Annotated in this window: 52 protein-coding genes and 1 pseudogene (2 of these 53 cut by a window edge); 16 read left to right on the top strand and 37 right to left on the bottom strand. The window is 61.3% G+C overall.

Translation table 11 applies throughout. The features are described from left to right. A protein-coding gene (gene fba, locus DNK50_RS01220; RefSeq protein ID WP_099585785.1) for a class II fructose-bisphosphate aldolase crosses the window boundary here: on the top strand, positions 1-348 show its 3' end. Its footprint begins 717 nt before the window's first position; only the last 348 of its 1065 coding nucleotides appear in the window; its start codon lies beyond the left edge, outside the window; it ends in the stop codon at positions 346-348. Between the two features lie 60 nt (positions 349-408). Here fba and DNK50_RS29040 read toward each other — a convergent pair. Continuing rightward, positions 409-522 (bottom strand): annotated as a pseudogene (locus DNK50_RS29040) (fructose-bisphosphate aldolase); the annotation flags it as partial. Positions 523-752: 230 nt separating this feature from the next. After that, entirely contained in the window at positions 753-1418 is a 666-nt protein-coding gene (locus tag DNK50_RS01210) for a polysaccharide lyase family 7 protein (protein ID WP_099585784.1), read from the bottom strand. A gap of 308 nt (positions 1419-1726) precedes the next feature. Between DNK50_RS01210 and DNK50_RS01205 the strand changes: the two genes are divergently transcribed. The 3 genes from DNK50_RS01205 to DNK50_RS01195 are packed head-to-tail and all read left to right on the top strand — an operon-like array spanning position 1727 to position 4692. Continuing rightward, a complete protein-coding gene (locus DNK50_RS01205; protein WP_099585783.1) occupies positions 1727-3832 on the top strand; it encodes a bifunctional diguanylate cyclase/phosphodiesterase in 2106 nt (701 codons plus the stop codon). Between the two features lie 43 nt (positions 3833-3875). Beyond that, positions 3876-4376 (top strand): M48 family metallopeptidase, encoded by a 501-nt coding sequence (locus DNK50_RS01200; RefSeq protein ID WP_017735682.1) that lies wholly within the window; start codon positions 3876-3878, stop codon positions 4374-4376. A gap of 19 nt (positions 4377-4395) precedes the next feature. Continuing rightward, positions 4396-4692 carry a helix-turn-helix domain-containing protein gene (locus tag DNK50_RS01195; RefSeq protein ID WP_099585782.1) on the top strand — a complete coding sequence of 99 codons (297 nt, stop codon included), beginning with the start codon at positions 4396-4398 and terminating at the stop codon, positions 4690-4692. An 82-nt stretch (positions 4693-4774) separates the two neighbouring features. Here DNK50_RS01195 and DNK50_RS01190 read toward each other — a convergent pair whose 3' ends face one another. Beyond that, the gene (locus tag DNK50_RS01190; RefSeq protein WP_112192640.1) at positions 4775-5227 is read right to left on the bottom strand and encodes a GNAT family N-acetyltransferase; all 453 of its coding nucleotides are present in this window, start codon (positions 5225-5227) and stop codon (positions 4775-4777) included. A 201-nt stretch (positions 5228-5428) separates the two neighbouring features. On the opposite strand from DNK50_RS01190, the gene DNK50_RS01185 reads away from it, so the two are divergent. Continuing rightward, positions 5429-6166 (top strand): ABC transporter substrate-binding protein, encoded by a 738-nt coding sequence (locus DNK50_RS01185; protein ID WP_112192639.1) that lies wholly within the window; start codon positions 5429-5431, stop codon positions 6164-6166. A gap of 4 nt (positions 6167-6170) precedes the next feature. Here the strand turns inward: DNK50_RS01185 and yccS are convergent, their stop codons facing one another. The 10 genes from yccS to betI form a co-directional block, all read right to left on the bottom strand. Further along, on the bottom strand, positions 6171-8354 hold the full coding sequence (yccS, locus tag DNK50_RS01180; RefSeq protein ID WP_099585779.1) for a YccS family putative transporter: 2184 nt from the start codon (positions 8352-8354) through the stop codon (positions 6171-6173). Positions 8355-8575: 221 nt separating this feature from the next. Beyond that, a complete protein-coding gene (locus tag DNK50_RS01175; protein ID WP_099585778.1) occupies positions 8576-9754 on the bottom strand; it encodes an NAD(P)/FAD-dependent oxidoreductase in 1179 nt (392 codons plus the stop codon). A 53-nt stretch (positions 9755-9807) separates the two neighbouring features. Continuing rightward, positions 9808-11145, bottom strand: a complete 1338-nt coding sequence (dbpA, locus tag DNK50_RS01170) for an ATP-dependent RNA helicase DbpA (RefSeq protein WP_244643590.1) — start codon at positions 11143-11145, stop codon at positions 9808-9810. Between the two features lie 130 nt (positions 11146-11275). Next, a complete protein-coding gene (mdtD, locus tag DNK50_RS01165) occupies positions 11276-12703 on the bottom strand; it encodes a multidrug transporter subunit MdtD (RefSeq protein ID WP_099585776.1) in 1428 nt (475 codons plus the stop codon). A 35-nt stretch (positions 12704-12738) separates the two neighbouring features. Then, positions 12739-13629, bottom strand: coding sequence for an alpha/beta fold hydrolase (locus DNK50_RS01160; protein WP_099585775.1), 891 nt, complete (start codon positions 13627-13629; stop codon positions 12739-12741). 190 nt (positions 13630-13819) lie between these two features. Continuing rightward, positions 13820-15136, bottom strand: coding sequence for a TldD/PmbA family protein (locus tag DNK50_RS01155; protein WP_112192638.1), 1317 nt, complete (start codon positions 15134-15136; stop codon positions 13820-13822). Continuing rightward, positions 15136-16578: a TldD/PmbA family protein gene (locus tag DNK50_RS01150; protein ID WP_112192637.1), complete on the bottom strand. Its 1443-nt coding sequence runs from the start codon at positions 16576-16578 to the stop codon at positions 15136-15138. The genes DNK50_RS01155 and DNK50_RS01150 overlap by 1 nt, the downstream gene beginning before the upstream one ends. Before the next feature lie 196 nt (positions 16579-16774). Further along, positions 16775-18469, bottom strand: coding sequence for a choline dehydrogenase (betA, locus tag DNK50_RS01145; protein ID WP_112192636.1), 1695 nt, complete (start codon positions 18467-18469; stop codon positions 16775-16777). A gap of 116 nt (positions 18470-18585) precedes the next feature. Beyond that, positions 18586-20058, bottom strand: coding sequence for a betaine-aldehyde dehydrogenase (gene betB / locus DNK50_RS01140; protein WP_099586236.1), 1473 nt, complete (start codon positions 20056-20058; stop codon positions 18586-18588). 110 nt (positions 20059-20168) lie between these two features. Continuing rightward, positions 20169-20762, bottom strand: coding sequence for a transcriptional regulator BetI (gene betI / locus DNK50_RS01135; protein WP_032884029.1), 594 nt, complete (start codon positions 20760-20762; stop codon positions 20169-20171). Between the two features lie 389 nt (positions 20763-21151). Here betI and DNK50_RS01130 point away from each other — a divergent pair, with 389 nt between their 5' ends. Then, complete coding sequence (locus tag DNK50_RS01130) at positions 21152-23086, top strand: BCCT family transporter (RefSeq protein WP_250926185.1); 1935 nt, start codon at positions 21152-21154, stop codon at positions 23084-23086. 153 nt (positions 23087-23239) lie between these two features. Here DNK50_RS01130 and choV read toward each other — a convergent pair whose 3' ends face one another. The 4 genes from choV to DNK50_RS28735 form a co-directional block, all read right to left on the bottom strand. Continuing rightward, positions 23240-24418 (bottom strand): choline ABC transporter ATP-binding protein, encoded by a 1179-nt coding sequence (gene choV, locus DNK50_RS01125; RefSeq protein WP_099585770.1) that lies wholly within the window; start codon positions 24416-24418, stop codon positions 23240-23242. Beyond that, positions 24415-25260, bottom strand: coding sequence for a choline ABC transporter permease subunit (gene choW / locus DNK50_RS01120; RefSeq protein ID WP_010207125.1), 846 nt, complete (start codon positions 25258-25260; stop codon positions 24415-24417). Before choW ends, choV begins: the two co-directional genes overlap by 4 nt. Positions 25261-25333: 73 nt before the next feature. Next, entirely contained in the window at positions 25334-26281 is a 948-nt protein-coding gene (locus DNK50_RS01115) for a choline ABC transporter substrate-binding protein (protein WP_099585769.1), read from the bottom strand. 196 nt (positions 26282-26477) lie between these two features. Further along, complete coding sequence (locus DNK50_RS28735) at positions 26478-26693, bottom strand: hypothetical protein (RefSeq protein ID WP_143522468.1); 216 nt, start codon at positions 26691-26693, stop codon at positions 26478-26480. Between the two features lie 4 nt (positions 26694-26697). Here DNK50_RS28735 and DNK50_RS01110 point away from each other — a divergent pair, with 4 nt between their 5' ends. Both DNK50_RS01110 and DNK50_RS01105 read left to right on the top strand, forming a co-directional pair. Beyond that, positions 26698-28074 carry an L-serine ammonia-lyase gene (locus DNK50_RS01110; protein WP_112192635.1) on the top strand — a complete coding sequence of 459 codons (1377 nt, stop codon included), beginning with the start codon at positions 26698-26700 and terminating at the stop codon, positions 28072-28074. A 457-nt stretch (positions 28075-28531) separates the two neighbouring features. Next, entirely contained in the window at positions 28532-29635 is a 1104-nt protein-coding gene (locus DNK50_RS01105; RefSeq protein ID WP_099585767.1) for a GlxA family transcriptional regulator, read from the top strand. A 106-nt stretch (positions 29636-29741) separates the two neighbouring features. Here the strand turns inward: DNK50_RS01105 and DNK50_RS01100 are convergent, their stop codons facing one another. The 5 genes from DNK50_RS01100 to DNK50_RS01075 all read right to left on the bottom strand — a co-directional run bounded on the left by DNK50_RS01100 (position 29742) and on the right by DNK50_RS01075 (position 33685). Further along, positions 29742-30005 (bottom strand): hypothetical protein, encoded by a 264-nt coding sequence (locus tag DNK50_RS01100; RefSeq protein ID WP_017735989.1) that lies wholly within the window; start codon positions 30003-30005, stop codon positions 29742-29744. Between the two features lie 255 nt (positions 30006-30260). Next, positions 30261-30737 (bottom strand): thioesterase family protein, encoded by a 477-nt coding sequence (locus tag DNK50_RS01090; protein ID WP_112192633.1) that lies wholly within the window; start codon positions 30735-30737, stop codon positions 30261-30263. A 13-nt stretch (positions 30738-30750) separates the two neighbouring features. Next, positions 30751-31716 (bottom strand): L-carnitine dehydrogenase, encoded by a 966-nt coding sequence (locus DNK50_RS01085; RefSeq protein WP_099585765.1) that lies wholly within the window; start codon positions 31714-31716, stop codon positions 30751-30753. Between the two features lie 63 nt (positions 31717-31779). Beyond that, positions 31780-32667: a 3-keto-5-aminohexanoate cleavage protein gene (locus DNK50_RS01080; RefSeq protein ID WP_099585764.1), complete on the bottom strand. Its 888-nt coding sequence runs from the start codon at positions 32665-32667 to the stop codon at positions 31780-31782. Between the two features lie 73 nt (positions 32668-32740). Then, the gene (locus DNK50_RS01075) at positions 32741-33685 is read right to left on the bottom strand and encodes a choline ABC transporter substrate-binding protein (RefSeq protein WP_099585763.1); all 945 of its coding nucleotides are present in this window, start codon (positions 33683-33685) and stop codon (positions 32741-32743) included. Between the two features lie 193 nt (positions 33686-33878). Between DNK50_RS01075 and DNK50_RS01070 the strand changes: the two genes are divergently transcribed. After that, the gene (locus tag DNK50_RS01070; RefSeq protein WP_162633357.1) at positions 33879-34823 is read left to right on the top strand and encodes a GlxA family transcriptional regulator; all 945 of its coding nucleotides are present in this window, start codon (positions 33879-33881) and stop codon (positions 34821-34823) included. Positions 34824-34891: 68 nt separating this feature from the next. After that, positions 34892-36085 (top strand): AAA family ATPase, encoded by a 1194-nt coding sequence (locus DNK50_RS01065; protein ID WP_112192631.1) that lies wholly within the window; start codon positions 34892-34894, stop codon positions 36083-36085. Between the two features lie 25 nt (positions 36086-36110). Here DNK50_RS01065 and DNK50_RS01060 read toward each other — a convergent pair whose 3' ends face one another. Beyond that, on the bottom strand, positions 36111-36527 hold the full coding sequence (locus DNK50_RS01060; protein ID WP_112192630.1) for a DUF3010 family protein: 417 nt from the start codon (positions 36525-36527) through the stop codon (positions 36111-36113). Positions 36528-36568: 41 nt separating this feature from the next. Continuing rightward, entirely contained in the window at positions 36569-36970 is a 402-nt protein-coding gene (locus DNK50_RS01055) for a lysozyme inhibitor LprI family protein (RefSeq protein WP_112192629.1), read from the bottom strand. Positions 36971-37190: 220 nt separating this feature from the next. Here DNK50_RS01055 and DNK50_RS01050 point away from each other — a divergent pair, with 220 nt between their 5' ends. The 6 genes from DNK50_RS01050 (at position 37191) to DNK50_RS01025 (ending at position 44969) form a co-directional block, all read left to right on the top strand. Further along, positions 37191-38168 carry a dipeptidase gene (locus DNK50_RS01050; RefSeq protein WP_099585757.1) on the top strand — a complete coding sequence of 326 codons (978 nt, stop codon included), beginning with the start codon at positions 37191-37193 and terminating at the stop codon, positions 38166-38168. A 69-nt stretch (positions 38169-38237) separates the two neighbouring features. Then, the gene (locus DNK50_RS01045; RefSeq protein ID WP_099585756.1) at positions 38238-38768 is read left to right on the top strand and encodes a DUF5943 domain-containing protein; all 531 of its coding nucleotides are present in this window, start codon (positions 38238-38240) and stop codon (positions 38766-38768) included. Positions 38769-38783: 15 nt separating this feature from the next. Beyond that, the gene (dgcA, locus tag DNK50_RS01040) at positions 38784-40844 is read left to right on the top strand and encodes a dimethylglycine demethylation protein DgcA (protein WP_099585755.1); all 2061 of its coding nucleotides are present in this window, start codon (positions 38784-38786) and stop codon (positions 40842-40844) included. A gap of 171 nt (positions 40845-41015) precedes the next feature. Further along, positions 41016-42968 carry a dimethylglycine demethylation protein DgcB gene (dgcB, locus tag DNK50_RS01035; RefSeq protein ID WP_112192628.1) on the top strand — a complete coding sequence of 651 codons (1953 nt, stop codon included), beginning with the start codon at positions 41016-41018 and terminating at the stop codon, positions 42966-42968. Then, positions 42968-44188, top strand: coding sequence for an electron transfer flavoprotein subunit alpha/FixB family protein (locus DNK50_RS01030; RefSeq protein WP_112192627.1), 1221 nt, complete (start codon positions 42968-42970; stop codon positions 44186-44188). Before dgcB ends, DNK50_RS01030 begins: the two co-directional genes overlap by 1 nt. A gap of 10 nt (positions 44189-44198) precedes the next feature. Then, complete coding sequence (locus tag DNK50_RS01025; protein ID WP_112192626.1) at positions 44199-44969, top strand: electron transfer flavoprotein subunit beta; 771 nt, start codon at positions 44199-44201, stop codon at positions 44967-44969. A 46-nt stretch (positions 44970-45015) separates the two neighbouring features. Here DNK50_RS01025 and DNK50_RS01020 read toward each other — a convergent pair whose 3' ends face one another. From DNK50_RS01020 to DNK50_RS00960, 13 genes are all read right to left on the bottom strand, one after another. Beyond that, positions 45016-46935: a secretin N-terminal domain-containing protein gene (locus tag DNK50_RS01020; protein ID WP_112192625.1), complete on the bottom strand. Its 1920-nt coding sequence runs from the start codon at positions 46933-46935 to the stop codon at positions 45016-45018. An 18-nt stretch (positions 46936-46953) separates the two neighbouring features. After that, positions 46954-47445 carry a hypothetical protein gene (locus DNK50_RS01015; RefSeq protein WP_112192624.1) on the bottom strand — a complete coding sequence of 164 codons (492 nt, stop codon included), beginning with the start codon at positions 47443-47445 and terminating at the stop codon, positions 46954-46956. Further along, positions 47442-47978, bottom strand: a complete 537-nt coding sequence (locus tag DNK50_RS01010; protein ID WP_112192623.1) for a hypothetical protein — start codon at positions 47976-47978, stop codon at positions 47442-47444. The genes DNK50_RS01015 and DNK50_RS01010 overlap by 4 nt, the downstream gene beginning before the upstream one ends. A 6-nt stretch (positions 47979-47984) precedes the next feature. Next, positions 47985-48539 carry a hypothetical protein gene (locus tag DNK50_RS01005; RefSeq protein WP_112192622.1) on the bottom strand — a complete coding sequence of 185 codons (555 nt, stop codon included), beginning with the start codon at positions 48537-48539 and terminating at the stop codon, positions 47985-47987. After that, on the bottom strand, positions 48536-49261 hold the full coding sequence (locus tag DNK50_RS01000; RefSeq protein WP_112192621.1) for a hypothetical protein: 726 nt from the start codon (positions 49259-49261) through the stop codon (positions 48536-48538). The genes DNK50_RS01005 and DNK50_RS01000 overlap by 4 nt, the downstream gene beginning before the upstream one ends. Beyond that, a complete protein-coding gene (locus tag DNK50_RS00995) occupies positions 49242-50879 on the bottom strand; it encodes a GspE/PulE family protein (protein WP_112192620.1) in 1638 nt (545 codons plus the stop codon). Before DNK50_RS00995 ends, DNK50_RS01000 begins: the two co-directional genes overlap by 20 nt. A 4-nt stretch (positions 50880-50883) precedes the next feature. Beyond that, positions 50884-52068, bottom strand: coding sequence for a type II secretion system F family protein (locus tag DNK50_RS00990; RefSeq protein ID WP_112192619.1), 1185 nt, complete (start codon positions 52066-52068; stop codon positions 50884-50886). Continuing rightward, positions 52065-52529: a transglycosylase SLT domain-containing protein gene (locus DNK50_RS00985; RefSeq protein WP_099585744.1), complete on the bottom strand. Its 465-nt coding sequence runs from the start codon at positions 52527-52529 to the stop codon at positions 52065-52067. Before DNK50_RS00985 ends, DNK50_RS00990 begins: the two co-directional genes overlap by 4 nt. 6 nt (positions 52530-52535) lie before the next feature. Then, complete coding sequence (gene gspG, locus DNK50_RS00980) at positions 52536-52967, bottom strand: type II secretion system major pseudopilin GspG (RefSeq protein WP_112192618.1); 432 nt, start codon at positions 52965-52967, stop codon at positions 52536-52538. Positions 52968-53236: 269 nt separating this feature from the next. Then, complete coding sequence (locus tag DNK50_RS00975; RefSeq protein ID WP_112192617.1) at positions 53237-54769, bottom strand: lytic polysaccharide monooxygenase; 1533 nt, start codon at positions 54767-54769, stop codon at positions 53237-53239. A gap of 74 nt (positions 54770-54843) precedes the next feature. Then, positions 54844-55350 (bottom strand): type II secretion system protein, encoded by a 507-nt coding sequence (locus tag DNK50_RS00970; protein ID WP_177411501.1) that lies wholly within the window; start codon positions 55348-55350, stop codon positions 54844-54846. Beyond that, positions 55337-55717, bottom strand: coding sequence for a type II secretion system protein (locus tag DNK50_RS00965; protein WP_112192616.1), 381 nt, complete (start codon positions 55715-55717; stop codon positions 55337-55339). Before DNK50_RS00965 ends, DNK50_RS00970 begins: the two co-directional genes overlap by 14 nt. Continuing rightward, positions 55692-56141, bottom strand: the 3' portion of a protein-coding gene (locus DNK50_RS00960) for a type II secretion system protein (RefSeq protein ID WP_112192615.1). 45 nt of this gene lie beyond the right edge of the window; only the last 450 of its 495 coding nucleotides appear in the window; its start codon lies beyond the right edge, outside the window; the stop codon is at positions 55692-55694. Before DNK50_RS00960 ends, DNK50_RS00965 begins: the two co-directional genes overlap by 26 nt.

Raw genomic sequence — 56141 nt, 5'->3', positions numbered from 1 at the left:
GAGTGGCTGGCGATCATCAACCAGTACGGCGGCGACATCAAAGAAACCTACGGCGTACCAGTTGAAGAAATCGTCGAAGGCATCAAGCACGGCGTGCGCAAGGTCAACATCGACACCGACCTGCGCCTGGCGTCCACCGGCGCAATGCGTCGCCTGATGGCCACCAACCCGAGCGAATTCGACCCACGTAAATTCTTCGGCGCCACCGTGACCGCGATGCGTGATGTGTGTATCGCACGCTACGAAGCGTTTGGTACTGCGGGTAATGCGTCGAAGATCAAGCCGGTATCGTTGGAAGCGATGTATCAGCGGTATTTGAAAGGTGAGTTGAACGCTAAGGTGAACTAAGCCTCAAGCGTCTAACAAAGAAGCCCGCAGCGATGCGGGCTTTTTTTGTCTGGGATTTGATCAGCTTGCAGGTGTTGAATAGAAACCCCGATGTTCAATCACCCGAAACACATCGCTCACGTCCTGCACCGGAATGCGTGCGGTATTGGCCACGTTATTCAAGTCGCGCTGGGCTGCGCAGCAGCCCCAACTTGGTCACCGCAGAATGCCAGAATCACTTGAGGTGAAGGTTTTGGGGCTGCTTCGCAGCCCAGCGCGGGACAAGCCCGCTCACCACAGAGTTAGGTGTCAGCCTTTAAGCATAACTATGCCGTTATCTCGGGCAAGCCCGGCTCCCACAGGAATCGCGGTGTGTTTAACAAGGTAGCTTCACCGAGGAATCGTCCTTGGCACCACCGGACACTTCACTCGTGATCTATATCCAACTTCGCAAACGTCACCTTCGCCCCTTCCTTGCTGTCCCCACTGTTGTCCTGCACATACGCGCCCGCCTTGAAATACAGCGGCTTGGCCGCCCAGGCCGCGCCGATGCGCTCGTTCCATTCACTGTCGGCGGCGTACACGCTGAGTAGCCCAGCCTTGTTGAGGTTGATCACGTAAGTGAAGCTTTTCTCCAGCGGCACATTGGACGCGACGATGATCACGCGGCTTTCATCTTCATCCGGGCGCATGCGCACTTTGGCGACGATGTTGCCGGTCTGGGTCTTTTCCTTGAACTGGTATTCGAGCTTGATCAGTGGTTTTTGGCTGTCATAGGCGTGGATCTGGCCAATGACGATCTTGCCGCTGGAGGGCACCTGGTTCACGGCCAGGGTGGCGCGCAGGAAGTTGTCGGCGTCGGGGTAGGTCCAGTTGCGCAGGCGGCCGTCGGCGTAGGTTTCGCGCAATTCACTGCGCGGGTAGATGGCGTTTTCGGTGCGGGTGCCGGTGACGGGGGTCCAGAATTGCACGTTGCTGCCTTCGGCCTGGAAATACTGGTCGTTGAAGCCGCTGAGCAGCTTTGGCGTGTCGATAGTCGCGGGGGGCGAGCCGACCGGAATGCTCAGGTTCCACGTGGAGAGGTCGATCATGGCGTTGGCCTTTTACAGGGGGTGACGGCTTTGGCCCAGGGGCCTGACAGGTTCTTTATAGGCGGTGGCCGTCCAGTTGTTAAACATTTGCTGGCAATTTATTGACGCCATAGGAATGCCAAAAAGCCATGTTTCCCATGAACCGTGGGCTGTAGAGGTTGACCGTTAGTCGGCTGACTGAACTTTGGCGCAATGATGGCATCCACGTCACTTCTGATTTTCAGGATCCGGGGCTAGAGTGAGGCCTTGATGTTTGTCCGGGTTTTCTGTCAGAAATGACCGGATTAGACCTAAGGAAGAGTCCCAGCATGGAATGCGCTCCACATCACGGCGATGGCAGTTCGGTTCTTCTGGTGGTCGATGACTACCCGGAAAACCTGATCAGCATGCGTGCGCTTTTGCAACGCGATGACTGGCAGGTGATCACCGCCGCATCCGGGATGGAAGCCCTGGAGTTGTTGCTGCTACATGAAGTCGATTTGGTGTTGCTGGATGTGATGATGCCCGGCATGGACGGCTTCGAAGTCGCGCGGTTGATGCGCGGCAGCCAGCGCACGCGCATGACCCCGATCATCTTTCTGAGTGCCAACGCCCAGTCGCCCGCCGCCGTGCTGGAAGGCTATGCCAGTGGTGCCATCGACTATCTGTTCAAACCCTTCGACCCGCATATCCTCAAGCCCAAGGTCCAGGCGTTGCTGGAGCACCAGCGCAACCGCCGGGCGTTGCAGCGCCTGAGCCATGACCTGGAGTCCGCGCGGGCCTTTAATGCGTCGGTGCTGGATAACGCCGCCGAGGGCATCCTGGTGGTGAGTGAGGAGGGCGTGATCGAATACGCCAACCCGGCGATTTCGCGGCTGCTCAACGCCACGATCCAGGAGTTGCAAGATCAGGACTTCCTGAGTTTCCTGCAAAAACCCCATGTGCCCGCCTGGCTGGACTCGCAGATGTACGCCGGCTATCGCAAGGGCGAAACCTGGCGTCTGCACGATGCGCTGCTGCGCACCCGCCGTGGCCAGCAGGTGCCGGTGGCACTGTCCTGCGCGCCGTTGCCCGCCGAGCAGAAGGCCATGGTGGTGACGGTGCTGGACATGTCCGAGGTCCGCCACTTGCATCAGCAGTTGGAATTCCAGGCCGTCACCGACCCACTGACCGGGCTGCTGAACCGGCGCGGCTTCCATCAGGCAGTGGAAAACACACTGTTGCGCAGCGAGCGCACGGAGCAGTCCCTGGTGTTGCTGTACCTGGACCTCGACGGTTTCAAGCGGGTCAACGATTCCCTGGGCCATGACGCCGGTGATCGGGTGCTGCGCTGGGTCTCGGAGCAATTGCAGGGCTGCCTGCGCTCCTACGACATTATCGGCCGCATGGGCGGGGATGAATTTACCGCGCTGCTGGAATTGGAATTCCCGGAGCAGGCGGCAAAGATTTCGGAGAAGCTGATCGAGCGCGTCTCGGTGTGCCAGCAGGTCGACGGTCTGGATGTGATGCTCGGCGTGAGCATCGGCATTGCGACCTACCCGGATTGCGGCTCGGATCTGAATGGTTTGCTGCGTGCGGCCGACATCGCCATGTACGAAGCCAAGCGCGCAGGCCGTCAGCAATATCGTTATTACGACCAGGAAATGAACGGCCGTGCGCGCTCGCGGCTGATGCTCGAAGACAGTGTGCGCACGGCGATCCAAAACAGGGAGTTCACCCTGGTCTATCAGCCCCAGGTTTCCCTGGCGGATGGACGCTTGCGCGGCGTCGAGGCGTTGTTGCGCTGGCAGCACCCCAGCGTCGGCGACGTGCCGCCAGGGCTGTTTTTACCGTTGCTGGAAGAGGCGCGGCTGATCAGCCAACTGAGCGCGTGGATTTATCAGCAGGTCGCTGCCCAGCGTCAGATGTGGCAAAGCGCCTTCGATGACGAGTTGGTATTGAGCGTGAGTCTGAGCAGCAGCCAGTTCAACATGCCCAACCTGGCGAACCAGTTGCAGCAGATGATGGAGCGGTATGGGCTGCAGACGCACCAGTTGGAGGTGGAAATCGGCGAAGACTGCCTGATGAGTAACCTGGAAGAGGCCGCCAAACAGCTTAAATTGCTGCGCCGCATCGGCGTACGCATTGCGCTGGATGACTTCGGCGCGGGGCAGTGCTCCTTGTCGCATCTGCGTGACTTGGCGTTCGACACCCTCAAACTTGACCCGCAATTGGTTGCGCGCCTGCCGGGTTCGGTGAGGGACACGGCGATGGCGCGCAGCATTATCGAGCTGTGTGGGCATTTTGATGTGGTCGTGGTGGCCGAAGGCGTGGAAACCCAGGAACAAGCTCAGTGGCTCAAGGCCCATGGCTGCCCGTTTATCCAAGGGCCGTGGGCGGCACAACCGCTGATGGCCGATGAAGTGCTCGACTGGTCTCGCGCCCGCATGCGCTGAATTCGCTACACTGGCGCCCATTCGAACCCTGTTGCAGACCTCCATGACCGCGCTGAAATACCTCCAGGCCTATCCCGCCGCCCTCCAGGAGCAAGTACGCCAACTGATCGCCAAGGACCAGTTGGGTGCCTACCTGGAGCAGCGCTACCCCGAGCGCCACGCGGTGCAGAGCGACAAAGCCCTGTACGCCTACGCGCTGGCCTTGAAGCAGGAACACCTGCGCAACGCGCCGGCCATCGACAAGGTGCTGTTTGATAATCGCCTGGACCTGACCCACCGCGCCCTCGGCCTGCACACCACGATTTCGCGGGTGCAGGGCGGCAACCTCAAGTCCAAGAAAGAGATCCGCATTGCTGCGTTGTTCAAGGACGCCGCGCCGGAATTTCTGCGCATGATCGTGGTGCACGAACTGGCACACTTCAAGGAATCGGACCACAACAAGGCGTTCTACAAACTCTGCGACTACATGATGCCGGGTTACCACCAGGTGGAATTCGACCTGCGGGTGTACCTCACGTATCGCGACCTGCAGGGCAAACCCTGACCGCACAAGGCGACTGACCATGGATGTGAGCAAGACCAAAAGCAGCTTCTACCGCCGCCTGTACGTGGCGTACCTGATCGACAGTGGGCTGGCCAGCAGTGTGCCGGCGCTGACCGACGCCACCGGCATGCCTCGGCGCACGGCGCAGGACACGATTGCGGCATTGGCTGACCTGGATATCGTGTGTGAATTCGAGCAAGAGGACGGTGCCCGTAACCATGCCGGGCACTATCGGATTCGTGATTGGGGCGCAATTGATCGGCGCTGGATCGAAGGCAATCTGGCTTCGGTGAAGCAGGTGTTGGGGTATCCCTGAAGGTTTTGCACTGTTTCAGCTGACGCCATCGGGGGCAAGCCCCCTCCCACATGTGGGAGGGGGCTTGCCCCCGATGAGGCCCTCAAGCCCGGCGCATACCTATATGTGGAATATCATCCTCAAGGTATTCCTCACCCGCCACCACAAACCCATACCGCCCGTAATACCCCTGCAGATGCGCCTGGGCTGACAGAAAGATCGGTGTCTCTGGCCAGATCTCGTCAATCTGCTTGAGCGTTTCTTTCATCATCGTGTGCCCCAGCCCGGTCCCCCGCGCCCCCGACGCGACGATCACCCGGCCAACTACCACATCGCCGCCTTGGGACTCTGGATCCAGCAGGCGCAGGTAGGCCACCAGTTTATCGTCTTCCCAGGCCATCAGGTGGTGGGTGTCGCCCGCCAGGTCTTGCCCGTCGATGTCTTGATAAACGCACTTCTGCTCGACAACGAAGACCTCGCCGCGCAGGCGCAGGATGGCGTACAGCTGCTCCTTGCCCAGGTCAGTGTGATGTTTGCAGACCCAATCGACTGTCATGGTGTGTTCTCACGTGAATGTCTGTTCTGGATAGTAAGCGCGGCGCGCGGTGGTGTCTAAATCAACTATTTTTGTGAGTGAAATCAATTTGCCATCATTGAGTGCATGCGCCAGCCGTTTCTTTGTGTAATCTGAGCTAATGTTAGAACCTCAGGCGCAGCCTGAGCTAAGGCCACCGCCTGTCCGCCAAGGATTTTGAGCATGCCGCGATTGTCTCGTGCCGTTGCTTTGATGGGAGTGTTGTTGCTGGCGACGCCGGCATGTGCACAGCGCCTGCGTCTGGTCGCGGATGCCTGGCCGCCCTTTACCGATGCCACGCTGATCAACGGTGGCTTGGCCACCGACATTGTCAGCACGGCCCTGGCCCGCGCCGGCTATGCCAGTGATTTCGAGCAGGTGCCTTGGGCTCGCGCGCTGATGGGCGTGGGTGACGGGCGCTATGACGTGCTGATCAACGCCTGGTACGACGACGCCCGTACGCAATTGGGGCAGTTCTCCGGCGAATACCTGCTCAACCGCGTGCGCTTTATCAAGCGCCGTGATGATCCCATCGAGTATCAGAACCTGCAGCAACTGCACGACTACCCCATCGCCGTGGTGCGCGGTTATGCGTATTCGGCGGCGTTCGATGGTGACGCGCAGTTGCAGAAAGTCCCTGTGCATAACTTTGCCATGGCTGTGCGGATGCTGGCGGCGCAGCGCGTGCGGCTGACGGTGGAGGATGAATATGTGGCGCGCTTTTACCTGTCACGGGAATCGGCGCGGGTGCGCAATTCGGTGGAGTTCCTGCCCCAGCCGCTGAGTGAAAACAGCCTGCATATCCTGGTGAGCCTGAAGAACCCAGAGCATGAGCAGATTGTCGCGAGCTTTGATCGCGAGATTGCCAAGATGAAGGCTGATGGCAGTTATGCGCGGTTGATGAAGGCTCATGGGATGTAGCGGCCTAAGCCGCGCTGGTGTCCTTGATCAAATGCGCCGCCAATGTTCGCAGCGGCCCTAGCTGCCGACAAATCAACGCCAACTGCGTCTGCACCAACCGCTGCCCTTCATCTATCTCGTCCGGCATCTGCTCCAGGTCCGCCGCCAGGGCTTCCTCGGCGTCGCTCTGGATCGCAATGGGCTGCTTGTTGGCCAGTCCTGTCGCGATTTCATCAATGCTCGTCGCGAGTGTTTTGCCCGCGCCGTCGATGAGATGCTCGCGCACTTCGGCCGGCAATTGCGTGTCGCGGTGTGCACCGAGCCCTGACAGGTAACTGAGCAAGGTGTGGGACAACACCAGGAAACGGAACCCCACATCCGCTTCCTTACGGAAATGTCCCGGTTCCATCAGCATATTGGCGAGGGTGGTCGACAGGGCCGCGTCGGCGTTGTGCGCGTTGCGGCGGGCCAGGCGGTAGGCCAGGTCGTCGCTCTTGCCGGCAGCGTATTGCTGCATGATCTGGCGCAGGTAGATGCTGTTGCAGGTCAGGGTGTTGGCCAGCACTTTGTTCAGTCGGCGGCCTTGCCAGTCCGGCAGGAACAGGAACACCGCCAGGCCCGCGATCAAGCTGCCGAGCAAGGTATCGAACAGCCTTGGCAGGAACAGCCCGTAGCCATCCCCCACCTGGTTGAAGCAGAACAGCACCATCAAGGTGATCGCTGCCGTGGCCAGGGTGTAGCGGGTGGTGCGGTTGATAAAGAACACCAGGCCAGCGGCGATGGCGAACATCGACTGCACCAAGGGGTTGGGGAACAGGTCGAACAGCGCCCAGGCCACGGTAAGGCCGATGGCGGTGCCGATAATCCGCTGGCCGAGCTTGCGCCGCGTGGCGCCGTAGTTGGGCTGGCACACAAACAGGGTGGTGAGGATGATCCAGTAACCCTGGGAAGCATGGATGGCGTGCAAGGTGCCGTAGCCGATGGTCAATGCCAGGGACAGGCGCAAGGCGTGGCGGAACAGCAGCGACGTCGGCGTCAGTTGCGTGCGCAGGCGCGTCCACATTTCCCTGAGGTTGCGCGGCGCACGGTCCAGCAGGTTGCTGTCGGTGGCGTCGGCCAGGGCGTCCGGGTTGCTCGCATCGCCCAGCAAACGGTCGAGGGTGGACAAGTTGGCCGCCAGCGCGCGCAAGGAGCGCAGCAGGCCGCGCCAGGCCGGGTTGCTCTGGATGCGCAGGTGTTCCAGGGAGGCATTCAGGTCGCTGAGGGCTTCGGCGAAGCTGTCGTCATAGATGAACGGTTGGCGCAGTTGGATCGACTCGGCCAGGGCCTGGCAGGCCTTGCCTTGCTGACGCAGCAGGCGCTGGCAGCGGAACAGCACGTCGCTGTGGAAGAACGCATCGGCGAGGGCGTTGTAAGGATAGTGGGAGGAACTGGCGCGCTCGTGGATGTCCTGGGCGAGGAAGTACAGCTTGAGGTAGCGGCTGACCTTCGACCCCGGTCGGCCGTTGCCCACGCGGTGCAGGATGATTTCCTTCGCCGCATTCAGCGCGGCCACCACCCGACCATTTTGCTGGGCCAGTTCCAGGCGGCGCGCTTCCACATCCAACTGGCGGATCGGTTCAAACAGCGACGATTTGAGCTTGAGATAGCGCCCCAACTCGCGGAACAACCGCGCCAGGCTCTGCTGCACCGGCTGGTTGGAAAACAGCGCCTGCCACAGCACCGACAACGCGCCGTACCAGGCCGCACCGGCCACCAGCAGCAATGGCTCATGCCAGAAGTCACTGACGGCGCCGCCACGCTGGTCCACGCCAATCATGGTATAGACCGACAAAATCAAGGTGGCCGAGGCAATCGCCCCATAACGTTCGCCCAAGGCGCCGAGCATGGTCAGGCCGAACGTCGCCAGGGCCAGGGAGATGGCGAAAACCCAGGGATAAGGGAACAGCAACTCCACCGACAGCGCGGCGATGCTGAAACACACCAGCGTCACGGCCAGGGCGTTGAGGCGGCCTTGCCAACTGTCGTCGGTCTCGGCCAGGGCGCTGGCGATAATCCCCAGGAACAGCGGGATCAGCAGCGTCATTTCATCCTGATACCAGCACAGCGCCATGCTGCCGGTGAGGGCGATGAATACCCGAATGCTGTAGCTGAATTTATCCAGGGCCCACAGGCGCCGCATGGACTGCTTGAACGAGGTCGATGACATGAAGTCGTGAGTCTTCCGGGACGATGCCGTTAAATTGAGCTATCAAGGACGCCACGGCAAGGGTGGTGATCACATCTCACTGCAATTTATTCCCTGGCACACCTCAAATCAAAATGTGGGAGGGGGCTTGCCCCCGATAGCAGTGTGTCAGCCAGAACATCTTTGACTGATACACCGCCATCGGGGGCAAGCCCCCTCCCACATTTGACCGAGTACATCCTCTAGGCGTACTGCGCAGCAGCGTAACCCGACGCCCACGCCCACTGGAAGTTGAACCCACCCAAGTGCCCGGTCACATCCAGCACTTCACCAATGAAGTACAACCCAGGGCTTTTCAGCGACTCCATGGTCTTGGACGACACTTCCCGCGTATCCACCCCGCCCAACGTCACCTCGGCGGTGCGATAACCCTCGGTACCCGCCGGCACCAGCTGCCAACTGCCCAGCTTCTGCGCAATGTCGGCGATCTCCGCGTGGGTGTACTGCTTCATCGGCTTGGAGACAAACCACGTCTCTGCCAGCAGGTTGGCCATCTTCTTGGTGAAGATCTCACCCAGCAAGGTTTTCAGCTCGCTGTTGGGGCGCTCGGCCTGTTGCTGTTGCAGCCAGGTGTGGGCGTCGTGGTCGGGCAGCAAGTTGATTTCCACGGTGTCGCCGGATTCCCAATACGACGAAATCTGCAGGATCGCCGGCCCGCTCAGGCCACGGTGGGTAAACAGGATGTTCTCGCGAAAGCTCTGGTCGTTGCAGCTGACCAGGCAATCCACGGAGGTGCCCGACAACTCGCCGCACAAGTCCTTGAGCTGATCGGTGATGGTGAACGGCACCAGGCCTGCGCGGGTCGGCAGTAGTTCGTGGCCGAATTGCCTGGCCACTTGATAACCAAAACCGGTGGCGCCCAGGGTCGGTATCGACAAGCCGCCGGTGGCGATCACCAGGGATTCGCAGCGCAGTTCGCCCAAGGTGGTCTGCAACTGATAGCCGCTGTCGACCTTGGCGATTTCCTGCACCGAAGTGTCCAGGTGCATGTTCACGCCCGCCTGGATGCACTCGTCGAGCAGCATGCCGAGGATGTCGCTGGACTTGTTGTCGCAGAACAGCTGGCCGAGCTTCTTCTCGTGATACGGCACGCCGTGCTTGGCCACCAGCCCAATGAAATCCCACTGGGTGTAGCGGGCCAGGGCGGATTTGCAGAAGTGCGCGTTGTGCGAGAGGAAGTTGGCAGGCTCGGTGTACATATTGGTGAAATTGCAGCGGCCACCGCCGGACATCAGGATCTTTTTGCCGGCCTTGTTCGCGTGGTCGATCAACATCACCTTGCGCCCACGCCCGGCGGCGGTCAGCGCACACATCAAGCCTGCGGCGCCGGCGCCAATGATCACAACTTCGGTCGAGCGCAAAACGGTGTCCTCATGCAAATTCTGATTTGGATCTCCATTGGTTTGGAGATTTTTTACAGGATGCGCACGCGCAACGAACGGCCTTTGATCTTGCCGTCATTCAAGCGCTGCAACGCCTGCTTGGCGATGCCACGTTCCACGGCCACGAACGCCTGGAAGTCAAAGATCGCGATCTTGCCGACCTGGGCGCCGGGGATGCCGGCGTCGCCGGTCAGTGCACCGAGGATGTCGCCCGGACGCACCTTGTCTTTACGGCCAGCGGCGATGCACAGCGTGCTCATCACCGGCAGCAACGGACCGCCGCTTTGCGGCTTGAGGTTGTCCAGTTGGTCCCAGTTCAGTGGCGACTTCTGCAGTTGCTCGATGGCCTGGGCGCGGTGCGCTTCAGACGGCGCCACCAGGCTGATGGCGATGCCGGTCTCGCCCGCACGGCCAGTCCGGCCAACGCGGTGGATGTGGATTTCCGAGTCGCGGGCCAGTTCGACGTTGATCACCATGTCCAGCGCATCAATGTCCAAACCACGGGCGGCGACGTCAGTGGCCACCAGCACTGAGGTGCTGCGGTTGGCGAACATCGCCAGCACCTGGTCACGGTCGCGCTGTTCCAGGTCGCCATGCAGGCCAACGGCGGAAATGCCCTTGGCCGTCAGGTGGTCCACGGTTTCCTGCACTTGCTGCTTGGTAAAGCAGAACGCCACGCAGGAGGCTGGGCGGAAGTGCGCCAGCACCTTGGTCACGGCGTCCATACGCTCTTCCGGCGAGATCTCGAAGAAACGCTGCTCGATCTGGTCATCGGAGTGGAAGGCTTCGGCCTTCACTTGCTGCGGTGCGCGCATGAATTTGGACGCCAACTGCTTGATGCTCACCGGGTAGGTGGCCGAAAACAGCAGGGTCTGGCGGCGTGGCGGGGTCTTGCTGATGATGTCTTCGATGGCGTCGTAGAAGCCCATGTCGAGCATGCGGTCAGCTTCGTCGAGGATCAGGGTGTTCAGGCCGTCCAGCACCAGCGAACCTTTGCGCAGGTGTTGCTGGATGCGGCCCGGAGTGCCGACGATCACGTGGGCGCCGTGTTCAAGGGACGCGATCTGCGGGCCGAGGGACACGCCGCCGCACAGGGTCAGCACCTTGATGTTGTCTTCGGCACGGGCCAGGCGACGGATTTCCTTGGCCACCTGGTCGGCCAGTTCACGGGTCGGGCACATCACCAGCGCCTGGCAGCCGAAGTAGCGCGGGTTGATCGGGTTCAACAGGCCGATACCGAATGCAGCGGTCTTGCCGCTGCCGGTCTTGGCCTGGGCAATCAGGTCCAGCCCCTTGAGGATCACCGGCAAGCTTTGCGCCTGGATCTGCGTCATCTCGACATAACCCAGCGAGTCGAGGTTAGCCAGCATGGCGGCGGAGAGCGGCAAAGTATTAAAAGCGGTGGCGATGGTGGTCACGGGACTGGCTCTGCAAAACAAAATGTCGCGCAGTGTACCAGTACCGTGGGAATTTCCCTGCAAGTTCTAGACGAGCCGCCGGTTAATGCTCGATATGTTGGTCCGGGTTGGCCACCCGTTTGCCGTCTTTTGGCGACAGTTGCAGGAAGATCGCCGCCGCCAGCATCGCCATGATGCCCACGGTGAGGAAGGTCAATTGGAAGGCGCCGAGGATACTGTCCACTCCATCATTGCCCGCTTCGGCAGTAAACCCGCCGAGCAGCGCACCGGCACAGGCCACGCCCAGGCTAAGGGACAATTGCGCCACCACCGACAGCAAACTGTTGCCGCTGCTGGCCTGGGCGTCGTCGAGGTCGATCAGGGTCACGGTGTTCATCGCGGTAAATTGCAGGGAGTTGATCGCCCCCAGCACCGCGAGCATGCCCAGCAGCAACGGGTAGGGCGTTTGTTCCGTGACCAGGCCCATGCTGGCGAGCATCAGGCCCAGCGCCAGCGTGTTGCCGGTGAGCACGATGCGATAACCCAGGCGCTCGATCAGCGGCCGCGCCACCGACTTGGCAAACATCGCCGCCGCCGCCAGGGGCAGCATGCTCATGCCGGCTTGCGACGGCGAATAGCCCAGCGCCACTTGCAACAGCAGCGGCACCAGGAACGGCAGCGCGCCGCTGCCCAGCCGGGCGAACAGGTTGCCCAGAATGCCCACGGCAAAGGTGCGCGTCTTGAACAGCACCGGCGAGAACAGCGCATTGTCGATATGCCCGGCCCGCAACCAATACGCCGCCAGGCACGCCAGCCCGCCAAACAGCAGCAACATCACCCGCAGGTGCGGCAGGTGCAGTTCGCCCAGGCCTTCCATGGCGATAGTGATCAGCACCATCGCCGCGCCGAACAGCAGGAAGCCGATGCCATCGAAGCGCGTGCGCTCGCTGCCGCGCAGGTCGGGGATGAATTTCCACACGGCGTAGCAACCGATCATGCCCACCGGCAGGTTGATCAGGAAGATCCAGTGCCAGGTCAGGTATTGCACCATCCAGCCGCCCATGGTCGGGCCGAGCAAGGGGCCGAGCAGGCCGGGAATGGTGATGAAGCCCATGATCCGCACCAGCTCGGAGCGTGGGTAAGCACGTAAGACTACAAGCCGGCCCACGGGCAGCATCAACGCACCGCCCAAACCTTGGACCACCCGCGCGCCCACCAGCATGGTCAGGCTGCTGGACAACGCGCACAGCAAGGAGCCGATGCTGAACAGCATGATCGCGCCAAAGAAGATTTTCTTGGTGCCGAAGCGGTCGGCGATCCAGCCCGACGCCGGGATCAGCAGGGCGACGGTGAGCATGTAGGCGATCACCACGCCTTGCATGCGCAGCGGGTTCTCGGCGAGGTCCCGCGCCATGGCCGGCAGTGCGGTGTTCAGAATCGTCCCATCCAGCGACTGCATGAAGAAGGCAATCGCCACCACCCAGGGGAGCCAGCGGGCGGTCTTGGCATCGAGCGGGACGCGATTCGGCATGGGAACCCTTTTGTTAGCAGGCTATGTGTTGGCGATTATGCGCCATCCGTCGCGCTTTTTCCCACTGGCGGTTCGTCTAAGTCCGACAACGTCGCGTGCTCACCCACCAGGTAATTCAGCAGGGCGCGGTGCACCGACAACGCGGCCTCGCGGGACTCCAGATCGAGCAAATGGCCGGTGTGCTCGGCCACGGCAAAGCTGCTGCGCGCCACGTACTGCTTGAACAACTGGGCTTCGGCAGCCGGGGTGTATTCGTCCAGGGCGCCGTTGAGGAAATGCACCGGCGTTTCAATCTGCCGCAGTGCGGGCAGGTAGTTGCCGTCGCCCAGGCCCAGCACCTGATGGATATGAAAGCGCGCCTGGCGGTACTCGGTGGTGGCCATGGTCGACAGGTGCCGATGGTTGTTGCGTTTGAGCCGGGGCGAAAGGTATTTGCCGACCGTCTCGTTGAGCAAGTGGCCGACGGCGGACTTGTCATCGGCCTCGATCAGCACGCGCACGCGCTCCACATAGTCGAGCATCGCTTGATTGAGGTTGGGCGCCAGGGCCATCACCACCGAGCTTTCGATGGACGGCGGGTTGTGCGCCAGGGTCAGCAGCGTGGAGATGCCGCCCCAGGAGGCCGACACCAGGTGGTTGACCTCGAAACGCTCGACCAGGGCGCGCAGCATCTGTACTTCGTCGTCCTTGGTCACCAGGTCCAGGTCGGTGTTGTGCTCGCGGGAGTAGCCGGAGAATGGCAAGTCGAACATGAGTACATTGAAATGCTCAGCCAGGCATTTGCTGGTGCGGGCGAAGGAGCGCGTGGTGGACAGCGCGCCATTGACCATCAGCACCGTCTTCTTTTGCGGGTCGTGACCCAGTTGCTCCACGTGAACGTTGTAGTGTTTGAACAGCTTTTGTATGACGAAACTTCCATGGTTCATCGCATCACTTCCGGTGTGTGGCGGTATGCCACTAACCGTTATAACGAGGTTTTTTGCAGGCGACAACAGGCTGCACGGGGAGACGTGTGAGATGGGATTTGGCGGTAGGAATAGGTGAAACGAAGTCTCTGAAATCACGCTAAGCAATGTGGGAGGGGGCAATCCGGCTCCCACATTGGGTTTGCAGTGCTTAGAGGGTTAGCGTCAGGCGTTTTACCAAGGCGCCGGGGAGCAGGTTGGACGCAGTATTGCGCTGCCCATAGGTACTGGCCGACAACAGCAACTCGCGCTCGGCGGTAAGCGCTTCCAACTGCGAACCCAGCAAGCTGTAGACACTGTCATCAAAACGCATGGTGCTGACCGGCGCCTTGATTTCGCCGTCTTCCACCCAGAACGTAGCGAAGCGCGTCATGCCGGTCAGGCGTGCGGCCGGCAGGTCGGAGTAGTTCAGGTACCACAGGTTGCTGATGTACAGGCCGGTGCCCAACTGCTTGAGGATCTCGGCCTGGGCCAGGCTGCCTGCGGCCATCTGCAAGGCGCTGGGGGATTCGTCGCTGCCGGCGCCGTTGGCGCTCAGGCCATATTCGGCGGCGCTGCGCGAGTTCACCAGTTGGCCGTCGGCCTTGCCGGCGTTGATCAGCGTGACATCGCTGCGCGGGTAGCCCTCACTGGAAAACGCCTGGCTCAGGGAGCCGTTGATCTGTTCGCTCACCGTTACCAGCGGGCTGAGGTGTTGCTCACCGGCGTACAGTTTTTGCAGCGAGCTGCCTTTGCTGGCGATGGCCTGGGCGGAGAAACCACCCCAGGTGATGATACTGATGATTTCTTCCAGTGCCGCCGGGGCCAGGTAGGCGCGGTACTCTCCGGGTGGCAGGGTATGCAACGGTCGGCCGAGGAACTCAAGCTGGTCGCGGGCCTGTTGCAAGCGGCGGGCGAATTCCGCGCTGTCCCAGGTATGCCCGGCGTAGCTGGCCTTTACCGCTTCGCCGTTGGCATGGAACAGGCTGAAATCGAAGTTGAAGCTATTGGCCTGGTGCCAGCCGAAGGCTCCGTCGGAACTGGCAAAGCCACGGCTGATCGGCCCGGCGGCATAGATCCCGACCAGGTCCACGCCGTCGGCAGCCTGGCTGATGTCCTCCAGTACGAGGCCCAGGTCGGGCAACGGCTGGGCCTGTTCGTTGTGGCTGTGCCAGGCGTTCTGGTTGAGCAATAGATACGGGTCGAGAGGCAGCAGCGGCAAGGTTTCGCGCAGCTGTTGCAGGCCGGCGGCGAGGCGCTGGCGATCCAGCTCAGGCTCGCCGGCCAGGGTGATGCCAAGGTCGGCATGGCGGCCATCGTTGATCAATTTGAGGTTGAGGCTGGCCTGCTGCACTTGCCCGGCCTGCCGCACCTTGGCGTGGTTGAAGCGCACGAACTCGGACGATTCCGCCGCGTAGCCCAGGTGAAATTGTTCCTTGTCGGTAATGGCTTGCTTGAGCCACTGCACCAATGCCGTGAAGTTGTTCATCAGGCATCTCCCCCAAATACATCAACGTTGCTGAATACGCAGGCTGGCGAGGCGTGGCCGACGCGGATCACCTGGTTGGGTTCACCCTTGCCGCAGTTCGGCGTGCCCAGCACCTTGGAGGTGCTGGCGTCACCCACTGCGCTGAGCTTGCGCCAGAACTGCGCGGAAATCGCCCGGTAGTTGGGGTTCTTCACCACGCCCTTGAGTTCGCCGTTTTCGATCAACTGGCCCCATTCGCAGCCGAACTGGAATTTATTGCGCGCATCGTCGATGGACCAGGAACGGTTGGTCGACATCAGGATGCCGCTTTCGATGCCGCCCACCAACTGCGCGAGGCTCTTGTCACCGGGCTCGATATTCAGGTTGGCCATGCGGTCGATCGGTGCGCGGTTCCAACTGCTGGCGCGGCTGTTGGCCACGCCGCTCATGCCCGATCGGAATTGCGACAGCGCTCCACCCAATGGCTTGATCAACAGCCCTTCGCGGATCAGGAATTGTTTGCTGGCGGCGGTGCCGTCGTCGTCATGGCTGTAGCTGGCGAGTTGCTCGGGAATGTCCGGGTCGAACGTCACGTTGAGCAGCCTGGAGCCGTATTGCAGGTGGCCAAAGTCGCTGGCCTTCACAAAGCTGGTGCCGGCGTAGTTGCGCTCGTCGCCGAGGATACGGTCCAGTTCCAGTGGGTGGCCGATGGACTCGTGAATCTGCAGGATCATCTGGTCCGGCATCAGCAGCAGGTCGCGCGGGCCTTGTGGCGTGTTCGGCGCGAGCAGCAGTTGCAGGGCTTCGTCGGCAATGCGCGGCGCGGCGCCGACCAGGCCGAAGCGGTTGATCACCTCAAACCCGCCTTGCTGGCCGAAGTTACTGCCGCCGAGCGTGCGGGTCTGGCTGTCGTTGCCGTCGAAGGCCGTGACGTTGACGCCGGGGAACACAAAACGCTGGGCCTGGCGCAGTTCGGCGCCGGCCGTGTTGAGGTAGATCTGCTCGACATGGGTCAGGCCGAGGCTTACATCCCAACTGACCAGACGCTCATCCCTGGGTACGGCGGCCGATTCGTCGCCGAGCAGTTGGTAGCAGTCGCTCAGGGACGGAAAGGGCTGGCTGAGATCGGGCGACAGGTAGTCGGCCACGTCGCTGGACACGTGTTGGTCGCGCAGGTCGAGCAGGGCGTGAGGCTTGATCTGCCGGGCTTGCTGTTCGGCACGCTCAAGGGCGCCTTGCAGGCCGGCAAGGGAGATATCGTTGGTCGCGGCGTAGGCTTCGACACCGTTGAGACGCACGGTGAGCATGGCGCCTTCGTCGTGGCTCAAGTGGGGCGGTTCGGCGACGTTCTTGCGCACCGACAGGTACTGGCCGGATTCGCGCACGTAGCGCAGGGAGAAGAACTCGGCGCAGGTGCGCAGGGCACTGAAGTGCCGTTTGAGTGTGGCGTGGTGGTCGAACATGGGGCCTTCCTTGTGGGCGGCTCAGCGCAGGCAGGCAGACAGAGTAGGCCTGGGCTGGGGGCTGATCAAGGGAGGTGGTTGTGCGTTGTTTGTTCGGGCCCTATCGGGGGCAAGCCCCCTCCCACATTTGGAATGTATTCACAAATCAAAGTGTGGGAGGGGGCTTGCCCCCGATGGAAGCGCCGCGGTCTATCAGTTACTGCGCAATCTCACGCATCGGCTTGCCGCGCACCGGCGCACCGCCTGCTACATAGTAGTTAGCCGTGCTGCGCGGCAATGGCTGGCGGCCACGGATCTTGTCGGCGATTTTCTCGGCGATCATGATCGTCGGCGCGTTCAGGTTGCCGGTGGTGATGATCGGCATGATCGAGGCATCGACCACACGCAGGCCTTGCATGCCATGCACGCGACCTTCGCCATCTACCACGGCCATCTCGTCGGTGCCCATCTTGCACGAGCAGGACGGGTGGAACGCGGTCTCGGCGTGCTCGCGGATGAACGTGTCCAACTGCTCATCGGTTTGCACTTCAATGCCTGGGCTGATTTCGCGGCCACGGTATTGATCCAACGCCGGCTGTTGCATGATTTCACGGGTCAGGCGGATGCCATCGCGGAATTCCTGCCAGTCCTGCTCAGTGGCCATGTAGTTGAAGAGGATGCTCGGGTAGTCCCGTGGGTTCTTCGTCTTCAGCTGGATGCGGCCACGGCTCGGCGAACGCATGGAGCCCATGTGCGCCTGGAAACCGTGCTCTTTCACGCCGTTGCTGCCGTTGTAGTTAATCGCGACCGGCAGGAAGTGGTACTGGATGTTCGGCCACTCGAACTCTTCACGGGTACGGATAAAACCGCCCGCTTCGAACTGGTTGCTGGCGCCGATACCGGTGCCGTTGAACAGCCATTCGGCGCCGATCGCCGGCTGGTTGTACCAGAGCAGCGACGGGTACAGCGACACCGGTTGGGTGCACGCATATTGCAGGTACAGCTCAAGGTGGTCCTGCAGGTTTTCACCGACGCCGGGCAGGTCGTGGACCACCGGGATGTCGAGGCTTTCCAGCAATTTGGCCGGGCCGACGCCGGAGCGTTGCAGCAGTTGCGGCGAAGCAATTGCGCCGCTGCACACCAGCACTTCCTTGCGCGCACGGGCTTCAACGCGCTCTTCAGCCGCGCCGATCAGGTAACGCACGCCAACGGCACGCTTGCCTTCGAACAGCACTTTGTCGGTGAGGGCGTGGGTGACGATGGTCAGGGTCGAACGCTTCTTGGCGGTGTCCAGGTAACCGCGTGCGGTACTGGCGCGACGGCCGTTCGGCGTGACGGTGCGGTCCATCGGGCCGAAACCTTCCTGCTGATAGCCGTTCAAGTCTTCGGTACGCGGGTAACCGGCCTGCACGCCCGCTTCAACCATGGCGTGGAACAGTGGATTGTTGCCGGCTTTAGGCGTGGTCACGCTGACCGGGCCATCGCCGCCGTGCCAGTCGTTGGGGCCGATATCGCGGGTTTCGGCCTTGCGGAAATACGGCAGGCAGTCGAGGTAGGTCCAGTTTTCCAGGCCTGGCAGCTTCGACCAGTTGTCGTAGTCCATGGCGTTGCCACGGATGTAGCACATGCCGTTGATCAGCGAGGAGCCGCCGAGGCCTTTGCCGCGACCGCACTCCATCCGGCGGCCGTCCATGTGTGGCTCTGGATCGGTCTCGTAGGCCCAGTTGTAGCGGCGGCCTTGCAGCGGGAAGGCCAGTGCGGCGGGCATCTGGGTACGGAAGTCCATGCGGTAGTCGGGGCCGCCGGCTTCCAGCAGCAGGACGGTGACGCCTTCGTCTTCGGTCAGACGGGTCGCCAGGGTGTTACCGGCAGAGCCGGCACCCACAATGATGTAATCGTATTCTTGGGACATAAATGCACCCTCTTTGGAGATGGTCAGGTCAGTCAAACAGTGGTGTCCAGGATGGGGCTGCTGCGCAGCCCGGCGCGGGGCAAGCCCGCTCACCACAAAGGCGAATCCCGTATCTGTTAGAACACCGACGCGTAATCGCCCAGCTCAACCTGTACCGATTTGATGCGGGTGAAGTTGTTCAGCGAACTGATGCCGTTCTCACGACCCACACCGGATTGTTTGTAGCCACCGACCGGCATTTTCGCGTCGGACTCGCCCCAGGCGTTGATCCAGCAGATACCGGCTTCCAACTGATGAATCACGCGGTGGGCGCGGTTCAGGTCCTTGGTGACCAGGCCGGCAGCCAGGCCGAAGTCGGTGTCGTTGGCGCGACGGATCACTTCTTCTTCAGTCTCGTAGGTGAGGATGCTCATCACCGGGCCGAAGATTTCTTCACGCACGATCACCATGTCGTCGGTGCAGTCGGTGAACACAGTCGGTGCCACGAACGCGCCTTTGGCGAAGTCGCCGTCGGTCAGGCGGTCGCCGCCGCACAGCAGGCGGGCGCCTTGCTCTTTGCCTTTGGCGATGTAGCCGAGCACGCTTTCCATGTGGGCGAAGCTGACCAGCGGGCCGAAGTTGGTGTTTTCGTCTTCCGGGTTGCCGACGCGGATGCGCGCAACACGCTCGACGATCTTGGCTTCAAAGGCTGCTTGCAGGTGCTTTGGAACAAACACGCGTGTGCCGTTGGTGCAGACCTGGCCGGAGCTGTAGAAGTTGGCCATCATCGCAGTATCGGCGGCGCGGTCGAGGTCGGCGTCGTCGAAGATGATCAGTGGGGACTTGCCGCCCAGTTCCATGGTCACGTCTTTGAGCGAAGAGCTCGACGCGCTGGCCATGACTTTCTTGCCGGTGTCGGTGCCGCCGGTGAACGAGATTTTCTCGATGCGCGGGTGCTCGGTCAGCCAGGTGCCGACTTCACGGCCGCTGCCGGTCAGGACGTTGAACACACCGTCTGGAACACCGGCTTCGGTGTAGATCTCGGCCAGTTTCAGGGTGGTCAGCGACGTCACTTCGCTTGGCTTGAAGATCATCGCGTTACCGGCAGCCAGGGCCGGTGCGGATTTCCACAGGGCGATCTGGATCGGGTAGTTCCACGCGCCGATACCGGCAACCACACCCAGCGGCTCGCGGCGGGTGTAGACGAAGGCAGTGTCGCGCAACGGGATCTGCTCGCCTTCGATGGCCGGCACCAGGCCTGCGTAGTATTCCAGCACGTCGGCGCCAGTGACGATGTCGACGTACTTGGTTTCGGAGAAGGCTTTACCGGTGTCCAGGGTTTCCAGGGCGGCCAGCTCATCGTTGCGCTCGCGCAGGATGTCCACGGCACGACGCAGGATGCGCGAACGCTCCATGGCGGTCATGGCGGCCCAGATTTTCTGGCCTTTCTCGGCGCTGACCACGGCACGTTCAACGTCTTCTTTCGTTGCGCGTTGCACTTGGGCGAGAACTTCACCGTTAGCCGGGTTGATGGCTTCGAAGGTGGCATCGCTGCCAGCGTCGCTGTAGCCGCCGTCAATGTAGAGTTTTTGCAGTTCGAAACGGGCCATAAAGTCCTCGCAAGTGCATAAGTGGTTGGCGTTGACCGCCGCCAAGTGGGCCATGAGGGTGTGGCAACACTGAGCGACGGCAGTTCAGGGGTTGAGCGGTTATGTGTGCTCTAACTCACCTGCTTGGCCAATTGGAAATCCATGTATTCGTAAGCGATCCGTTGCGCCTGCGCTGTGTCGAAAGCGTCTCCCGACAGGGCGCCGCGCAACCACAAACCGTCGATCAGGGCCGCCAGGCCTCGGGCTGCTTTGCGTGCGTGCGGCAGCGGCAGCGTTCGGCGGAACTGGCAGCACAGGTTGGAATACAGACGTTGATCGTTGATCCGCTGCAACCTGTGCAATGACGGGTGGTGCATGCTGGTGGCCCAGAAGGCCAACCAGGTTTTCATTGCCGGGCCGTTGACCTGGCTGGCATCGAAGTTGCCCTCGATGATCACCTGAAGATGTGCCCGTGGGCTGTCGTCCGTGAGCGCAAGCCTGCGTTCGTGGACGTTCTCAATCAGCGCGTTCATCAAGTAGCGCATCGTCGCTGCAATAAGGCCGTTCTTGTCCTTGAAGTAGTGACTGATGATGCCGTTCGAAACGCCGGCCAGACGGGCGATCAGCGCAATGCTGGCATCGCCCATCCCGACCTGATCGATGGCCGTCAGCGTGGCTTCGATCAACTGCTGGCGGCGTATGGGTTGCATACCGACCTTGGGCATGTAGCACCTCTCCTTAGGCCTGCCGATGGGCGATGAACGTCCGTCGGCTTGATGGCCAGTCTATTTTGTTTTGATTGAACGTTCAATCAACAAAGAATAAGCTCTGCGACAAATGGTCGCTGCCTACAGGTATTTCCTACCCGGGAGCTGCGACATCTGACACCTGGAAAACCCTTGAAACAGGCCACCTGAGCGCCTGGCACCGCATCGACGGGGCGCAAGAATTTTCGGGGTGTCTTTATAACACCCGTCCGTCGACTGCCGAAAAATCGATGGCCTGGGATAACCGTTGCCTTGTGTTTCTCTCTCGCACTGCCCGGAGCATCTGCGCCATGAGTTCTGCCTCTCTTATAAAGACCCCGCCGGAAAAGGTGCGGGTCAACGGTTGGGTGTTCTACACCTCCACCGCGCTGATCCTGTTGTTGACCGCCATCCTGATCATCGCCCCGCAGGAGGCCGGGCGCATGCTCGGCATTGCCCAGGCGTGGCTGTCGAAAAGCTTCGGCTGGTACTACATGGTGGTCATCGCCGCTTACCTGGTATTCGTGGTGGGCCTGGCGTTTTCGTCCTACGGCAAGTTGAAACTGGGCAGCAAGGACGACACGCCGGATTTCAGCTACGGCGCCTGGGCCGGCATGCTGTTCTCGTCGGGCATCGGCATCTCGTTGCTGTACTTCGGCGCCTCGGAGCCGTTGGATCACTACTTCAACCCGCCCGAAGGCGCGGCCGCCAGCAATGGTGCGGCGCGTCAGGCGTTGCAACTGACCTTCCTGCATTGGGGCCTGCATGGCTGGGCGATCTATGCCTTGGTCGGCCTGGCCGTGGCCTACTTTGCCTACCGCCACAACCAGCCGCTGGCCTTGCGCTCGGCGTTGTACCCGCTGATGGGCGAGCGCTGGGTCAAAGGTGCGGCTGGCCACGCGGTGGACGGTTTCGGCATGTTCGTGACCCTGCTGGGTCTGGTGACCAACCTGGGGATTGGCTCGCTGCAAGTGTCGTCCGGGCTGGAAAACCTGTTCGGCATGGAACACAGCAACACCAACCTGCTGATCGTGATCATCGTGATGAGCACCGTGGCGACCATCGCCGCCGTGTCGGGTGTGGAGAACGGCATTCGTCGCTTGTCCAACCTCAACATCGTGCTGTTCAGCGGTTTGCTGATCTTTGTGCTGCTGTTCGGCCCGACCCTGCACCTGCTCAATGGCCTGGTGCAGAACACCGGTGACTACCTCAACGGCATCGTGCTGAAAACCTTCGACCTGTATGTGTACGAAGGCGACGGTGAGAAGACCGAGCGCTGGATGGGCCTGTGGACCCTGTTCTACTGGGCCTGGTGGATTTCCTGGGCGCCATTCGTAGGCATGTTCATCGCGCGTATTTCCCGTGGTCGTACGGTGCGTGAACTGGTGGCCGGCGTGCTGCTGATCCCGCTGGGCTTTACCCTGGCGTGGCTGTCGATCTTCGGTAACTCGGCGCTGGACCTGGTGCTGAACCAGGGGGCGGTGGAGTTGGGCAAGACGGCCCTGGAACAACCGTCCATGGCGATCTACCAACTGCTGGAGCACTACCCGGCGTCGAAAATCGTCATCGGTGTGTCGATCTTTGTGGGCTTCGTGCTGTTCCTGACCCCGGCGGATTCCGGCGCGGTGATGATGGCCAACCTTTCGTGCAAAGGCGGCAACGTGGATGAAGATGCGCCGCACTGGCTGCGGATCTTCTGGTCGGCGGTGATCACCCTGGTGACCATCGGACTGCTGTTTGCCGGCAACTTCGAAGCCATGCAAACCATGGTGGTGTTGGCGGGGCTGCCGTTTTCGGTGGTGCTGATTTTCTTCATGTTCGGTTTGCACAAGGCCATGCGCCAGGACGCGGCGATCGAACAGGAGCAGGCGCAATTGGCTGAACGTGGGCGTCGTGGTTTCAGCGAGCGTTTGACCGCCCTGGATCTGCAACCGAGCCAGGCCACCGTGCAGCGCTTTATGGACAAGCACGTAACGCCGGCGCTGGAAGAAGCCGCGATTGCGCTGCGTGATCAGGGGCTGGAAGTGCAGACGCTGCTGGGTAAATCCAAGCGCTGCATCGGTGTGCGGATCGAGATGGAAGAGGGCAACCCGTTTGTCTACGAAGTGAGCCTGGACGCTTACTCGGCGGCGCCGAGCGACTTGCCTGAAGAAGAACGCACCCGCTATTACCGTGCCGAGGTGTACCTGCACAACGGGCCTCAAGAGTACGACCTGATGGGCTTCGCCCAGGAGCAGATTACCCGGGACGTGCTCGATCAGTTTGAAAGCCATCGGCAGCTCCTTGGCCGTGTCTATAGCTGATAGTTGAAAGCCTTGTGGTGTCCTCACTGACACCATTGATTTCAAATGTGGGAGGGGGCTTGCCCCCGATAGCAGTGTGTCAGTCAGTACATTTGTTACTGATGCACCGCCATCGGGGGCAAGCCCCCTCCCACATTGGTTTTGCAGTGTTTGTTAGCCCAGGTTCTTGCCGAGGAGGGCGTGATACAGCTCGCTGTCCCCCAGAATCCCCACCACCTTGTTGTTGTCATGCAACACCAGCTTATTCCCCGTCTGGTAGCGAATCTGCAACGCATCGCGCATGCCGATATTCGAGTCCACCAGCGTCGGCACCCGGCCTAAACCTTCAACCGCTTGCCCCGGCGCCCAGTTCTGCAGGTTCATCACCACGCCATTCTGGCGAGCGCCCTGGATGGTGTTGCCTTCGGCCAGGTCCAGCCACGAGTCGCCGCCCGGATCGAGGCACACCGAACCATTCACACGTTTGCAGTTGTCCAGCGTGCGCATCAGGCTGCGGCCGCAGAGCACGTTCAGCGGGTTGGTATGCGCGACGAAGGTGCGCACATAGTCGTCCGCCGGGTTGAGTACGATCTCTTCCGGCACGCTGTACTGGATGATCTTGCCGTCTTTCATGATCGCGATGCGGCTGCCCAGCTTGAGCGCCTCGTCGAGGTCGTGACTCACGAACACGATGGTCTTGCTCAGCTTGCGTTGCAGTTCCAGCAACTCGTCCTGCAAACCCTGGCGGATCAGCGGGTCGAGGGCGGAGAAGGGTTCGTCCATCAGCAGGATGTCGGCGTCCATCGCCAAGGCGCGGGCCAGGCCGACACGCTGTTGCATGCCACCCGAGAGCTCGTCCGGCTTCTTGTTGCGCCACTGGGTCAGGCCCACCAGCTCAAGTTTCTCGTCCACCAGCTTGCGCCGTTCTTTCTCGGGACGGCCCTGCATTTCCAGGCCGAAGCTGATGTTTTCGCGCACCGTCAGCCACGGCATCAGGGCGAACTTCTGGAACACCATGGCGATGCGCTTGGTGCGCATCATTTTCAGCTCGGCCGGGGTGCAGGAGGCGATGTCGATCTGGCGACCTTCATGCTCTACAAACAACTGGCCACGGCTGACGGTGTTGAGGCCGTTGATGCAGCGCAGCAGGCTCGACTTGCCGGAGCCCGACAGGCCCATCAGCACGCAGATTTCGCCTTTCTGTACATCCAGGCTGGCTTTTTCCACGCCGACGATCTGCCCGGTCTTTTTCAGGATCTCGTTACGGCTCATGCCCTGATCCAGCAGCTTGAGGGCTTCGCGTGGGTCTTTGGAGAAGATCACATCGACATTGTCGAATCGGATAATGCTCATGCATCACCCCCTACTTTGGCGTCGGGTTGTTTGCAGATGCGGTCGAGCATGATGGCCAGCAGCACGATCGCCAGGCCCGCTTCAAAGCCCAGGGCGATGTCGGCGGTGTTCAGCGCGTTGACCACCGGCTTGCCGAGGCCATCGGCGCCGACCAGCGCGGCGATCACCACCATCGACAGCGACAGCATGATGCATTGGGTAATGCCGGCGGCAATGCTCGGCATGGCGTGGGGCAGTTCAATGCGCGAGAGCAACTGACGGCGCGAGCAGCCAAAGGCCTTGCCGGCGTCCATCAACTCTTGCGGTACATCACGGATACCCAGGTAGGTCAGGCGGATCGGCGCGGCAATCGCGAACACCACCGTGGAGATCAACCCAGGCACCACACCCAGCCCGAAGAGGGTCAGGGTAGGGATGAGGTAGACGAAGGTCGGTACGGTCTGCATCAGATCGAGCACCGGCCGCATCATGGTGTAGAACATCGGTTTGTGCGCGGCAACAATGCCCAGCGGCACGCCGATGACCACGCAGACCAGGGTGGCGAACAGCACCTGCGCCAGGGTCTCCATGGTTTCCTGCCAGTACCCCAGGTTGAGGATCAGCAGGAAGGAGGCAATGACAAAAACAGTCAGTCCCCATTTACGTTGAATAAAGTGAGCCAGCAGCGCAATCAGACCGATCAATGCCAGCGGATTGAACCAGGTCAGCGCAAACGTCACGCCGTGGATCATCGTTTCCAGTGTCGATGCGATTGCGTCGAAGTAGTTGGCGCCGTGTTGGGTCAACCATTCGACGAAGGCAGCGATGTACTGGCCTAGTGGGATTTTCTGTTCAGTCAGCATGGTAGTGAATGTCCACATGCGAAGAGGGAAAACATCCCGGGGCAGCGCACCGCCCCGGGGACAACGGCGTTACTTACTTGTCGAGGTACGCTTTTACGGCAGCAAGGCCAGGTTGGCCGTCAACGGTGGTGACACCGGCGAGCCAGGTGTCGAGGACTTGCGGGTTTTTCTTCAGCCAGGCCTTGGCCGCTGCATCGGGCTTCATCTTGTCGTCCAGGACGTTACCCATGAGGGTGCTTTCCATGTTCAGGGTGAACGACAGGTTTTTCAGCAGTTGGCCAACGTTGCTGCATTCCTGGGTGTAGCCCTTGCGGACGTTGGTGTAGATGGTGGCCTGGCCGTAGTTGGGGCCGAACGAATCGTCACCCCCGGTCAGGTACTTCATCTTGAAGCGGGTGTTCATCGGGTGCGGTTCCCAGCCGAGGAACACGATGGCCTGGTCGCGCTTGGAGGCGCGCTCAACCTGGGAGAGCATGCCGGCTTCGCTGGATTCGACCACTTTGAAACCGGCAGTTTTCAAGCCGAAGGCGTCTTTGTCGATCAACGTCTGGATGGTGCGGTTGCCGTCGTTACCCGGCTCGATGCCGTAGATCTTGCCGCCCAGCTCATCCTTGAATTTGGCGATGTCGGCGAAGTCTTTCAGGCCCTTGTTGTACAGCGCTTCGGGGACCGCCAGGGTGTACTTGGCGTTCTCTAGATTGGCGCGCACGGTTTCCACGGTGCCGGCATCGCGGTACTGCTTGATGTCGTTTTCCATGGTCGGCATCCAGTTGCCGAGGAAGATGTCCATGTTCTTGCCGTCGGCCAGGGACTTGTAGGTCACTGGTACCGAAATCATCGTGGTGCGCGGCTTGTAGCCCAGGCCCTTGAGGACTTCGCTGGTGGTCGCGGTGGTGACGGTGATGTCGGTCCAGCCGACATCGGAGAAGTTGACGGTCTTGCACTGTTCCGGTTCTGCAGCGTGTGCCATGACTGGCAGACTCAGCATGGCGGCCAACAACAACGAGGGTGAACCTTTCATCTGGGTAGACTCCTGTGTTTTTTCTGGCGGCTTGCGCCGCGCTTTATAAGGGTTGCGGTTGGAGCGTGCGACAACAGCTCTGCCACGGTGCCTTGCCAACGAGTCGAGACTGATCATGTACCAGTGAAAATCTGACGCCTACAGGGGGCGTCGTATCCAGTACAGGGAGGGTCGTATCCAGTGTCGGTGACGTCGCTTACAGGTTTTTCCCAAGGTAAAACCGCAGTTTTTGCCCATCTGCACCGCTGAAAACGGCCAAAACAGGTGTTCGCACGCGTGCGACGCTGGTGAGCATGGGTGCGTCGGTGTGAGACGCCGTGACGGCAGATAAAACCTTGATGATGCCGCCATCTGGGCGATCTGAGCGTAGCAGCTCGTTCAAGCCCGGCCCGTGCTTATCGAGGAGTTTCACGTTAATGGCTATCAGCGTTTTCGACCTGTTCAAGATCGGCATCGGGCCTTCGAGTTCTCACACCGTCGGCCCCATGCGCGCCGCGGCGTTGTTCGTCCAGGCACTGCGTGAACGTGCATTGTTGGAACAAGTACGGCGCGTCGAAGTTCAGCTGTATGGCTCGTTGTCGGCCACCGGCATCGGCCACGGCAGCGACACCGCCACGATCATGGGCCTGATGGGCGAATGGCCGGACGCAATCGATCCCGGGCAAATCGGCGTGCGCATCCACACCCTGCGCGAAACCGACACCCTGCTGCTGGACGGGCGTTTGCCGGTGCCATTCGTGTGGGCACGGGACATGCGTCTGCTCGACGAAAACCTGCCCTTTCACCCCAATGCCATGACCTTGGTGGTGTCCGGTGATGACGGCGAGTTGTACCGCGACACCTATTACTCGGTCGGCGGCGGTTTTGTGGTGGATGAAGCCCAGGCGCAAAGCGGCGTGGCGGACATGGACCGCACCGTGCTGCCCTATGACTTTTCCAGCGCGGTGGAGCTGTTGCAGCTGTGCAAGACCCACAACCTGCGCGTCGCCCAGTTGATGATGGCCAATGAAAAGGTCTGGCGCTCCGAAGAAGAAATCCGCAGCGGCCTGATGAAACTCTGGCGCGCCATGCAGGACTGTGTGGAGCAGGGCCTCAAGCACGAAGGCATCCTGCCTGGGGGCCTGAATGTGCGTCGCCGTGCCGCCAAGTTGCACCGCAGCTTGCAGGAGCTGGGCAAACCCAATGTGATCGGCTCGACCTTGAGCGCCATGGAGTGGGTCAACCTGTTTGCCCTGGCGGTCAACGAAGAAAACGCTGCCGGTGGTCGCATGGTCACCGCCCCTACCAACGGTGCGGCGGGGATTATTCCGGCCGTGCTGCACTACTTCATGAAATTCAGCGACGAAGTCACCGAAGCCAACGTGGTCGACTACCTGCTCAGCGCGGCGGCGGTGGGGATTCTGTGCAAGAAGAACGCTTCGATATCCGGCGCCGAAGTCGGCTGCCAGGGTGAAGTGGGTTCCGCGTGCGCCATGGCCGCGGCCGGGCTGGCCGAGATCCTCGGCGCCACGCCGGAACAACTGTGCAACGCCGCCGAAATCGGCCTGGAGCACAACCTCGGCCTGACCTGCGACCCGGTGGGCGGGCTGGTGCAAGTGCCGTGCATCGAGCGCAACGCGATTGCGGCGGTGAAAGCGATCAACGCGGCGCAAATGGCCTTGCGTGGCGATGGGCAGCACTTTATCTCCCTGGACCGGGTGATCCGCACCATGCGCGATACCGGCGCGGACATGCATGACAAGTACAAAGAGACGTCGCGGGGTGGCTTGGCGGTCAGCGCGGTGGAGTGCTGAGACCGAGTTGCTGCTAATCGGGGGCTTGCCCCCGATAGCGGTAGTCCGCCCAACACTGCTCATAAAGTGAACACCCAAGCCAAAAGCGCCACCTTTTAGCGCGTCGCAAACAGATAAGTAGCTTCCAAACGATTTTCCCTCGACCTGCTGTCGCCCGTGCTTGGGGTGACAGGCTTATCCCACACGCCTCAAAGCGCCTTCCCACAAGTGCTACCGTTCTGCTCACGCCCCTTGAGCGGACCTACTCCTACATCATTTCAAGCCATATCCCGTACTTCCCGCGCGGGCTTATATAGAGGCATCAACAGGTCGTTTTCAGGATTTATTGAATAGCCATTCAATTTTAGGCACGGCATTTGCTCTATCCATTCAAAGCCTCTCTTCTTTACCGACGAAGAGCGCAATAACAAGAGCCTCGCCTGAGGCCATCACCCGCTTTGTGTGAGGAGATACCGCGATGACGTCGTTCAACTCAGGGGCCCAACCCCAGAACCGTGCGCCTCAATCCATCGGCTTTTTGCTGCTGGACAATTTCACGCTGATTTCCCTGGCATCGGCCGTGGAACCGCTGCGCATGGCCAACCAACTGTCCGGCCGCGAGCTGTATCGCTGGACAACCCTGAGTGTCGACGGCAACCAGGTCTGGGCCAGCGACGGGCTGCAAATCACCCCCGATGCCTCCATGCACAAAGCCCCGGCCCTGGACACGGTGATCGTGTGCGGCGGCGTGGGTATCCAGCGCACCGTTACCCGTGAACACGTGTCGTGGCTGCAAAGCCAGGCGCGCCAGTCCCGTCGCCTTGGCGCCGTGTGTACCGGCAGTTGGGCCCTGGCCTGCGCCGGTTTGCTCGACGGCTTTGATTGCAGCGTGCACTGGGAATGCCTGGCGTCGATGCAGGAAGCTTTCCCGCGTGTGGCCATGAGCACTCGCCTGTTCACCCTCGATCGCAACCGCTTCACTAGCTCCGGCGGCACCGCGCCGCTGGACATGATGCTGCACCTGATCAGCCGCGACCACGGCCGTGAACTGTCGGCCGCCATTTCCGAGATGTTTGTGTACGAGCGCATCCGCAACGAACAGGATCACCAGCGTGTGCCGCTCAAGCACATGCTTGGCACCAACCAGCCGAAGCTGCAGGAAATCGTCGCGCTGATGGAAGCCAACCTGGAAGAGCCGATCGACCTGGACGAGCTGGCGGTGTACGTCGCCGTGTCGCGGCGCCAGCTGGAGCGCTTGTTCCAGAAATACCTGCACTGCTCGCCGTCGCGCTACTACCTCAAGCTGCGTTTGATTCGCGCACGGCAACTGCTCAAGCAAACGCCGATGTCGATCATCGAAGTGGCGTCGGTGTGCGGGTTTGTCTCCACGCCGCACTTCTCCAAGTGCTACCGCGAATACTTCGGCATTCCGCCACGGGATGAGCGCGTCGGTTCCAACACCACCCAGCAGGTGGCGATGATGCCGATTCCGCAGGCGCTGGTATTGGCACCGTTGGCGGGGCCGATGTCGGCGTTGAGCCAGGCGCGCAATGAGTCGACTTTTGCCAGTGTGAGGCTCTAGACCGAGTCGCCTGCATCGGGGGCAAGTCCCATCCCACCGTTGACCGAGTTTCAACATGCGAATGCGGTCAAAATGTGGGAGGGGGCTTGCCCCCGATAGCGGTTTATCAGGCGCCAGAGTTCTGCTTGAACTGCACCAAAGCCGGCAACAGCTGCTTATCAATCGCCTGACGCACCGCCGGCAAAATCGTCGCGCTGCCGGTGTACATCTGCTCAACCATACCCTTGAGCGCCTTGGCCCGCGCTTCGCTCAAACCGCGTACGGCACATTCACAGGCCTGCTCGGCAGTAGAGCCGCTGGAGACTTCGAAACCCAGTGAGCGCAGTTGGCCCAGCAGGTCATCCTGATCAATCAAATCCGCATGCATCATGACGTTTATCCTGGTGAGGGGAGCGGGGTTCGACCTCGATTCTGGTAGCCACCCCGGCGGTCGGCAAGGGCAGAATGCGCGAATGCCTCAGATGGCTATGAGCGTGTCGTTTTCGGGCCATTTGCCGACGGCACTTACCGGCACACTGCACCCAGGCACACAGCTTGATGGTTTGGTCACCCTCGGGATGTAACGCTCTCACAAGGCACCTCTGCCCCGATCCAGTCACGGCTGGATCGGGGCTTTTTTTGCCGGTTATTTTTTAGCGGGCAAACCAATGACCCGGCCGAGGAGGGAGGGCTTGGGCAGGTCCGCCTGTTCGGCGCGCAGGGCGATGATTTTTCCCAGCGTCGCCTCGGCAAACGGCGCCGACTGCGGGCCGGCCAGGTCGACGTGCAAGAGCATTTGCTCGTTGCCCGCCAGTTCCCGTTCTTCGCCCACTGGATGCAGGCTGTGATAGAGGTGCAGGCGCTTGGCGTCGTGGGCGATCAGTTGGGTGTGCACCTCAACCTTGGCGCCGAGTTTTACCTCGTGCAGGTAGTTCAGGTGCAGTTCCAGGGTGAACAGCGAGTGGCCGCTGGCTTCGCGGTTGTCGCTGTCCAGGCCCAGGGTGTCCATCAGCGCGTCGGTGGCGTAGCTGAAAATCAGCAGGTAGAACGCGTCGCGCAGGTGGCCGTTGTAGTCGACCCAGTCGGGGAGGACTGGGGTGGTGTAGGTGATCAATGCAGGCATGGTGAGTTGTCCGTTATTCGGCGAAGGTCATACCGTGTTTTTCCTTGGTGGTTTTCACTGCTTCCAGCACCGCCAGCAAGCAATCATCACGATAGCGCTCCAGCGCCGAAATGCTGTGATCACCCAACTGATCGCGAGTGCCATCGACCACATCGTCGATCAGCTTGTCGGTCAGTTCCGGCGCGGGCAGGTAGGTCCACGGCAACTGCAATGCCGGCCCGAACTGCGCCATGAAGTGGCGCATGCCGGCATCGCCGCCCGCCAGGGTGTAGGTGAGGAAGGTGCCCATGAACGACCAGCGCAGGCCGGCGCCAAAACGAATCGCATCGTCGATTTCGCCGGTAGTGGCCACACCGTCATTCACCAAGTGCAGCGCCTCGCGCCACAACGCTTCCAACAGCCGGTCGGCGATAAAACCGGGGACTTCCTTACGCACATGCAGCGGGCGCATGCCAAGGGATTCGTACACCTTGATCGCCGCCTGGATTGCCTGCGGCGCGGTATTTTTGCCGCCCACCACTTCCACCAGCGGCAGCAGGTACACCGGGTTGAATGGGTGCCCGACCACGCAACGTTGCGGGTGGGTCGAACCCTCGTAGAACTCACTCGGCAACAGGCCGGAGGTGCTCGAACCGATCAATGCATCGGGCTTGGCGGCTGCGCTGATCTTGCTGTGCAGTTCCAGTTTCAGCTCCAGGCGTTCCGGGGCGCTTTCCTGGATGAAATCCGCGTCTTTTACGCACTCTTCGATAGTGGCGACAAAGCGCAGGCGGTCCTGTGATGCGCCCGGTGCCAGGCCCTGTTTCTCCAGCGCGCCCCAGGCATTGGCGACACGTTTGCGCAGTGCCGCTTCTGCGCCGGGCGCCGGATCCCAGGCCACCACATCCAGCCCGTGGGCCAGGGCGCGGGACACCCAGCCGCTGCCGATAACACCGCTGCCGAGGGCGGCGAAGGTTTTGATCTCAGTGATAAAGCGCATGGAGACATTCCTGAATAATGTGAAGAACCCATGTGGGAGGTGGCTTGCCCCCTCCCACATTTTTTAACCGCGTTTAGTGAGGCCCATCTTCACGCGGCCCTCGGCCGGGCTCATGACCCGTGCGCCCAGACGGCTGAGGATTTCACTCGCCCGTTCCACAAGCTGGCCGTTGGTGGCGAGCACGCCCTTGTCCAGCCACAGGTTGTCTTCCAGGCCGACTCGCACATTGCCGCCCAGCAGCACCGCCTGCGCCGCCATTGGCATTTGCATGCGGCCGATGCCGAAGCCGGCCCACACTGCGTCGGCGGGCAAGTTGTCGACCATGGCTTTCATGGTGGTGGTATCGGCCGGTGCGCCCCATGGGATGCCCAGGCACAGTTGGAACAGCGGGTTGTCGAGCAGGCCTTCCTTGATCATCTGCTTGGCGAACCACAGGTGGCCGGTGTCGAAGATTTCCAGTTCAGGCTTAACACCCAGTTCCTGGATGCGTTTGGCCCCGGCGCGCAGTTGCGCCGGGGTGGACACGTAAATCGTGTCGCCGTCGCCGAAGTTCAGGGTGCCGCAGTCCAGGGTGCAGATTTCCGGGAGCAACGCTTCGACGTGGGCCAGGCGCGTCAGTGGGCCGACCAGATCGGTGTTGGGACCGAACTCCATCGGGTTCTCGCCGCCGCCGATCTCCAGGTCGCCGCCCATGCCGGCGGTGAGGTTGACGATGATGTCGATGTCGGCCTCGCGAATGCGCTCCATCAGTTCGCGGTACAGCGCTACGTCGCGGCTGAACTTACCGGTTTCGGGGTCGCGCACATGGCAATGCACCACGGTGGCGCCGGCCTTGGCGGCTTCCACCGCAGCGGCGGCGATCTGTTTGGGGGTGACCGGCACGTGTGGGCTTCTGGCGGTCGTGTCGCCAGCACCGGTGAGTGCGCAGGTGATGATGACGTCGTGGTTCATGGGGCGGTTCCTTGCAGGCGTGGTGAAACCGTTCGCAGCCTGTGCGGGCTGCGAAACGGTGATGGAAAGCGGGTTATTTGCTGGTCAGTTGCAGGTTGGCTGCAGCCGGTTTGCCGTCGAAGGTGGTCACGCCTTCCAGCCAGCGCGCCTGGTCCTGCGGGTGATCCTTGAGCCACTGCTTGGCGGACTCGATAGCGTCCTTGTGATCCAGCAACGGCTGCATCATCCGGCTCTCGTCGGCGGCGGTGAAGGTCAGGTTGGTCAGCAACTTGTGCACGTTGGGGCACTGTTCGGCGTAGGTCGGCGAGGTTACGGTCCACACCGTCGCCATGCCTTCGTTCGGGCCGAGGGCGTCATCGCTGCCGGTGAGGTAAGTCATCGCCACGTTGACGTTCATCGGGTGCGGCGCCCAGCCGAAGAACACCACGGCTTCCTTGCGGCGCACGGCGCGGTCCACAGCGGCGAGCATGCCGGCCTCACTGGACTCCACCAGTTGGAATTTGCCCAGGCCGAACTGGTTCTTGGCAATCATCGCCTTGATCTGGGTGTTAGCCCCCGAGCCCGGCTCGATCCCGTAGATCTTGCCGCCCAGTTCCTTTTCGAATCTGGCGATATCGGCGAACGTTTTCAGGCCCTTGTCGGCCAGGTACGTCGGCACGGCAAGCGTGGCGCGGGCATCTTCCAGGCTGGCTTTGTCGAGGACTTTGACTTGCTTGGCGTCGACAAACGGCGTGATGGTCTGGGTCATCAGCGGGTTCCAGTAGCCCAGGAACATATCCAGGCGCTGGTCGCGGATGCCGGCGAAGATGATTTGCTGGGAGGCGCTGGTCTGTTTGGTCTTGTAGCCGAGGCCGTCGAGCAGTACTTGGGTCATGGCACTGGTGGCGATGACGTCGGTCCAGTTCACCACGCCCATGCGCACGTTCTGGCATGAAGCGGCATCCGCTGCCATTACGTTGGTGCTCAAAATGGCGCTGGCGCTGAGTGCAAGCACGCAGCGGCTGATCAGTCGATTCATGGTGGATCCCTCGGCAGGTCGTTATTGTGGGGTCCGGCGTCTTTGTGCGCCGTGCAGCCAAGTTACGCAAGCCAGGGGCCGGCAAAACGCACGGCGGCGACCACCTCTTGCACTGCAGCGACCTGCCCCCTTGAATCCGCCCCGGAACGGGAGTATCACAGTGCCACGCTGCCCGTCCGACGAGAGCGCCACCATGTCCCAGGATTTCTACTTTTTGCTGATGCCGGGGTTTTCGGCCATTGGCTTTATCTCTGCGCTGGAGCCGCTGCGGGTGGCCAACCGCTTTCGTGGCGAGCTGTACCGTTGGCATGTGCTGAGTGCCGATGGCGGCGCGGCATTGGCGAGCAATGGCATGTCGGTCAACGCCGACGCCGCGCTGGAACCGCTGAAAAAAGGCGCGACCTTACTGGTGGTGGCCGGCTTCGAACCGTTGCAGTTCGCCACTCCCGCACTGGAACACTGGCTGCGCCGCCTCGACCACGACGGCGTGACCCTCGGCGCCATCGACACCGGCGCCTGCGTCCTCGCCGAAGCCGGCCTGCTCGAAGGCCATCGCCTGACCCTGCACTGGGAAGCCATCGATGCGTTCAAGGAGTCCTATCCTCACCTGACCGTGACCCAGGAACTGTTCGAGATCGACCGCCGCCGCATCACCTGCGCCGGCGGCACCGCGTCCATCGACCTGATGCTCGACCTGATCGCCCAGGCCCACGGCCCGGAGCTTGCCATCCAGGTTTCCGAACAATTCGTGCTCGGCCGCATCCGCCCACGCAAAGATCACCAGCGCATGCAGATCGCCACGCGCTACGGCATCAACAACAAAAAGTTGGTCCACGTGATCGGCGAGATGGAGCAGCACACCGAGCCGCCCCTGAGCACCTTGGCCCTGGCCGACGCGATCAAAGTCACCCGACGCCAGTTGGAGCGGCTATTCCGCCTGCACCTGAACGACACGCCAAGCAACTTCTACCTCGGCCTGCGCCTGGAAAAAGCCCGGCAGCTCTTGCGTCAAAGCGACATGAGCGTGCTGGAGGTGAGCATTGCCTGCGGGTTTGAGTCACCGTCGTACTTCACTCGCAGCTATCGGGCAAGGTTTGCGAAGTGCCCAAGGGAGGATCGGCGACGGGAGGTGGTTTGACCGGCAATTATAGTCAATTATACTCACAGCTATAATTTATAGTCCTTTCCATAATTGAGTATAAAACCATGTCCAAGCACAGCGGCTTTGTGTTCCGCCGCCCCGCCCTGGCGCGCAGCATTGCCGATGGTCTTGTGGGGGCCGGTATTCAGGATTTCACCTCTGGCCTGTTTCTCGCCGCGCCGCGTCGCACCGGCAAAAGTACATTTTTGCGTGAAGATTTGATCCCGGAATGTCAGCTTCGGGGTTGGCTTGCCGTGTATGTCGACCTGTGGGCTGACAAAGACAAAGATCCGGCGGACTTGATCGCCAGTGCTATTGCCACTGCTCTGGTTCCCTATGAAAAAGGCATTCGCAAGCTGGCCAAGAACATTGGAATCGAGAAACTGAGCTTTCTGCGTACCTTGTCCTGGGACTTCAGCAAGCCCCAATTGCCCGTTGGCGCGACGTTGACCCAGGCCTTGGAGTTGCTCCACAGCGCTGCCGAAAAACCCGTGGTGCTGGTGATTGACGAAGCGCAGCACGCATTAAGCAGCGATTCCGGTATCAACGCGATGTTCGCGCTGAAGGCCGCCCGGGATCAGCTCAACCAAGGCCGTGACGAGGACGGCAGTGGCTTGCACCTGGTGTTCACCGGTTCCAACCGCGACAAGCTGGCCCATCTGGTCCTGGGCAAGAGCCAGCCGTTCTTCGGCTCCAGCATCACGCCGTTTCCACTGCTGGGCAGAGAGTTCACCCAAGCCTATACGGCGCACCTGAATGCCCACCTGGCCAAGACCAACCAGTTCAAGGCGGCGGATATCGACGCCGCCTTCGAGCTGGTCGGCCGTCGCCCCGAGATGCTGCGTACCATCATCGGTGAAGTCGCATTGGAGCTGGGCGAGGCGAGCAATCTGGGCCAATTGCTGCACAGCCGCGCCGAATTGCTGCGCGCGGGAGTGTGGACCGAATTCGAAAGCGCCTGGAACGCCCTGACCATCCCTCAGCGTGCGGTGCTGCAGGTGATGGTGGAACGCTTGCACAGCAATGAACCCTTTGCGCCGTTTACCGACAGCACAATCACCGCGGTCAGCAAGGCGCTGGAGGATATGGGCAGCGATGTGGTGCCGGGTACCCAGACCATTCAGGCCTGTATCGATGCCTTGCGTGACAAGGAGTTGGTATGGAAGTCGAGCCGGGGCGGGTATGCGCTGGAAGACAAGGCGTTTGGAGATTGGCTGCTGCACAAGCACCGCACTAAAAACAACCAGAATCCACTGTGAGCTGGGCCTGAATGTGGGAGGGGGCTTATTTTTTTAGCAGAGCCGAACACGCCGCCTTGTAGGCTTCATGCTGATACTTGTTCAGCGTGGCCGGCAGTTCAAAGCTGTGCTTCTTGTTCTGCGCGTTGATGGTCTGCGGCGACAGCAAGGTCACCTCAACCCCGTCCAGCAGCTGAAATACCCCTTCAATCTTGAACGTGGTCGGGCCGCCGGCGAACTCGCCTTTCTTGCCGCGCTTCTTGATCGCGATGCGGGTGATGGCGTTGGCCTGCACAAACGCCTTCACCTGAGCGGCGAAGGCTTTGACGTTGGCTGCCTCATCGTCGTCTTCCAGGGCGATTTTCTTGGTGGCCAGAGCGACATGGGTCAGCGTCTGGTTGTCCAGCGAGGCGACCGCGATGATGACTTCGCTGCCTTTGATTTCGATGCCACAGATGCTCATGAATGGCCTTGGTTCAGATTAAAAGTGGCGGGGATTGTCGCTTATTCCTGCCCAATCGACTCCAAAAACTCCGACCGCTCATCGCTCATCCGCGCCAGGCAATCATTTTGTGCAATCGCATACGCCTTGCTGCCGCTCACCGCCGGGAAGGTGTCCACCGCGCAATCGGCGTCACGCAGCTTTTCCCATTTCTGTTGGGCGTCCTTCAGACGAGCGGTAATGTCCGCCAGCTTGGTCTTGTCGTGGCCGTAGGTCGATCCCATGCGTTCCAGCAGGGCCTGGTAGTTGTCTTTCAACAATTGCTCAGCGGTGGTTTTGTTATAGGAGGCGCATTCCAGGGTTTGCGTGTCGCTTTCGATGCCATCGCACGGCGTGCTGTCGGTGTCTTCGGCCGCGTGGACGCCGGTTGCGATGAGTGCCAAAGCCAGGAAAATCGATTTCATTGCGCCGTCTCATATCAGGTGATGCGGGAATTCTGGCTCAAGCGTAAGACAAATAACAGCCGCCAGTCAGACCTCTCTTAACAGCCTTTGTCGCGGATTGACGCTTTCGGCAATTCCCCTGTCGTTTTTGCACCCGGCTCAGGTTGCCCCTGGGCATATGCTGGCCCCAAAGCGCCGGCAGACGATTCGGCGCATGAATCGCCAATAAGGGGACAGCCTGATGAGCCCAGCCGAACTTCACGCCGACAGCATCGTTATCGACGGGCTGATTATTGCCAAGTGGAACCGCGAGCTGTTCGAGGACATGCGCAAGGGTGGCCTCACCGCCGCCAACTGCACCGTGTCGGTGTGGGAAGGCTTCCAGGCCACGATCAATAACATCGTCGCCAGCCAGACCCTGATCCGCGAGAACAGCGACCTGGTAATCCCGGTGAAAACCACCGCCGACATCCGCAAGGCCAAGGAACTGGGCAAGACCGGCATCATCTTCGGCTTCCAGAACGCCCATGCATTTGAAGACCAACTCGGCTACGTCGAGATCTTCAAGCAGCTCGGCGTCGGTGTGGTGCAGATGTGCTACAACACCCAGAACCTGGTGGGCACCGGTTGCTACGAGCGCGACGGCGGCCTGTCGGGTTTTGGTCGCGAGATCGTTGGCGAGATGAACCGCGTCGGCATCATGTGCGACCTGTCCCACGTCGGCTCCAAAACCTCCGAAGAAGTCATCCTCGAATCGAAAAAACCGGTGTGCTACTCCCACTGCCTGCCGTCCGGGCTCAAAGAGCACCCGCGCAACAAGTCCGATGAAGAGCTGAAGTTCATCGCCGACCACGGCGGTTTTGTCGGCGTGACCATGTTCGCGCCGTTCCTCGCCAAGGGCATCGATTCGACCATCGACGACTACGCCGAAGCCATCGAATACACCATGAACATCGTCGGCGAAGACGCCATTGGCATCGGCACCGACTTTACCCAGGGCCATGGCCAGGATTTCTTCGAAATGCTGACCCATGACAAGGGCTACGCCCGCCGCCTGACCAGCTTCGGCAAGATCATCAACCCGCTGGGCATCCGCACCGTGGGCGAGTTTCCCAACCTCACCGAAACCCTGCTCAAGCGCGGCCACAGCGAGCGCGTGGTGCGCAAGATCATGGGCGAGAACTGGGTCAACGTGCTCAAGGACGTCTGGGGCGAATAAGCCACCGCATTTTTCCCTCGACCGTTCGCGTCGAGGGCACACCTAAGAATTTTCTGGAGTTAAGTTTCCATGGCCAAAATCGCCCCGCAATTGCCAATCGAAGTCGACAGCGAAACCGGTGTCTGGACTTCCGACGCCCTGCCGATGCTGTACGTGCCGCGCCATTTCTTCGTCAACAACCACATGGGCATCGAAGAAGTGCTGGGCGCCGACGCCTACGCCGAAATCCTCTACAAGGCCGGCTACAAATCCGCCTGGCACTGGTGTGAAAAAGAAGCCGAGTGCCACGGCCTGGAAGGCGTCGCGGTGTTCGAGCACTACATGAAGCGCCTGTCGCAACGCGGCTGGGGCCTGTTCAAGATTCAGGACATCGACCTCGACAAAGGCACCGCCAGCGTCAAGCTGGAACACTCGGCATTCGTCTACGTGTACGGCAAGGTCGGGCGCAAAGTGGACTACATGTTCACCGGTTGGTTTGCCGGCGCCATGGACCAGATTCTGCAAGCGCGAGGCAGCACCATCCGTACCGTGGCCGAACAAGTCTACGGAGGCTCCGAAGAGGGCTTTGAGTCTGGCTTGTTCACCGTCAAGCCGTTGTAAGCCGAGGACCGTGCCATGGCTTTCGAAGCAATGTTCCAGCCGATCCAGATCGGCAAACTGACCATCCGCAACCGCGTGCTCAGTACCGCCCACGCCGAGGTGTATGCCACCGACGGCGGCATGACCACCGACCGCTATGTGAAGTATTACGAAGAGAAAGCCAAGGGCGGTATCGGCCTGGCAATCTGTGGCGGTTCCTCGGTGGTTGCCATCGACAGCCCCCAGGAATGGTGGAGCTCGGTGAACCTGTCCACCGACCGCATCATCCCGCACTTCCAGAACCTGGCCGATGCCATGCACAAGCATGGCGCCAAGATCATGATCCAGATTACCCACATGGGCCGACGCTCGCGTTGGGACGGCTTCAACTGGCCGACCCTGATGTCGCCGTCCGGTGTGCGTGAGCCGGTGCACCGCGCAACCTGCAAGACCATCGAGCCGGAAGAGATCTGGCGCGTGATCGGCAACTACGCCAGCGCCGCCAAACGCGCCAAGGCCGGTGGCCTGGACGGTGTGGAACTGTCCGCCGTGCACCAGCACATGATCGACCAGTTCTGGAGCCCGCGGGTCAACAAGCGGACCGACGAATGGGGCGGCACCTTTGAAGGCCGCATGAAGTTCGGCCTGGAGGTGCTCAAGGCCGTGCGCGCCGAAGTCGGTGATGACTTCTGCGTGGGCATGCGCCTGTGCGGTGACGAGTTCCATCCGGACGGCCTGTCCCACGAAGACATGAAGCAGATCGCCAAGTATTACGACGACACCGGCATGCTCGATTTCATCGGCGTGGTGGGCTCGGGTTGCGACACCCACAACACCCTGGCCAACGTGATCCCGAACATGAGCTACCCGCCGGAGCCGTTCCTGCACCTGGCGGCCGGCATCAAGGAAGTGGTCAAGGTTCCGGTACTGCACGCGCAGAACATCAAGGACCCGAACCAGGCCACGCGCATTCTGGAAGGCGGCTATGTGGACATGGTCGGCATGACCCGTGCGCACATCGCCGACCCGCACCTGATCGCCAAGATCAAGATGGGCCAGATCGACCAGATCAAACAGTGCGTCGGCGCCAACTATTGCATCGATCGCCAGTACCAGGGCCTGGATGTGCTGTGCATCCAGAACGCCGCGACCTCCCGTGAATACATGGGCGTACCGCACATCATCGAGAAATCCACCGGGCCGAAACGCAAAGTGGTCGTGGTGGGTGCCGGCCCTGCGGGGATGGAAGCCGCGCGCGTGGCGGCCGAACGTGGCCACGACGTGACCCTTTTGGAGAAAAAAGAGTTTATCGGCGGGCAGATCACCACCGCTTCCAAGGCGCCGCAACGCGACCAGATCGCCGGCATCACCCGTTGGTTCCAGCTGGAGCTGGCGCGCTTGAAAGTCGACCTGCGCCTGGGCGTGGCGGCCGATGCCGCGACCATCCTGGACCTGCGTCCGGACGTGGTGGTGCTGGCGGTCGGCGGGCATCCGTTTATCGAGCAGAACGAACACTGGGGCGCCGCCGAAGGCCTGGTGGTGAGCAGTTGGGACGTGCTCGACGGCAAAGTCGCGCCGGGCAAGAACGTGCTGGTCTACGACACCATCTGTGAATTCACCGGCATGTCGGTGGCGGACTTTTTGGCCGACAAAGGCTGCCAGGTGGAAATCGTCACCGACGACATCAAGCCAGGCGTGGCGATTGGCGGTACGTCGTTCCCGACCTACTACCGCAGCATGTACCCCAAAGAAGTGATCATGACCGGCGACATGATGCTGGAAAAGGTCTACCGCGAAGGCGACAAGCTGGTGGCGGTATTGGAGAACGAATACACCGGCGCCAAAGAGGAGCGGGTGGTGGACCAGGTGGTGGTGGAGAACGGCGTGCGTCCGGACGAAGCCATCTACTACGGGCTCAAGGAAGGCTCGCGCAACAAGGGCCAGATCGACGTTGAAGCGCTGTTCGCGATCAAACCGCAGCCGTGCCTGAGCGAAGCGGGCGAGGGGTACTTGCTGTTCCGCATCGGTGACTGTGTGGCGCAGCGCAATACCCACGCTGCGATCTACGACGCCCTGCGCTTGTGCAAGGATTTCTGACCCGACACCGAACCAATGTGGGATTGGTTTCAAATGTGGGAGGGGGCTTGCCCCCGATGGCGGAGTGTCAGTTGATACAGCTGTAGCTGACCCACCGCTATCGGGGGCAAGCCCCCTCCCACATTTAGGCCGGTTTCACAGTAGACCTGTGTGGTCTGTGGGAGCTTCACCATGTTGAACACCTTGCTGCCTATTCTCTTGTTTGCCGCCCTGGGCCTCGCCGTCCTCGGCGCGCTGCGCCGCGTGAACATGTGGCGCCGTGGCCGTGCCTCCAAGGTCGACCTGCTCGGCGGTCTGTTGGCCATGCCCAAGCGCTATATGGTCGACCTGCACCACGTGGTCGCCCGCGATAAATACATCGCCAACACCCACGTCGCCACGGCGCTGGGCTTTGTCCTGTCGGCGCTGCTGGCGATTCTGGTGCATGGCTTCGGCCTGCAAAACCGCATCCTCGGCTATGCCTTGCTGCTGGCTTCGGTGTTGATGTTTGTCGGCGCCATCTTTATGTACCTGCGTCGGCGCAATCCGCCCGCACGCCTGTCCAAAGGCCCATGGATGCGCCTGCCGAAAAGCCTGATGGCGTTCTCGGTGAGTTTCTTCCTGGTGACGCTGCCGGTGGCCGGGATTCTGCCCGCCGACTTCGGTGGCTGGCTGCTCGCGGCGTTGCTCAGCGTGGGTGTGCTGTGGGGCGTGTCCGAAATGTTCTTCGGCATGACCTGGGGCGGGCCGATGAAGCACGCCTTCGCCGGTGCCCTGCACCTGGCCTGGCACCGCCGCGCCGAACGCTTTGGTGGCGGGCGCTCCACCGGTTTGAAGCCGCTGGACCTCAGTGATAAATCCGCGCCCCTGGGTGTGGAAAAGCCCAAGGATTTCACCTGGAACCAACTGCTCGGCTTCGACGCCTGCGTGCAGTGCGGCAAGTGCGAAGCGGCGTGCCCGGCGTTCGCTGCCGGCCAGCCGCTGAACCCGAAAAAACTCATCCAGGACATGGTGGTCGGCCTGGCTGGTGGCACCGATGCCAAGTTCGCCGGCAGCCCGTATCCGGGCAAGGCGATTGGCGAACACGGCGGCAACCCGCATCAACCGATCGTCAACGGCCTGGTGGACGCCGAGACCCTGTGGTCGTGCACCACCTGCCGCGCTTGCGTGGAAGAGTGCCCGATGATGATCGAGCACGTGGACGCCATCGTCGACATGCGTCGCCACCTCACTCTGGAAAAAGGCGCCACCCCGAACAAAGGCGCCGAAGTCCTGGAAAACCTGATCGCCACCGACAACCCTGGCGGTTTTGCACCGGGCGGTCGCCTCAACTGGGCGGCGGATCTGAACCTGCCGTTGCTCAGTGACAAGGGCACCACCGACGTGCTGTTCTGGGTCGGCGACGGAGCCTTCGACATGCGCAACCAACGCACCCTGCGTGCGTTCGTCAAAGTGCTCAAAGCCGCCAACGTCGACTTCGCCGTGCTCGGCCTGGAAGAGCGCGACAGCGGCGACGTCGCCCGTCGCCTGGGCGATGAAGCGACGTTCCAACTGCTGGCCACGCGCAATATCCAGACCTTGGCCAAGTACAGCTTCAAACGCATCGTCACCTGCGACCCCCACAGTTTCCATGTGCTGAAAAACGAATACGGCGCCTTCAACGGCAACTACCTCGTGCAGCACCACAGCACCTTCATGGCCGAGCTGATCGGTGACGGCGCGCTGAACCTGGGGCAGCACAAAGGCAGCAGCGTGACCTATCACGACCCGTGCTACCTGGGCCGCTACAACGGCGAATACGAGGCGCCGCGCCAAGTGCTGCGGGCGCTGGGGATCGAGGTCAAGGAGATGCAACGCTCGGGCTTCCGTTCGCGCTGCTGCGGCGGTGGCGGCGGGGCGCCGATCACGGACATTCCTGGCAAGCAACGGATCCCGGATATGCGCATGGACGATATCCGCGAGACCGGTGCCGAGTTGGTGGCAGTTGGTTGCCCGCAATGCACGGCGATGCTTGAAGGTGTTGTCGAGCCGCGGCCATTGATCAAGGACATTGCCGAGCTGGTGGCTGATGCGTTGCTTGAAGACACTGCGCCGGCGAAAGTGCCTAAACGTCCTGTCCAACAAACGTCTGCGGAGATGCACTGATGAGCGACATTATCCGCCGCGACCCAAGGGCTGAATGGATCGCCCGTAACCGTCTGCACCCGCTTCACGCGGCGATGCAGCCGGTGCAACAGAGTTGGATGGGGCCGAACGGCGTTATCCGCAAAAACGTCCATGGCGTCGGGTTTATCGGCCCCAACGGCATCAAGCGCATCGACCGCAGCGGCGCCCAGCAGGGCGGCGCGGCCAAGCGTACGGCGGCGGTGGAAGTGCAGTTGCCGCTGCATCAGGTGCCGCAGCCTGCGTTCTACATCAACGTAGTGCCGGACATGGTCGGCGGCCGCCTGAGCAGCCACGACCGTGACCTGCTCGGCCTGGCGCGACAACTTGCCGGTAACGACGGCGCGGTGTTGGCGGTGGTGTTTGGCGAGCACAAGGAAAGCGCGTTTGCCACCGCCGGTGTCGACCGCCTGCTGGTGCTGGATGGGCATGAGTTCGACGGTTATTCACCCGAGCAACGCGTGCAGGGTTTGCGGGCTGTGGATAACCAGTTCAACCCACGCCATTGGCTGCTGCCCGACAGCCGCAGTGGCGGGGGTGAGCTGGGTCGGCGTTTTGCCGCCAGCCTCAAGGAACGCCCGGCCACGCGGGTGTGGCAGATCAAGGGTGACGAGTGCATCGGCCGCGCCGGTGCCGGCCAGCAAGACTTGGCGCGGCCACTGCCACGCTTGATCCTCGCCGCCGTCGAATGTGCCGATCCGGTCAGCGACACGCGCCATGAAGTCTTGCCCGTGGAGTTATCCACAACCCTCGCCCGCAGCCTGCCGCGTATCGAAGACCTCGGCGCGGTGGCGGTGGACCCGGCGGCGATTCCCATGGCCGAAGCGGAATTCATTTTCTCCGGCGGCAACGGCGTGAAGGATTGGAACCTGTTCCACCAGACCGCTGCTGCCCTGGGCGCCACCGAAGGCGCGTCGCGGGTGGCGGTGGACGACGGCTTCATGGCCCGTGATCGCCAGGTCGGCGCCAGCGGCACTTGGGTCACCGCACGGGTGTATGTGGCCGTGGGAATTTCCGGGGCGATCCAGCATCTGCAAGGCATCGGTGCCTGCGACAAGGTGGTGGCGATCAACCTCGACCCGGGTTGCGACATGATCAAGCGTGCCGACCTGTCGGTGATTGGCGAGAGCGCCGCGATTCTGCAAGCCTTGATCGATGCGGTCGAGGCCTACCGCAACGGCGCCAAGCGCGATGCGGCTTAGGGACATGACTATGACCACGAATGTAATCAGCCTGGTATCCATCGGCGCCCACCCCACGTCAGGGCGCCCGCGCCGTGCCGAACAGGATGCGCGTGCCGTTGAACTCGGCCTGCAAATGGCTGGGGATAAGTTGCAGGTGCTGCACGCCGGCAACATCGCCGAACCCACCTTGCGCAGCTACCTGGGCATGGGTTTGCCGCAACTGCATGTGCTCGAACAACCGGCTGGCGCCGACGCCTTGCCGGTGCTCAGTGACTACCTGCGCGAGGCCGGCGCCCAGGTGGTGCTCACCGGCAGCCAGGCCGAAACCGGTGAGGGCTCGGGGATGCTGCCGTTCCTGCTCGCCGAGCAACTGGGCTGGCCGCTGATTGTCGGGTTGGCTCAGGTGGAGTCCATCGAAGGCGGCGTGGCCCATGTGCTGCAAGCTTTGCCCCGTGGTCAGCGGCGGCGCCTGAAAGTGCGCCTGCCGTTTTTGGCGACGGTGGATAACGCCGCGCCGAAGCCTCGGCAGAGTGCCTACGGCCCGGCGCAGCGCGGTGAACTGGCGGCCCATGAGGTCGAAATTGAAGAAGACCTGTTATTCACCGACGCGGCGCTGCAACCGGCCAAGCCCCGGCCCAAGCGCCTCAAGGTGATCAAGGCCAAGAGCGGGGCAGACCGCATGAAGGCGGCAACGGCGAAGGCCAGTGGTGGCGGTGGGCAGGTGCTCAAAGGTGTGAGCGCCGAAGAAGGTGCCCAGGCGATTCTCAAGTTGCTCATAGAAGAAGGCGTGGTGCGCTAACCCACCAAGCCCCCTCCCACATTTTGATCTGCATAAGGTTCTGAGATTAAGGGGGCGCTGGGGCCGGTTTGGGCACCAACTCCGGCAGCGGTGGCGGCAGCGGTTGCCAGGTGGCATCCGGCTGCTGCATCGGCGGTGGCAGCGTCGGTGTGGGATCGCCGCCAATCGGTTTGAGGATCATCTTCTCGGTGGTATCGCGCAGGATCATGCCTTGTGTAGAGCTGCGCGCCTCGGTGCCGCTGTGAAAGGTGCTGATCTGGGAAATCGGCAGGTCGAGGTTGCGTTCGATCCTCGGCGTCAGCAGCAGGATGATCTCGGTTTTCTGCTGGGTATTCTGGTTCGTGCCAAACAGCTTCTTGCCGATCCACGGGATCTGGCTCAACCACGGCAGCCCCGAGCCTTCGTCGACATCCGCCGTGCGGATCAGCCCCGAGACGATCTGGGTTTCATTGTTGCGCGCGGTCAGCAGGGTCTTGGTGGCGCGTGAGCCCAGCTCGAAGGTGGCCGGTACGTTTTCCGAGCCGGGAATGCGCTTGGTGATATGGCTCATTTCCACGTTCAACTCCAGGTTTACCTCATCGCTCAGGCTGATGTTGGGCTTGACCGTGATTTGCAAACCCACGTCCTGGTAAGACACCGACGAGGTGGTGATCTGGTTGGCCGTGGTGGTGGTGACCACGGGGATCTTGTCGCCAATGTTCACCTGGGCTTCTTCGCGGTTGCGCACCCGTACCCTGGGGTTGGCGAGGGTCACGGTGTTGCCGCTGCGCTGCAGCATATTGATGCGCGCCGAGGTGCTGCCGGAATCGAGCAGGATATTGTCGCCATTGATCCCACGCAACGCGCTGATCGGGATGCCCGCGAGCCCCGCAGGCACGTTGGCGAGGTTGCCCACGGACAGGCCGATGCTTTCCGGGTACTGGATGCCCAGGTTCAATTCGTCGGTCAGGCTGACCTCCAGCACCTGAATATCGATGGTCACTTCCGACTGCGCGATATCAATGGCCTCCACGAGTTTTTCCACCGCGCTCAGGGTGTCGAGGCCATCGCGCACAATCACCGCGTTCAGGCGTTCGTCCACCAATACCTCCTTGGGCTTGAGCACTTGCTTGATCTCGGCGGCGATGACCTTGGGGTCGCCATGGCTAAGGTAGAAGGTGCGTACGGCCAACTCGCGATATTCCCGTTCTTTGTCCGGGCGTCGGGGGTAAACCAGAATGGTGTTGGCATTGAGGACTTTCTTGTCCAACCCTTGGGTGGTCAGCAGCAGGTTCAGCGCGTCTTCGGCGGTGGTTCGGCTCGCGGTCATGCTCGCTGAGGCACTGGGATTGACGTCCTTGTCGATGACGAAGTTGACCCCCGACAGGCGCGCAATGGTCTCGAAAATCGTGGTCAGGCTTTGGGCGCTGAACTCCAGGCTCAGGGGTTTGCGCATGGCCTCGGAGAGGTCGGCGCTGAGGTAGTCGGCACTCACCAGTTCACGGGTCAGGGCATTGCGAAAGTCCAGGGCCTCTCGGTAGTTGGGCTTTTGCGCGATGATCCGGCGCACCAGGTTGAGTGCTTCCACGGGGTTGGAACGCTTCAGTTCGTAGGCTTGTGCCAGTTGCGGGCGCAGCTGTTTCATCGCCTGGATGCTCTGGATTTCCTGGCGCGCGCCGAGGTTACTGGGGTCGTACTTGAGGATGGTTTCCAGGGCGCGGATGGCGGCGGCATCGTCGCCGCGCATCAGCGCGGTGCTGGCCTCGCGGCTGTATTGCGCCACCAGCAACTCCAGCTTGCTGTAGTTGGCGGTGCGCAATTGCACGTCGTCGGGGGCTTGTTTGGCTTCGGCTTGCAGCACTTCGACGGAGCGGATGATGTCGCCCTTCTGGCGCAACTCGTCGCTCTCCTTGATCGCCCGTTGAGTCTGGCAGGCGCTGAGCAAGGCCGCGGCCAGGCTCAAGGGAACCCACGTACGTATCGCCATGATCGTGTCCTGCTCCGGTCAGTGAGTGTCCATCCGCAAAGTGCTGGCATGCTTGAGCGGCATGTAGGTCAGCACCACAGCGGTGTCGGTGAGTTTGTCCAGGCGGTAGTGCGCGTCGAGCATCTTGCCGGGCACGATGCGCCCGGGTATCGAACAGCGGTTGCACAGCGTGTACTGGCGGCCGTTGCCCTGAAGCACGACGATTTTCGATTGGTTCTCATAGCGCCACTGCGCGCTGACGGTGAAGGGCAGCGGTGGCGGCTTGGGCGGTGAAGTGTCGACGGGGGCAACGGGCGGTGGCGGTGTCCAGGTTTGGGCGGGGAACAGGTCAACTGTTTCGACCACGGGCGTGCCCGCTTCGACAACAGGCGCTGGCAAGGCGGCTACCGGCGGGCGGATTACCGCTGTTGATGCGGTGTCGGGGCTGTTTGCGTTGTCCTGCCAGAACAGCCAGCCGCAGCCGATCAGGGTCAGCACTAACAGCACGCGCAAATACGGCGACAGTTTCATTGCGTCACCCCCAGCACGCTCACCTTGAGGGTGATATTCAGCATGCCGCTGGTGATGTCCTTGCGCTCCAGAGTCAGGTGCTCGATGCGTACGGCCGGCTCTTTGGCGACGTCGGTCAGGGCGTCGCGCAGCAGGGTGTACGGGCCGGTAAGCGGAATGTCCACGTCCAGGCGTTGCAGCTCGCTGTCGCCGGGGGCGGAGTAGGCGAGCGTGGTTTGTTTGATGATAAAGCCGCGTTGAGTGAGAACGCCCAGCAGCTTTTCCAGGCGCGGGGCAAAGTCGTCTGCGCTGGGCAGTCGCTCGACCACGACCGGCTCGGTGACCTGCACCTCCTGTGGCTGCTCGTCGATGCCGGCCTGTATTTCCTGGCGACGCATGCGGTCGGTAGCGCCTGCCGGGTAAATCACCGCCACTTCGATCACCAGTGTCGTGACCATCACACCCAACGCCAGCAAGCCCCAGAAGCCCAGGCGCTGTTGGCACTGCATCAGTTGCCAGCGCAGACGTGGCAGGTAGCGAGTGAGGGTGTCCATGGCTGGCTATCCTGATCCAACGCTGAGTTTGACCTGCACCGGGTGCTGCGGATCATCGGGTTTGAGCGCGCTTTGTTGCAGATGTACCTGTACCCCTGGCCGGGCTTTGAGCCGGTCCACGAAGCGAAACGCATCACCCAACTGCTTGGCTTCCAGATCCAGGTGAATCAGTTGGGCCTGGGTGTTGACCTCGACACGGGTCAGGGCGATTTCTCTCGACCAGGCCTGGGCCACGGCATCCATCAGGGCGAAGGGGCTGGCCTTCTGTTGGGCGAAGGCTGCCAGCTGTTTTTTCTGCTGGGGCGACAAGCGAATGGCAGCCTGGATCAACTGCTCCTGGCGGCGGGTGAGTTGGATAAAGTGTTGCTCCAGTTCATCGGTCTTTTGCTGTTGGTACTCCATGTGTTGCCACTGTCGCCAGAGGCCGAACATCATTACCGCAACCATCAGCCAAAGCGCAGTCACCAGTGGCCGAAGCGTCGCCGTGGCGTGTTGGAAATCAACGGCGGGTGCACGGCGGGCGCGCAGCCGTTGCCAGGCACTGACGAGCCTGGTTCTCATGCTGTCGATGCCTCCAGCCAGGGGTGCACGGGGCCCAGGCGATTGTCCGCAGGGTTATTGGTGACGACCAGCGGGGTCAGCGCGTGCCGCTCGACCAGCAGGTCGGCGGTGAACAGGTTGTCGCTCAATGTGCTGCCTGGTTGGGTCGCAATCACGCACAGCTGCTCGATTGTGCCCTGTTGTCGGTAGAGGCAACTGAGGCTGTCGGCTTCGGGCACGGCCAGTACGCAGTCGTCGGGCAATTGTCGCCAGTACCGCTGCGCCACGGCGGTCAGCAACGGCGTACAGGTGACCAGGGGCAAGCGGTGCAGCTTGAACAGGTCGCGCAGGTCTTGCAGCAGCTCCCGTGAGGTCGCGACCGCGACACAAGCCTGGCCGAAGTTACCGTTGGCGGCTTGCACCTGCCAATGCTCAGGGTCGATGCCGACCTGTTGGCTGAAGGTGGCTTCGGCAAATGCCTGCCAATCGCCTGCGCTGTACAGGCCGGTTTGCCACGGCAATATCAGGTAGTGCACATGGGGAAAGCCCAGCAGCACGGTAGCCCGGTCCAGAAAGCCCACGTGGCCCCGAGGTGCCTGTTCCAGCAGTGCGGCGCAAGCGGCCAATGGCTCGCCGGTGTGCTGCGCGTGCCAGATACGTGCACCGCGCCAGCGTGGGCGAGCCGCCCATTCGGCGCTGGCACTGTGCAGCGCCACCACGTGCTCAATAAAGGGAAATGACACGGTGAACCTCCTTGAGCGTGGTCTCGCCCTGGGCCGCATGGGCCAGGGCGATATCGCGGATAAACACGTGGCCGGCTTCACGGGCCAGTTCGCGCAAGGTGGCGGCCGAACTGCGGTTGAGCAGGCCCTCCTTGATGCTGTCGGTCAGGGTCAACACCTCGGCCAGCGCGAGCCGACCGCGATAGCCGGTGTGGCGACAGGCCTCGCAGCCTTTTCCTATGCGGTAGTGGCCTTGTTTGAGCTGGGTCTCGGGCAGTTGGGCGAGGTGGGCGATGTCTGGATCGGGGGTAGCGTCTACGCCGCAGTCCGGGCAGATGCGCCGAACCAGGCGTTGGGCAACCACGCCGTTGAGGGCTTCGACAAAACTGGCCGGGTCCACGTCCATGTAGGTAAAGCGCTCCAGCACACTGAACGCGCTGTTGGCGTGCACCGACGACAGCACCAGATGCCCGGTCAACGCGGCTTGCACTGCAATGCCTGCCGTTTCCCCGTCGCGGATTTCCCCGACCAGAATCGTGTCCGGATCGTGGCGCAGGATCGAGCGCAGCCCACGGGCGAAGGTAAGACCTTTCTTGTCGTTGACCGGGATTTGCAGCACGCCGGGCAGTTCGTACTCCACCGGGTCTTCAATGGTGATGATCTTTTTCTCGCCGGTATTGGTCTCTGACAACGCGGCGTACAGCGTGGTGGATTTGCCACTGCCGGTGGGGCCGGTCACCAGCAGCATGCCGTAGGGTTCGCTGGCGAATACGCGGATGCGCGCAATAGTGTCGGTGGCCAGGCCGAGGTTTTCCAGGCTCAGCGACTCGCCGCGCTGGGATTTGTCGAGAATCCGCAACACCGCATCTTCACCGTGGATGCTGGGCATGATCGACACGCGAAAATCCACCTCGCGGCCCTGGATTTTCATCTTGAAACGTCCGTCCTGGGGCACCCGTCGCTCGCCGATGTCCAGCTCCGACAACACCTTGATCCGCGACAGCGCCTGCTCGGCCATGTCCATGCCGCCGGCTTGGCCCATCTGCTGCAACACGCCGTCGATGCGGTACTTGATCACCAGACCCTGCGGTGTGGTTTCCACATGGATGTCGCTGGCGCGGCTTTGCAGCGCATCGAACAGCATGGAGTTGACCAGGCGCACCACCGGGTTGTCGTCGCGGGCGATGCTGCTCAGGGATATTTCCTGGGCGGACTGGCCGACGAGGGCGCTTTCAGCGTCGTCGCCAAAGGGCTGCATCACCCGTTGGCTGGCTTCGGCCGCAGTCAACTGGGCCTTGACCGCGCCGGGCAGGCTCATGGCCAGGGGCAGTTGGCGTAAGGTCTTGGAGGACTGCAGCCAGTGTCGGCTGGCCAAGGTGAAAGGATCTCCCAGCACCAGGCACGGCTGGCCGTGGTTATCCACAGGCAATACGTTATGGATCAGTGCCTGGGGCAGCGCCAGTAGATCGAAACGCCAGTCTTCATTGAGGTGTTCCGGGGCGATGGCGAGCAGGCCGAGGGGCTGGGCTATCGTCGGTAATTGGTCGGGCGCTTTATCCAGCACCTCCAACAGGTAGTTGGACAAGCTCATGCCCCGTTGCGTCGCAAGCGCTTGCCATTGCCGTGTCTGCTCGCTCATCGCGCTACCCCTGGATGGAACCTGCCAGTTCGAAAATCGGCATGTACAGCATGAACACGATCAAGCCGATCAACCCGCCCACGACCAGCATCAACAGCGGCTCGAAGACCTTGCTGAACAGCTCGATGGCCCGCTCCAGTGCCTCGTCGTGAAACTGCGCGATCCGTTCGCACATGGCCGCCAGCTCGCCGCTTTGCTCACCCACCCGCAACAGGCGTTCGGCGACAGCGGTGGTCAGTTGATGGCGGGCCAGGGCGGTGGAGAGTGGCTGGCCGGCCTGGATGTCGCTCAGGGCCTGGCGCAGGTCCGCCTGGCGCTCCACGGGCAGCAACGCACCGGACAGCTCCACCGCCGTAACCACCGGCATCCCGCCCATCAGCAACATGCCGGCCGTGCGATAAAACCGCGCGAGGATAAACAGCGTGCGCTGGGCGCCCAGGCTGGGGATCTTCCAGAACAGGCCCGCTGCGCGACGCTTGAGCCCGGCGCTGCGAAACATCAGGACCAGTGCCGCGATGGCCAGCGCCAGGCCGATCAGTAACTCCATGCCTCGCGCATCCACCAGCGCCCCCCACCACACCATGAAGCGTGCGGTGGCTGGCAGGTCGCTGACCGCATCGAATACCGAGGCGAAGCGCGGAATCACGAAGAACAGCAAAAACAGCAGGATCAACGCGCCCACGCTGAGCACCACCAAGGGGTACATCAGGGCGCCGCTGACGCGCTTTTTGACGGTTTCCAAATGCGCTTCGAAATGATGGTAACGGCGCAAGGCCACGGCCAATTGGCCGCTGTGTTCGGAGGACGCCACGGTGGCAATCAGCAGTGAAGGAAACGTCTGCGGCCTGAGCTGCATCGCCCTGGACAGCGAGTTGCCTTCGTACATGGAGGCCAGCAGATCGCTCATGACCTGGCGGTTGACGCCCGCTGGCGCCTTGTCGCGCAGGGTTTCCACCGCTTCCACCAGCACCAGGCCGGCGTCCAGCAGCACCACCAGTTCCTGGATAAACAGGCCGAGGGCAAACCTGGCGCGTCGACTCGGCAGAGTGAACGCGCGGCGCGCCTTCAGCGAAATGACCTGGGCGCCGTCGGCCTGTAATTGCTGGCGTGCCTGGGGCAAATCGAGGGCTTGCAGACGCAGCGTCTGCAAATGGCCGTCGCGAATGATGCGGGCGTCGATGTCGATCATGGGGTTTGCCTGGCCAGTTGCTGGCGTTGTTGCAGCAACTCGCCGTAGTAGCGCCACACGGCCAGGGCATAGCGCGAGCGCCGTGCTTCACGGTCCGGCTTGGCCCCGGCGTTATACGCGCCCACGGCCTGCCAGCCATAACCTTGCTCGCGGATAAACCCGGCAAGAATCCACGCACCCACCATGACACTGGTGCAGGGCTGGGTGATCAAGTGCTGTTCGGTGATGCCGAACCGCGCCAGTGCCGGCAAGTGACGGCTGTTGATCTGCATCAGGCCGATGTCCTGGCTGCCATCGCTGTTGACGTTGCGAGCCATCGGGTTGAGACCGGATTCGACCCTGGCGATGGCGTACAACAGGAGCGGATCGACGTGGTAACGACTGGCTGCCAACTGCCAGCAGTTGGCCTGGGCGATGCCCGACAGACAAAGCAGGGTCAGGGCCATCCGCAGCGTGCGCATGGCGGGTCACAGCCCGTACACGATGTCGGCGTAAGTGTTCACACCGCCGGCCTTGCCATCGCGACCCAGGGAAATGATCTCTGCATCGTTGGGCGGGGCGCCGGGGTTTTTGTACAGGTAGGGGTTGCCCCAAGGGTCTGGCGGCAGCGTTTTCAGGTACGGTCCCTGCCAATTGTTTGCGTTGGCAGGGCGCGTGCTCAGCGCATTCAGGCCGAGTGTTTCGTCGGGGTAGTTGCCGTTGTCCAGGCGGTACTGGTTCAGGGCGTCGGCAAGGGACTTCATCTGGCCCTGGGCTGTTTGCACTTTGGCCAGTTCCAGGCGATCGAACATCTTGGGTCCGACATAGCTGGCGAGCAGGGCGATGATCAGCAGAACGACCAGCAGCTCCAATAACGTGAAGCCGCGCTGGGGGCTGTGGATAAAAGAGTGTGTGCGCATGGAAATACCCTGTGGGAGTGCCAAGGTAGGGCGGTTGTGTATAACTCTCCCGGCCCGTCGTCACGCGGGCACCGCCGGTAGGACTGCGTTGTTTAATGTGGTTCCAGTTGAATTAGGGTTAAGGACTCTCTCAACTATAGCGTTGGCTGATATAGACGCCCTAGCCCCGCAATAACGTTTGGCTCTAATGGTTGAACCCGTAATGAATAATGTGCAGACAAACGCCGTACTCATCCGGCGTTTGTCTTTCACCGTAAACGCCTTAGGGTTCAGTCTTTTTTATCCCACGCATCGCTCCAATGGCTTCCTGCGCCAGGCTCGTAATGAGGGGGTGACTGCGAGCACCAGCCGCTGGCAGGGAAGGGTTTGCACGCGTAATTTGCGCCCTTGTTGGAAACGATCTCGCCTGCCTGATAGGGGGGTTGTTTGTTGGGTACATACGCCGGGTATTCCCCACCGTCACTTGGTGGCGTCACCGTAAAGTCCCACACCGCCTGGTTGATTTTGCCGTTTTGCTGGTCGCGAACAAGCAGGCGTGCCTTGAACGGAGTTGCCTGTGTGACGCTGATTGCCTTGCCGCTGATGGTCGAGCCGTTCTGTGCGCCTGTCATCCCTGGCACTGCCCACTCATAGAGTAAAGGTCCATTGCTACCCGTTGATCCTGCCCCACTGAACGTAAAGGCTTGTCCCGATTTCAATGTTGTCGGGCCCGTGATTCGTGCTACAGGCGGTGCCGGATTAACAGGGCCTGGGTCCTCACCTGGCATGATTGACATCGCCTGTGTGTAACCTTTGTTGGTGACATAGGTCGAGTTGATCAGTGGGTTGGCTTGATTGAACCTGATTGTCGTGCCCTCCAACTCGCCAATCCTGGCGATGGAAGGGTTGACTTTATCGGCGATTTCTTTCCCCCACTGACTGGGGGCTTCATTAGAAGCTGTAAGTTTATGGATGATGTTGACCAGTTCCGTTCTCGCCGCGTCGATACCAAAGATCCTGAAATGCACGGAGTCTCCGCGCTTGGCCGTTTGCATATCGGCAGTGATGAATGAACCAATGTTGTGTGGTTCTTCAGGCACGCCGCCTCCTTGGTAATTCACATCCGAGCACGAGATAAAAAATTCGCCATTGGGGTCATTCCGTACCCATATACCCACGATCAACCCACTTCCCGACACATCACTCGGGATTGTTCTAACTATTTCAAAGTAACCCGAAGCCCCGGCGATTCTTGGCGGGGTCTGCCAGTTTTCTTTAGCGACGGTAAACCGCTCTTCCGGGCCCAGCGGTACCAGATCACTCCATTTCAATATATCCGTAGCCGTATCGAAGCCGGGTCGGCTCGTAAATGCATAAAACTTGCTCGGCACATGGGGTGCAGTGCCGATAAGTCGCATCGTGAGTGATTGCCCAGGCATGACCTCCGTCTTTGTCCAATAGGGCGTTGGCTTATCCAGGCTGGCTTTCCTGTGATCATTGGCGGAGCAGATCTGACCATCTTTGATGATGGCCTTGATCTGATCCAAGGATGGGTTATTGATCTCTGGAATATGGGCAATCTCATTCCATTGCTGCGCGGGGAATACTTTCGCGGCCGAGCCGTTAAATATCTTTGCGGATTCTCGGCAGCCTTTGTCGACGATGGAGGAACCATCCTCAGATTGCCAGTAACCGCCGGTCGCCTGGCAGTTCACCGCGCGTGATGCCGGGAAGTCCAGCGCACCATGTGCCCAGCTCAAGGCGGGTGCCAGAAGCACGGTCGCCACCGTCCATTTGAAAAGTCTCTTCGTATACTTATTCATGCTCTAGTCCACCTTCAATTCAGATAAACAAGTTCCGAACTGCTGGAACGATCAGTGTGCCAATTGCGTGACTGTCATCGGGTCAGTTGATCCTCCGTGGGAGCGATGCGGGTTGCAGGGTTGTTCTGCCCAGGGCCAAACAGAAACACCCACCCTTGATAACTGCCTTGTCCTGTAAAACTCTGATTGATGACTGCAAAGTTGCCTTGCTTGAAGGGTGTGCCGCTGGCCTTGCTGAAGACACCCATGAGGGTGTCGCCGGGGCCGGCGATGACACCCCACTCGGCGCTGCCGGTCAGCGGGTCGGCATAGGCACGGCGCAGGTAGCGCTTGATGGTCGGTTGACGGCGGTCGAGTACCAGGTCTTCGAGGGACTTGGGGAAGGTATTGCCGGCCGCGTAATACAGCCCGATCGCACGGCGAATCTCATTGCCGCGCGCCAGCAATTCCAACTCGCGCTCGCGCTGCATCACGCTGGACCACAGCGTGCCGGCTTCCATCAGCATCACGGCTACCACGGCCACCGTCACCAACATGCCCATGAATACCGAGCCATGCTGGTTGTGCTTACCAGTCGGCATAGGTGCTCCCGTCGTTGGCGGTGCCGGGGGCGCTGCTGCGCACGTCGCCCAGGCCTTGTTCATCGGAAGGCTGCAATCGCCAGGTTTCGCGCTTGCCGGTCAGGGGGTCCATGGGGATTTCGCGCAAATAACGCCGTTCCACCAGGGCTTGCAGGGACTCGGGATTGGCGCCGTGGTCTTCACGGTATTGGTCCAGCGCCTGGCGGATGGAGGACAAGTTATGGCGCAGTACGGTTTCCTGGGCCTTGGTGTGCTGGCGAAAATACTGGGGCGTCACCAGGGTCATGAGAGTGGCGATGATCGCCATGACCACCAGCAACTCGATCAGGGTGAAACCCCGATTACCACTGGCTGTATAACGTTCCATTCAAACTCTCCCGAGTGCTGCTGGACGAAACGTCGAATACATCTTCTCCCTCTTGTGGGTTATCAGCGGTGCTCTTGTAGCTGCGTAGTTGCCAGGTTTGCGCAGGCGACAGGTGTGGACATTCGCAGAGAGGGTCGCGGGGAATGCGGCGCAGAAAGAAGAGTTTTTTGCCCTTGAGATCGGTCTTGTCCGTGACCCCCTCGACCAATACCTGCAGTGAGGGTGGATAACCGCTGTCGCTGATGCTTTTTTCAATACGACCGTCGTCGCTGGCTTCTTTGTAGGAATCGATCGCGCGGCGTATTTCCCGCAACGAGCGTTGCAGGTCGAGTTCCCTGTCGCGTTTACCCATCAACGCCGTCAGCGGATAAGCCACTGTCGAAAGCGTGGCCAACAAGGCCAGCGTCAGTAGTAATTCAATCAG

This window comes from Pseudomonas sp. LG1E9 (assembly GCF_003290225.1).
GTDB classification, from domain to species: Bacteria; Pseudomonadota; Gammaproteobacteria; order Pseudomonadales; family Pseudomonadaceae; genus Aquipseudomonas; species Aquipseudomonas cyclaminis.
Note: the sequence above shows the minus strand (reverse complement) of the source record. Positions and strands in the feature narration are given on the sequence as shown.

What these genes read in the sequence shown, in the direction of transcription:
- DNK50_RS01210 (WP_099585784.1), bottom strand. Translation starts at nt 1,418, where the DNA reads ATGATCGACCTCTCCACGTGGAACCTGAGCATTCCGGTCGGCTCGCCC.
- DNK50_RS01205 (WP_099585783.1), top strand. Translation starts at nt 1,727, where the DNA reads ATGGAATGCGCTCCACATCACGGCGATGGCAGTTCGGTTCTTCTGGTG.
- DNK50_RS01200 (WP_017735682.1), top strand. Translation starts at nt 3,876, where the DNA reads ATGACCGCGCTGAAATACCTCCAGGCCTATCCCGCCGCCCTCCAGGAG.
- DNK50_RS01195 (WP_099585782.1), top strand. Translation starts at nt 4,396, where the DNA reads ATGGATGTGAGCAAGACCAAAAGCAGCTTCTACCGCCGCCTGTACGTG.
- DNK50_RS01190 (WP_112192640.1), bottom strand. Translation starts at nt 5,227, where the DNA reads ATGACAGTCGATTGGGTCTGCAAACATCACACTGACCTGGGCAAGGAG.
- DNK50_RS01185 (WP_112192639.1), top strand. Translation starts at nt 5,429, where the DNA reads ATGCCGCGATTGTCTCGTGCCGTTGCTTTGATGGGAGTGTTGTTGCTG.
- yccS (WP_099585779.1), bottom strand. Translation starts at nt 8,354, where the DNA reads ATGTCATCGACCTCGTTCAAGCAGTCCATGCGGCGCCTGTGGGCCCTG.
- dbpA (WP_244643590.1), bottom strand. Translation starts at nt 11,145, where the DNA reads ATGCTGGCTAACCTCGACTCGCTGGGTTATGTCGAGATGACGCAGATC.
- mdtD (WP_099585776.1), bottom strand. Translation starts at nt 12,703, where the DNA reads ATGCCGAATCGCGTCCCGCTCGATGCCAAGACCGCCCGCTGGCTCCCC.
- DNK50_RS01160 (WP_099585775.1), bottom strand. Translation starts at nt 13,629, where the DNA reads ATGAACCATGGAAGTTTCGTCATACAAAAGCTGTTCAAACACTACAAC.
- DNK50_RS01155 (WP_112192638.1), bottom strand. Translation starts at nt 15,136, where the DNA reads ATGAACAACTTCACGGCATTGGTGCAGTGGCTCAAGCAAGCCATTACC.
- DNK50_RS01150 (WP_112192637.1), bottom strand. Translation starts at nt 16,578, where the DNA reads ATGTTCGACCACCACGCCACACTCAAACGGCACTTCAGTGCCCTGCGC.
- betA (WP_112192636.1), bottom strand. Translation starts at nt 18,469, where the DNA reads ATGTCCCAAGAATACGATTACATCATTGTGGGTGCCGGCTCTGCCGGT.
- betB (WP_099586236.1), bottom strand. Translation starts at nt 20,058, where the DNA reads ATGGCCCGTTTCGAACTGCAAAAACTCTACATTGACGGCGGCTACAGC.
- betI (WP_032884029.1), bottom strand. Translation starts at nt 20,762, where the DNA reads ATGCCCAAGGTCGGTATGCAACCCATACGCCGCCAGCAGTTGATCGAA.
- choV (WP_099585770.1), bottom strand. Translation starts at nt 24,418, where the DNA reads ATGAGCATTATCCGATTCGACAATGTCGATGTGATCTTCTCCAAAGAC.
- choW (WP_010207125.1), bottom strand. Translation starts at nt 25,260, where the DNA reads ATGCTGACTGAACAGAAAATCCCACTAGGCCAGTACATCGCTGCCTTC.
- DNK50_RS01115 (WP_099585769.1), bottom strand. Translation starts at nt 26,281, where the DNA reads ATGAAAGGTTCACCCTCGTTGTTGTTGGCCGCCATGCTGAGTCTGCCA.
- DNK50_RS01110 (WP_112192635.1), top strand. Translation starts at nt 26,698, where the DNA reads ATGGCTATCAGCGTTTTCGACCTGTTCAAGATCGGCATCGGGCCTTCG.
- DNK50_RS01105 (WP_099585767.1), top strand. Translation starts at nt 28,532, where the DNA reads ATGACGTCGTTCAACTCAGGGGCCCAACCCCAGAACCGTGCGCCTCAA.
- DNK50_RS01100 (WP_017735989.1), bottom strand. Translation starts at nt 30,005, where the DNA reads ATGATGCATGCGGATTTGATTGATCAGGATGACCTGCTGGGCCAACTG.
- DNK50_RS01090 (WP_112192633.1), bottom strand. Translation starts at nt 30,737, where the DNA reads ATGCCTGCATTGATCACCTACACCACCCCAGTCCTCCCCGACTGGGTC.
- DNK50_RS01085 (WP_099585765.1), bottom strand. Translation starts at nt 31,716, where the DNA reads ATGCGCTTTATCACTGAGATCAAAACCTTCGCCGCCCTCGGCAGCGGT.
- DNK50_RS01080 (WP_099585764.1), bottom strand. Translation starts at nt 32,667, where the DNA reads ATGAACCACGACGTCATCATCACCTGCGCACTCACCGGTGCTGGCGAC.
- DNK50_RS01075 (WP_099585763.1), bottom strand. Translation starts at nt 33,685, where the DNA reads ATGAATCGACTGATCAGCCGCTGCGTGCTTGCACTCAGCGCCAGCGCC.
- DNK50_RS01070 (WP_162633357.1), top strand. Translation starts at nt 33,879, where the DNA reads ATGTCCCAGGATTTCTACTTTTTGCTGATGCCGGGGTTTTCGGCCATT.
- DNK50_RS01065 (WP_112192631.1), top strand. Translation starts at nt 34,892, where the DNA reads ATGTCCAAGCACAGCGGCTTTGTGTTCCGCCGCCCCGCCCTGGCGCGC.
- DNK50_RS01060 (WP_112192630.1), bottom strand. Translation starts at nt 36,527, where the DNA reads ATGAGCATCTGTGGCATCGAAATCAAAGGCAGCGAAGTCATCATCGCG.
- DNK50_RS01055 (WP_112192629.1), bottom strand. Translation starts at nt 36,970, where the DNA reads ATGAAATCGATTTTCCTGGCTTTGGCACTCATCGCAACCGGCGTCCAC.
- DNK50_RS01050 (WP_099585757.1), top strand. Translation starts at nt 37,191, where the DNA reads ATGAGCCCAGCCGAACTTCACGCCGACAGCATCGTTATCGACGGGCTG.
- DNK50_RS01045 (WP_099585756.1), top strand. Translation starts at nt 38,238, where the DNA reads ATGGCCAAAATCGCCCCGCAATTGCCAATCGAAGTCGACAGCGAAACC.
- dgcA (WP_099585755.1), top strand. Translation starts at nt 38,784, where the DNA reads ATGGCTTTCGAAGCAATGTTCCAGCCGATCCAGATCGGCAAACTGACC.
- dgcB (WP_112192628.1), top strand. Translation starts at nt 41,016, where the DNA reads ATGTTGAACACCTTGCTGCCTATTCTCTTGTTTGCCGCCCTGGGCCTC.
- DNK50_RS01030 (WP_112192627.1), top strand. Translation starts at nt 42,968, where the DNA reads ATGAGCGACATTATCCGCCGCGACCCAAGGGCTGAATGGATCGCCCGT.
- DNK50_RS01025 (WP_112192626.1), top strand. Translation starts at nt 44,199, where the DNA reads ATGACCACGAATGTAATCAGCCTGGTATCCATCGGCGCCCACCCCACG.
- DNK50_RS01020 (WP_112192625.1), bottom strand. Translation starts at nt 46,935, where the DNA reads ATGGCGATACGTACGTGGGTTCCCTTGAGCCTGGCCGCGGCCTTGCTC.
- DNK50_RS01015 (WP_112192624.1), bottom strand. Translation starts at nt 47,445, where the DNA reads ATGAAACTGTCGCCGTATTTGCGCGTGCTGTTAGTGCTGACCCTGATC.
- DNK50_RS01010 (WP_112192623.1), bottom strand. Translation starts at nt 47,978, where the DNA reads ATGGACACCCTCACTCGCTACCTGCCACGTCTGCGCTGGCAACTGATG.
- DNK50_RS01005 (WP_112192622.1), bottom strand. Translation starts at nt 48,539, where the DNA reads ATGAGAACCAGGCTCGTCAGTGCCTGGCAACGGCTGCGCGCCCGCCGT.
- DNK50_RS00995 (WP_112192620.1), bottom strand. Translation starts at nt 50,879, where the DNA reads ATGAGCGAGCAGACACGGCAATGGCAAGCGCTTGCGACGCAACGGGGC.
- DNK50_RS00990 (WP_112192619.1), bottom strand. Translation starts at nt 52,068, where the DNA reads ATGATCGACATCGACGCCCGCATCATTCGCGACGGCCATTTGCAGACG.
- DNK50_RS00985 (WP_099585744.1), bottom strand. Translation starts at nt 52,529, where the DNA reads ATGCGCACGCTGCGGATGGCCCTGACCCTGCTTTGTCTGTCGGGCATC.
- gspG (WP_112192618.1), bottom strand. Translation starts at nt 52,967, where the DNA reads ATGCGCACACACTCTTTTATCCACAGCCCCCAGCGCGGCTTCACGTTA.
- DNK50_RS00975 (WP_112192617.1), bottom strand. Translation starts at nt 54,769, where the DNA reads ATGAATAAGTATACGAAGAGACTTTTCAAATGGACGGTGGCGACCGTG.
- DNK50_RS00970 (WP_177411501.1), bottom strand. Translation starts at nt 55,350, where the DNA reads ATGCCGACTGGTAAGCACAACCAGCATGGCTCGGTATTCATGGGCATG.
- DNK50_RS00965 (WP_112192616.1), bottom strand. Translation starts at nt 55,717, where the DNA reads ATGGAACGTTATACAGCCAGTGGTAATCGGGGTTTCACCCTGATCGAG.